Origin of the sequence: Novosphingobium sp. KN65.2, assembly GCF_001368935.1 — a bacterium.
Lineage (GTDB): Bacteria > Pseudomonadota > Alphaproteobacteria > Sphingomonadales > Sphingomonadaceae > Novosphingobium > Novosphingobium mathurense.
Genome location: NZ_CCBH010000170.1, coordinates 1 through 54993, shown reverse-complemented (window position 1 = coordinate 54993; position 54993 = coordinate 1). Strand labels below are relative to the sequence as shown.

Below are 54993 nucleotides of genomic sequence, written 5' to 3'. Positions count from 1 at the left end.
CTGGTGCCCGCCACCGGACGCATCCGCGTCGGTGACGTCGAGGCAAATGCCCGCGACGGGGTTGCCGTGACCGGACTCGACACCATTACCGTAACTGCACTCGAGGACGCCGAACTGGTCCTCGTCGATGCAGCCTGAAGCCCCCCAATCTCTCAACACAAGGATCAAGACATGACCGGACGCATTGCCCATCCGAAGATCGAAAAGCTTATCGTCGAGCGCTGGTCCCCGCGCGCATTCGATGGCAGCGAGATTTCGCAGGAAGACCTCGAGGTCATCCTCGAAGCCGCAGGCTGGGCCCCTTCGGCCTACAACGTGCAGCCCTGGACTTTCCTCTATGCCCGCAAGGGCGACGCCAATTGGGACCTGCTGCTCTCGCAGCTCGTCGAATTCAACCAGGGCTGGGCGAAGGACGCCTCGGCGCTCGTCTTCATCGTTTCCGACAAGTACATGCGCTCGGACGAAGGCAACACCGACAACCACAGCCACAGCTTCGATGCCGGCGCCGCCTGGGCGATGGCTGCCCTGCAGGCGCAGGCCATGGGTTACCACACCCACGGCATGACCGGGATCAAGTTCGGCGAGGCCGAGGCCGCGCTGGGCGTTCCCGAAGATCATCGCCTCGAGGCCGCCTTCGTTATCGGCCGCAAGGGCCCGAAGGAAGTGCTGCCCGAATTCCTGCAGGAGCGCGAAGTTCCGGTCGGCCGCAAGCCGGTCTCCGAAATCGCCCGCGCAGGCAAGTTCGCCTGATCGTCAGGCACTGACCCTACCCCTCAGGAGCGTTTCGACCCTTCCCCCTCCCCCACATCGGAACGCTCCGACCGGCCCGGTCTGCCCCTTGAGGCAGGCCGGGCCTTTCTTTTTGCTTCGTCACCCGGGCGCCACGCGGTTCGCAGGAAAAGTCGCGGCTGGGCCTGCCAAAGAACTTCTCGCTGGCCCCCGCGCAGCGAAGCGGGCAAGGCGCGCCGCATGCTCTACTGGATCCGGAACCTTGCCGCTCCCGTGCCGCAGGCGGCAGTCGGCCATCTCGGTTGGCTGCGCGGCGCGCTGGGCGCGGCACTGGCGATTGCACTGGCCGCGGGGCTGACGGCGATGTTGCTGGGGGTGAGCGCACTTCCCTTGCCGCTGCCCTTGCTCGTCGCCCCGCTCGGCGCTTCGGCGGTCCTCGTCTTCTGCGTTCCGGCCAGCCCGCTGGCGCAGCCATGGCCGGTGATCGGCGGGGACCTCGTTTCGGCGGCAGTGGGACTGGCCGTGGGCCATGCGATCGGCGTACCATGGCTGGCCGCCAGCCTTGCCCTGGGAATCGCGATCGCGCTGATGTCGCTGCTGCGCTGCCTGCATCCGCCGGGCGGGGCCTGCGCGCTGCTCTACGCATTGGGCGCGGCCGGCGCGGAGCACTGGCAATGGGCCTGGATCGGCTCGATCGCCGCCAATGTCGCGGCGCTGACGGCGACCGGCTGGCTCTACAACAACATGACCGGGCATCCCTGGCCGCACGTTCCGGTGCGCGTCCCGCCTGCCCCGGCACCAGCCTATACCCGCGCCGACATCGAGGCGGTGCTGGCCGACTGGAACGAGGTACTCGACGTCGACATCGACGATCTCGACGCCTTCTGCCAGGCGCTCCTGCGCAAGGGGCGTGGCGGCTAGGCGCCGAACGCCTGCACATCCTTGCGCAGTCGGCCCGGGACGCCTAGTTCCCGGCAGAGGGCCGGACCGGTGCTTGCGCCGGAATCGCCCCGAGCCAGTCCCAGTCATCAGTTAAGAGGCCCCCCATGACCGCCAGCGCACCCGAACTCGTCCTTTCCGGCGGCACGGTCCACACGCCCAACGGCTCTGGCGTCGCCGACGTCGCCGTGCGCGATGGCAAGATCATCGGCGTGGGCAGCTATCCCGATGCCGACCGTCGGATCGACTGCACCGGGCTCGACGTGCTGCCCGGCGTGATCGACAGTCAGGTCCATTTCCGCGAGCCGGGCCTAGAACACAAGGAAGACCTCGAAACCGGCAGCCGCGCCGCGGTGATGGGCGGCATTACCGCCGTTTTCGAGATGCCCAACACCTCGCCCAACACCGACAGCGTGATGCGCGTGCACGACAAGCTCGACCGGGCCCGTCACCGCATGTTCTGCGACCACGCCTTCTACGTCGGCGCGACGGCGGAGAATGCCGAGGAACTGGGCGAGCTGGAACGCATCCCGGGCACCGCGGGCGTCAAGATCTTCATGGGCGCCTCGACCGGCAGCCTGCTCGTCGCCGAGGATGAGCAGCTTGCGCGCGTGCTGGCCCATGGCCGCCGCCGCGTCGCCATCCATGCCGAGGACGAGGAGCGCATGAACGCGCGCAAGCACCTGCGCGTGGAGGGCGATCCCTCCAGCCATCCGGTCTGGCGCGATGACGAGAGCGCGATGCTGGCAACCCGTCGCATCCTGCGCCTTGCCCGCGAGGCGAAGCGCCCGATCCACATCCTGCACGTCACCACCCCGGCGGAACTGGAGCTGATCGCCCAGCACCGCGACGTGGCGACCTGCGAAGTAACGCCGCAGCACCTCACCTTGGCCGCCGAGGACGCCTACCCGCGCCTGGGCTCCTATGCCCAGATGAACCCGCCGATCCGTTCGGCCGAACATGTCGCGGGCCTGTGGCACTGGTTGCGCCAGGGCGTGCCCGACGTCATCGGTTCGGACCACGCGCCGCACACCAAGGAAGAAAAGGCCAAGTCCTATCCGAACAGCCCTTCGGGCATGCCGGGCGTGCAGACCCTGTTGCCGCTGATGCTGGACCATGTCGCCAGGGGCAACATGACGCTGGAGCGCCTGATCGACATGACCTCAAGCGGGGTGCAGCGCGTCTTCGGCCTTGTCGGCAAGGGCCGCATCGCCGCCGGTTACGACGCCGACTTCACCGTAGTCGACCGCAAGGGCAGCTTTACGATCAGCGAGGACTGGGTGGAAAGCCGCTGCGGCTGGTCGCCCTTTACCGGAATGGAACTGCAGGGCCGCGTCGTCGGCACGATCATCCGCGGCCATTCGGCGATGTGGGAAGGCCAGCTGGCCAATGCCGCGCGCGGCGAAGCACTGCGCTTTGCCGGCGCGCTCTGATCGCTAGCTGAAAGGGCGCGTTGGCGGTCAGGCCGCCGCGCGCCTTGACAGCAGGTCCCAGCAGAAGGCCGCGATGGCGGCCCAGATCAGCGCGAAGCACACCACCTGCACCGGCTTCAGAGGTTCGTTGAAGACGAACAGGCTGAGCAGAAACAGGCCGGTCGGCGTCACGAACTGGATGAAGCCGAGCGTCGAGAAGTCGAGCCGACGCGCTGCCGAGGCGAACAGCAGCAGCGGCGTGCCGGTCAGGATTCCCGCCAGCGGCAGCAGCAGGTTGAGCTTGAGCGACGTGCCCATGGCCAGCCCCTCGGGCGTCAACGCCTGCCATGCCAACAGGCCGAGCGCGGGCGGCAGCAGCACCAGCGTCTCGATCGTCAGGCCGGGCAGGGCGTCCACCGGGGCCAGCTTGCGGGTCAGGCCATAGCCGCAGAAGCTCATCGCCAGCACGAGGCTGATCCACAAGGTATCCAGCGCCCCCAGCGAGAGGATGGCGACGCCGCAGGTAGCCAGGATCACCGCCACCCACTGCAGGCGTGACAGCTTCTCGCGCAGGAACAGCGTTCCGGCCAGCACGTTGAGCAGCGGGTTGATATAGTATCCCAGGCTTGCGGCGAGCACGTGTCCGTGAAGCACGGACATGACGTAGACCAGCCAGTTGGTTCCGATCAGCAGCCCGCTCACGGTCAGCGCGCCCAGGATCCGCGGTTGGCTGAGCGCTTCGCGCAACTGCTTGCCCTGCCGCAGCAGCACCGTCACCACCACGCAGAAGGGCAGGGTGAACAGCAGGCGCCAGGCTACTACCTCGAACGGGGACACCGCCTTGAGCAGCGCGAAGTACAGCGGGAACAGGCACCAGATGCCATAGGCGGCGATCGCCTGGGGCAGGCCGCCGGTGCGGGGCGCTGGCGGGACGGTGGAAACGGTCATCGCTGGGGGAACTCGATTAGGGGGAAGCGCTGCATAAAAGCCGGAAATGCGCGCAGCAAGCGGTTCGTCGCTGCCAGGGCCTCGGCTCGTCGCTATTACGAAACCTGACAGCCGTGTTGCACGCCGTTCAGGTTCATTGCTTTAAAGATGAATGCGTACCGCGGATCGTGCCTCCCAACACGGCCCCTCCGCCATCGCAGGAGAAACGACATGAACGCATTCATCAAGGCAACCGCCATCGCTGCCGCGACCGCCAGCCTCGCCACTGCTGTCCCGGCCATGGCCGCGCCCAGCTATGCGCCGAGTTCGGTTTCGGATTTCCGCGCGCCCGGTGAGCAGACTTACGAACACAGCCGCCACTACTCGCGCGAGGATTACCGTCGCGGTTACCGTGACGACTATCGCAGCTATCGCAACTACGACGAGCGGAACTATCGCGATACCCGCGCGTGGCGCGGCGACGATGGGCGCTACTACTGCCGCAAGCAGAACGGCACCACCGGTTTGCTGATCGGCGGCGCGGCAGGTGCACTGCTCGGCCGCGAGGTCGACGGCGGTCGCGACCGCACCGCCGGCACCCTGATCGGCGGTGTCGTGGGCGCCCTGGTCGGTCGCGAAGTCGACCGTGGCGGCAGCCGCTGCCGCTGATAGCGCCGGCCCCAGCTGATTGAGACACCCCGCGCGGACGGCGACGCGCGGGGGAACCGCCCGGTCTTGTGCTTCACGTTCTGCCGGGCGGGAGGGCGCTTGCGGCTTGTCCGCGGGCGCCCTCGACATTTGTGCCCTAAACACTTGCTCAGAGACCTTTCCCGGAATGGGACGCCGCCGCGATTGGCGGGCCCGAAGCCTCGTTTTCCCTTCCTTTTCACCGTATTGAACCGCCAAGACGGCGACTTGGCACGATGCCCGGGCGCTGGCATCCTGTCCGCTTGCGGCAAGGAAGGAACGTGAAGATGAAGAATTCCGCCCGTTTCATGGTGCTGGGCCTTGCAGGTACGCTGCTGCTCGCCGGCTGCAATTCGGACAAGAAGCAGCCCGAGGGGGCTGAGACCGATCCGGCCATGAGCGGCGCGCTGGGCGACCAGATCATGGTCGATCCGGAGATGACCGGGCAGGACGGTGCGGCGCTGGGCGCCAACGGCGGCCAGATCACGCTTCCGCCGGCGGAACGTTCCCCCGAAGCGATCGCGGCGGCCAAGGCCGATGCGGCGGATGTCGCCGGCGGCAAGCTGACCGATATTCCGCAGCCGACCAGGGGCAGCGCGGCAACGCTGACCGAAACCGCCGCAACCGCGGCGCAAGTGGCCGCCGCAGCGAGGACCGCGCATACCGATTGCGCGGGCAAGGCGCAGTACTCGAACACCTGGGCGGCCCGCCTTCCGGCCGAAATCCCGGTCTATCCGCGCGGTGCGGTGCAGGAAGCGGCCGGCACCGACAGCGACGGCTGCGCCCTGCGCGTGGTCAACTACGCGACCCCGGTTTCACCCGAGGATGTCGTGAGCTTCTACTACACGATGGCCAACAAGGCCGGTTATGGCGCGGAATACCGCCTCGATGGCGACGATCACGTTGTCGGCGGGCGCAAGGGCGGCAAGGCCTATGTCGTCTATGCCCGCAAGCTGGGCTCGGGCGTGACCGAGGTCGATCTCGTCACCAGCGGGAAGTAGGCGCCGGGGGCGAGCGCTGCGCCCCTACTTCAACCCCACGCCGATCATCGCGCGCGGCTGTTCCATTTCGCCCGAGGCGACCGGATAGGCGCAGTAGTCTGCGGCGTAGTAGCCGGTCGGGCGATGATTGCCGGACAGGCCGATGCCACCCATCGGCGCGGCATGGGACGGGCCCGTGGTCGGGCGGTTCCAGTTGACGATCCCGGCGCGCACGTTGGCCCAGAAGCGGTTGTACTCCTGTGGCGTACCACCCACGAGAGACGCGGCAAGGCCGAAGCGGGTGTTGTTGGCCTCGGCAATCGCGCCGTCGAAATCGCCCACCTTGATGACCTGCAGGATCGGGCCGAACAGCTCGACGTCGGGGCGGTCGGCCATCGCCGTCGTGTCGATGATCGCCGGACTCAGGAAGGGCAGGGATTCGTCGGGGCGTACGAGGTGCTTGATTGCCCGTCCGCCGTTGCTCAACAGGTAGAGGAAGCTCTCGGTCAAGCCGTCGGCGGCGGCATTGTCGATCACCGGGCCCATGAAGGGGGCCGGGTCGTCGAACGGGGCGCCGACGATCAGGCGGTCGGCCAGGGCCTTCACTTCGACCATCAGTGCATCGTAAAGCGTATCGCGCACGATCAGGCGCCGCGCCGCGGTGCAGCGCTGCCCGGCGGTGGCGAAGGCGGACTGGACGACGATCGCGGCGGCGTCGGTCAGCTTGGGCGTGTCCCAGACCACGATCGGGTTGTTGCCGCCCATTTCGAGCGCGACGACCTTGTCCGGCCGGGTGGCCAACCTGCGGTTGATGGCAAGGCCGGTATTGGCCGAGCCGGTGAACAGGATGCCGTCCACCCCTTCATGGGCAACGAAAGCCTGGCCTTCCTCGGGTCCGCCCACGGCAAGCTGCACCACCGAGGAAGCGATGCCGGCGCGGTGGAAGCAGCGGATCAGGATTTCGCCCGATGCCGGGGCTTTCTCGCTCGGCTTGAAGATGACCACGTTGCCCGCGATCAGCGCCGGGATGATGTGGGAATTGGGCAGGTGCGCCGGATAGTTGAACGGGCCGAGCACGACCAGCACGCCATGCGGCTTGTGGCGCACTGCCATCGTTCCCTGCAGTGCGCTGTCCAGCTTTCGTTGCGAGGTGCGTTCGGCATAGGAGCGGATCGACACCTCGACCTTGTTGATCACGCTCTCGACTTCGGCGTTGGCTTCCCACAGCGGCTTGCCGACTTCGCGGGCGATGGTGCGCGCCAGCGTATCGGCTTCCTTGCGCACTTCGTTGGCGAAGCGGCGGACCAGTTCCATGCGGTTGGCCAGGGGCTGCGCGGCCCAGCCCGGCCATGCCTGCCGGGCGCGGGTTACGACTTCGTTGATCTCGCACGGTTTGCCGCGCCAGATCTCGGCACCGGTGGCCGGTTCGCAGGAGATGATGTCCGCCTTGCTCACGTCGGTACCCGGTCTCCGTTCACTCGAAAGTGCAGCCTCTTGTGTCGCTTGCGCGGTCATTACGGCAATAGATCCGTTATCCAAGATAAATCGAAGTTCGGCTGCACCTTACACGGGCTTTCCTACCGGGGTGCTAACGACGGGCTGTTAATCATCGTGTCCGGCAGGAATCGGAGGTGTGCCGAGCTGGCGGCCCAACTCGCGGATTTCCCCGATCCTGGCGTGAAGCGGGCCCCAGTCGTCGTCCCTGTCGATGTGCGACCAGAGGCGTTCGACTTCGTCGATCAGCGTGCTGGGCGGAGCTCCGCGGGCCCAGAACGGATCGTCGGTGCCCGCCGCCGGCTTATATCCGGAGAGGATCCGGCCGAAGTCGCTGTCGTCCGCGGCGCGCCCGCCGCGGTGGTCGTAGAACAGCTGTTCGGGCGGCAGGCCGGTCTCGACCATGCGGTTCTCTGCCGCCTGGACCAGCCGGGTATCTGCCTCCAGCCCCTGCGGCCCGACGCCCAGGCGCCAGGCGAACCGGCGGGCCATCGCTTCCTGGTAGAGCGGTCCGAAGCGATTGAGCGCGGCAACCAGCGGTTCGGTTTCGGTGAGCATCCGCAGCGCCACGGCCAGCTGGCCGCAGTTCCAAAGCACCGCCTCGGGCTGGCGGCCGAAGGCGTAGAGGCCGCCCTGGTCGAAGTAGGCGGCGGTAAAGCGCGGATTCCATTGCGGCAGCCAGCGCCACGGGCCGTAGTCGAAGCTCTCGCCCGAGATGTTCATGTTGTCGGTGTTGAGCACGCCATGGACGAACCCTGCGACCATCCATGCCGCGGCGGTGTCGGCCAGCCGTTCGACCACCTGGTGCATCAGGATCACCGCGGGCTCGTCGCGTCCGGGGGCGTCCTCGGGCGGAAGGCTGCCGGGGTAGGTCTCGAGGCAATAGGCGACCAGCTCTTCCATGTGCTCGCGCTCCTCGAAGGCGAGCAGGCGCTGGAAGGTGCCGATGCGGATATGGCCGTGGCTGAGACGCAGCAGCACGGCCGAGCGCGTGGGCGAGGGCTCGTCGCCGCGCCACAGCGATTCCCCGGTCTCGATGACGGAGAAGGTCTTGGAGGTATAGACGCCCAGCGCTTCGAGCATTTCGGTGGCGAGGATCTCGCGCATCGCGCCTTTCAGCGTCAGGCGTCCATCGCCGTCGCGGCTGTACGGGGTCTGGCCCGAACCCTTGGTGCCAAGGTCGAGCAACCGGCCCCCGCCGTCGCGCATCTGGGCGAAGAGGAAGCCGCGCCCGTCGCCGATGTCGGGGTTGTAGTGGCGGAACTGGTGCCCGTGATAGCGCAGCGCCAGCGGCCGGGGCAGGTTGTCGGCCAGCGGAGCGAAGCGGCCGAAGTGCTCGATCCACTGCGCATCGTCGAGATCGGCAAGGCCCACGGCGGCGGCCCAGCGGTCGTTGCGGAAGCGCAGTTCGTGTTGCGGGAAAGTGGCGGCGTCCACTTCGTCGCCCAGCCATGAGGAGATCTTCCCGATCCGGGGCTCGGGATTATAGGCACTTGCTTGCGGTTCTGTCTGCATCAGGCGATAGTGGGCGCATGACGCGCGTCGTTCAAGGCGCGCAGGCTTGGAGGACCCCACTAAGGCATGTCGGATTACGAGGATCGGTTCTGGACGAGCCGCGACGGGGTCAAATTGCATTTTCGGGATTACGCGGGGCCGGATTCGGCGGAGGGGCCATCGCGGCTCCCGGTCGTGTGCCTGCCCGGGCTGACCCGCAATGCGCGCGATTTCGAATTGCTCGCCCCGCACATGGCGCGTTCCCGACGCGTTCTCTGCCCCGACATGCGCGGGCGCGGCGACAGCGAATATGCAAAGGATTCAGCCAGCTACAACCCGGTCCAGTACGGCGAGGACCTGCTCGTCCTGCTGGAACAGGAAGGCATCGACCGGTTCGTGGCCGTGGGCACTTCACTGGGCGGGATGATGACCATGGGCCTTGCGCTCACGATTCCGGGGCGCATCGCCGGTGCCGTGCTCAACGACATCGGCCCGGTGCTCGAGCCGGAGGGGCTGCGGCGCATTCTCGACTACGTCGGGCAGGGGCGCAATTTCCCCACCTGGGTCCACGCCGCCCGGGCGATAGAGGGTACGCAGGGCGATGCCCATCCGGGTCAGGCGCTCGATTTCTGGATCGGCCGGGCCAAGCGGCTGATGGCGCTGGGCAGCAACGGGCGCATCGTCTTCGATTACGACATGAAGATTGCCGAACCGCTTGCCGACCTCGATGTCGACAGCCAGGCGGACCTGTGGCCTGCCTGGGAAGCGCTGGCAGGGCGGCCGCTGCTGGTCGTGCGCGGGGCCCTGTCGGACCTGTTCAGCGCGCAGACCCTGGAGGAAATGCTGGTGCGTGTGCCCGAAGCGGAAGCGGTCACGCTTGCCGATGTCGGTCATGCGCCGACGCTGGACGAACCTGAAGCGGTGGCCGCGATCGATCGCCTGCTCGCCAGGGCCGACTGAGGGCGCCGGGCACATGCGGGATTCGCGGCCCTTGCGGGTGCTTCATCTCCATTCGAGCTTTTCCGCGGGCGGCAAGGAACTGCGCGCGGCCCGGCTGATGAACGCCTTCGGGCCGAAAGTCCTGCACACGGTCGTCTCGGCCCAGCCGGGCGCCTATGGCGCGGCCATTGCCGTCGATCCCTCGCTTGCGGTGACATATCCGGAGGACTTCCCGAGCCTTCAGGGCAAACCCCTGCCGCGCCGGCTCCTCGGGATCGCACGGGCGCTCAAGGATCACGACCTCGTCCTGACCTACAATTGGGGCGCGATGGACGCGGTGCTGGCCCATGCCCTGTTCAGGCGGTCCCTCGGCCTGCCGCCGCTGGTCCACCATGAAGACGGTTTCAACGAGGACGAGGCGAATCGGCTCAAGCCTGCGCGCAATTGGTTCCGCCGCGTGGCCCTGACAGGGGCTTCGGCCGTCATCGTGCCATCGCAACGGCTGGAAGCGATCGCGCTGGACGCTTGGAAGCAGCCGCGCGGCAAGGTGAAGCTGATCGTCAACGGCATCAACTGCGCGGCCTATGTCGACAAGCCGCGTCCGGACATCCTGCCGGGCCTCGTCAAGCAACCGGGAGAAAAATGGGTCGGCACGCTCGCCGGCCTGCGCCCGGTCAAGAACCTGCCCCGGCTGGTGCGCGCCTTTGCGCAGATGCCGCAGGACTGGCGGCTGGTCATCCTGGGCGAAGGGCCCGAGCGCGGTGCCATCGCCGCGCAGGCCGAGGCGAGCGGCGTGGGGAATCGGGTGCATATGCCCGGCTTCGTCGCCGATCCCTCGCACACGGTTGGGCTGTTCGATCTCTTCGCGCTTTCCTCCGACAGCGAGCAGTTCCCGATCTCGGTGGTCGAGGCGATGGCGGCGGGCCTTGCGGTGGCTTCGCCAGCGGTGGGAGACGTCGCGTACATGGTTTCCGAGGAAAACCGGGGACATATCTCCAGCCCCGGCGATGAGGCGGGATTGGCCCGGGCGCTGGTCGAACTGGCCTGCGATCCGCAGCTTCGGACCCGTATCGGCATTGCCAACCGTGCTCATGCGAATGCACTTTATGACGAAAATACAATGATTTCTCTGTATCGCACGGTCTATGGTCAGGCGGTTGGCCGAATGTCCGCGATCTAGGCCCGACGTCCATTCAGCGGTGCTTCACCACGGGACGTGCAGCGATCATCCCCGTTGAAAAGCCCCAGCCATTCGCTAAACAGCCCGCAACCATCCTGATTTCCGCAGAAAGCGCCCGAAAATTGGCTCTGCCTCCTTCTCAAAACACTCCGTCCAACGACAAGGCCGAACAGCGACTCGCCGCGCAGCAGGATGTCTTCCTGCGCGAGGTCGACGATGCCGTGCGCCAGGATCAGCTCGAAAGCTTCTTTGCCCGCTACGGCAAGCCGCTGATAGCGTTGATCGTGATCGCTCTCGCGGCCTTCGGTGGCTACCTCTACTGGGATCACAAGCAGACCCAGCAGCGTGAAGGTGACGCCGAGACTTTCGTGCAGGCGCTGGACAGCCTCAAGGCCGGCAAGCTCGACGATGCCGATGCCAAGCTCAAGGCGCTTGCCGCTGAAGGCTCGGACGGCAGCGCCACCGCGGCCAAGCTGATGCAGGCGGGAATCGCGCTCGACCGGGGCAAGAAGGACGATGCGCTCAAGCTCTACGCCGCAGTCGCCAGGGACGAGAATGCGCCGCAGCCGATGCGCGACCTTGCCACGATCCGCGAAGTCGGTGCGAATTTCGATGCGATGAAGCCGCAGGACGTGGTCGATCGCCTCAAGCCCTACGCCGCCCCGGGCAATCCCTGGTTCGGCGTGGCCGGCGAACTGGTGGGCATGGCCTACCTGAAGATGGACAAGAAGGACCAGGCCGGTCCGCTGTTCGGTGCGATCGCCAAGGACGAAGGCGTCAGCGCCGCGCTGCGCAGCCGCGCGCGCCAGCTGGCGGCCGTGCTGGGCGTCGACGCGCTGGACGACGTGGTTGATGACAAGGGAGAGCCCATCGGCAAGGACGGCGCGAAGACTGCCGCGGATGCCGGGGCGACTGATGAGGATGCCGCCCAAGGGGCTGGCGAATGACCCATTTTCTTGAGGATCTGCGCATGAAGGCAACTGCCCCGAATATCCGACGGTCCAACGCCCGCAAGGTCGTGCCGATGATGGCCCTGGCCCTGGTGATGGGCCTTTCGGGCTGCAAGATGTTCGGAGGCAAGGACGGCCCGAAGACCCCGACCCTCGGCGAACGCGTGCCTATCCTTTCCCGGATCGAGAGCGGCGCCAAGGTCGACCCGACGCTCGGCGCGGTCTCGGTCATCCTGCCCCCCGAAACGGTGAACGCCGAATGGGCGCAGGCCGGCGGCAACGCGAGCAAGTCTTACGGCCACCTTTCGCTTTCGGCGACGCCGTCGCGCGTGTGGACCGCCAACATCGAAGGCTCCTCGCAGCGTCAGCGCCTTGCGGCCTCGCCAGTGGTCGGCGACGGGCGTCTCTACGTCATGGACACCAAGGGCGTGGTTCACGCCTTCGACGCGCAGAGCGGCGCGCAGGTCTGGACCAAGAGCTTTGCGGTATCCGGCGATGGGTCGAAGGCGATCTTCGGCGGCGGCGTCAGCTATGACAGCGGCAAGGTCTACATCACTACCGGTCTTGGCGAAGTGGCCGCGCTGACGGCGGCGACCGGTGAGCAGCTGTGGACCAAGAAGCCTGCCGGGCCGCTGCGCGGATCGCCCACGGTCGGTTTCAACTCCATCTATGTGATGACGCAGGACAACCAGATCATCGCGCTCAATGCCGCCGATGGCGAACTGGTGTGGAATGAATCCGGCTCGCTCTCGCAGGCCGGTGTCTTCGGCGTTGCTGCGCCCTCGGCAGGACAGGGCACCGTCATTGCCGGTTACTCCTCGGGCGAACTTGTAGCCTATCGCTACGAAAACGGCCGCCAGCTCTGGTCGGACGCGCTTGCGCGCACGTCGATTTCGACCGAAGTGGGCAGCCTGACCGACGTCGACGCCGATCCGATCATCGATCGCGGCAGCGTCTATGCGCTGGGCGAGGGCGGTCGCATGGCGGCCTATGAACTGGTCACCGGCCAGCGCATCTGGGAACTCAATCTGGCGGGGATCTCAACCCCGGCGGTGGCTGGCGACTGGATCTTCACGCTTGACGATCACGCGGAAATCCTCGCGATCCAGCGCAATACCGGCAAGGTGAAGTGGCTCACCGACCTGAAGCGTTACCGCAAGGCCAAGAAGAAGAAAGGCCCGATCTTCTGGGTCGGTCCGGTCCTTGCAGGCAACAAGCTGTGGGTGGCCAATTCCGAAGGCGAAGTCGGCTCGGTCGATCCCGCCAGCGGGGAATGGACGCCGTTCACCAAGCTGGGCGATTCGGTCTCGCAGGCTCCGGTCGTGGCCAACCAGACGCTTTACATCCTAGACGACTCCGGCCGCATCACCGCCTATCGCTGATCCGGCCCCGGGCGACCCGACCGGCATTCGCTGCGAATGCCGTTTCGGACGCCTTAACCATTTGCCGCTAGGCAAACGGGCATGAGCAATGCCCCCACGTTCACCGCCCGCAGGCCGGTCAGCGATGTTTCGGCTGGCGTCGGCCTCGCCGGACTGGCCGCGCTGATCGCCTGGTTGCTGGTCTGTCGCAACTGGGCGGGTCTCGCCGATGCCTTTGCCCTGCCCGGCCCGCACGAACCGCTCGCCGGACCTTATGCAGCGGTCCTGACGCTGTTCGTCACCGGGCTGGCGATGAGCTTGTGGTCGGTGCTGGTGGACAAGGTTCACCTGCGCCCCAGCACCGGAATCGACTGGCGCAGTCCCCGTCCGTTGGCGCAATCGATCGACGTTTCGATCACCAAGCTGGCCGGGCTCTGGGCGACCTGGGCGGCGATCGGCATGTTCTACTGTATCGGCCGCTGGTACTGGGACGGCCAGTATCTATTCGCGATGGAAGTGATCGGCACGGCGGCAGTGCCGCTCTTCGCGCTTTCTGTGCCCTATGTGCTCTGGCTCGACCGCTACATGATCGAGCCGCGCGACCATTCCTGGCACTTCGGCGCCATGCTCATCGGGCGCGAGGCTTGGTCGGCCGAGGAAGTGAAGAAGCATGGCCGTGCCTGGGCGATCAAGGCATTCTTCGGTGCCTTCATGATCTCGATCCTGCCCGGCGGCTTCGCCCGCATCGTCGAGGCCGATTTCAGCGCCATCGCCCACGATCCTGTGGCGCTGGGGACGATGCTGATCGAGGGGCTGTTCCTGGTCGACGTGCAGATCGGCACGGTCGGCTATCTCTTCACGTTCCGCCCGCTCGACGCGCATATCCGCAGTGGCAATCCGCTGCTGGCGGGCTGGGTCGCCGCACTGATCTGCTATCCGCCCTTCGTGTGGGGCACGATGGGCCGGGCCGACGTGCTGGGCTATGAGGTCAACACCGGCGGCTGGGCCTACTGGCTGCAGGGTCACGACCTGCTGCTGTGGTCATGGGCCGCGCTGCTGGTCTGCCTTACCGCGATCTACGCCTGGGCGACCTTTGCCTTCGGCCTGCGCTTTTCCAACCTGACCTATCGCGGCGTTCTCACCAACGGGCCTTACCGCTTCACGCGCCATCCTGCCTACCTGTCGAAAAACCTGTTCTGGTGGTGCTCGACCCTGCCGTTTCTCGTCACCAGCCACGCGTTGACCGACATGGTGCGCAACACCGTGCTGCTCGGCGTGGTCAGCGCGATCTATTTCTGGCGCGCCAAGACCGAGGAAGCGCATCTGCTGGGCGAAGATGCCAAGTACCGCGAATACCACGCCTGGATGGCTCAGAATGCGCCGATCACGCGGGGCCTGGGCTGGCTTCTCGGCAGGCTGCGCCCGCGCCGCCCGGTGCTGCAAGCGGCGAAGTGAGCGGGCGGGTCAAGGTCGCGTAGCCGAATGCCGTCAACCGGGACCTGATCCGCGATTCCCGCCTGCGCGGGGATGGCGACCGAAACGCGAAGAGCCCTGCGTTCAGAAGCTCTTCTGCTTGTAGACCTCGCACAGATCGCCGCCCCATTCGCCGTGGAAGCGTTCGAGCAGGCGCTGGGCCGGAACCTTGCCCGACGACACGATCTCGGCGAGCGGTTCGAGGTAGCCGGTCTCGTTGTCGCCGCCGGCGTTGAGCTTGCCGCGCGCGGCAAGGCCCGAACGGGCGATGTCGAGCACTTCGCCGGCGATGTCGCGCAAGGTGCCGCCACCGGGAAGCGGGGCGTCGAGGCCGAGCTTCGGGACGGAGCTGCGCAGCACTTCGCGGCCTTCCATGTCCCAGTCCTTCACCACGTCCCAGGCCGCGTCGAGCGCGGTCTGGTCATAGAGCAGGCCGACCCACAGGGCGGGCAGGGCGCAAATGCGGTTCCACGGACCACCGTCGGCCCCGCGCATTTCCAGGAAGGATTTCAGGCGCACTTCGGGGAAGGCGGTGGACAGGTGATCCTGCCAGTCGCTCATGCGCGGCAGTTCGCCGGGCAGGGCGGGCAGTTCGCCCTTCAGGAAGTCGCGGAACGACTGGCCCGCGGCGTCGATGTACTTGCCGTCGCGGAACACGAAGTACATCGGCACGTCGAGCATGTAGTCGACGTAGCGCTGGTAGCCGAAGCCCTGCTCGAACACGAAGGGCAGCATGCCCGTGCGCGCCGGGTCGGTGTCCGACCAGATGTGGCTGCGGTAGGAAAGATAGCCGTTGGGCTTGCCTTCGGTGAAGGGCGAATTGGCGAAGAGCGCGGTCGCCAGCGGCTGCAGCGCCAGCGAGGTGCGGAACTTCTGCACCATGTCCGCCTCGCTGGAATAGTCGAGGTTGACCTGGATGGTGCAGGTGCGCAGCATCATGTCGAGACCCATCGAGCCGACGCGCGGCATGTGCCGCAGCATGATGTCGTAGCGGCCCTTGGGCATGACCGGCAGTTCTTCGCGGGTCTTGTCCGGCCACATGCCCAGCCCGAGGAAGCCCTTGCCGATGCGGTCGCCGATGGTCTTCACCTGTGCGAGGTGGCGGCCGGTTTCGGCGCAGGTTTCGTGCAGGCTTTCCAGCGGCGCGCCGGAGAGTTCGAGCTGGCCTGCCGGTTCGAGGCTGACCGTGCCGTCGCTGCCCTTCATGGCAATGACGTTGCCGCCTTCCACGATCGGTTCCCAGCCGAATTCGGTCAGCGCCATCAACAGGTCGCGGATGCCGCCGGGCTCGTCATAGGACGGCGCGTGATGATCGGCCTTGTCGTAGACGAATTTCTCGTGCTCGGTCCCGATCCGCCACGCGGCGCGCGGCTTTTCGCCCGCGGCCATCGGCTCGGCGAGTTGGTCCAGGCTCTCGATCAGCGGATCGGCGCGATCCGATATCTCGCGGGTGCTCATGGCCGGGGAGGTAGTGGCGGCAAGGCCCGGACGCCAGCACTATTTGCTGCGGTGATAGTCAATTTCCGGAAGGCGACCAATCGCCCGCCACGGCCATCCAGAGCGCGGTGGCGGCAATGCTGGCAGTCTCGCCGCGCAGGATGCGCGGGCCCAGCGTGATCGGGCGCGCTTGCGGGAGGGCGCGGATAAGCGCGCGCTCCCCTTCGTCGAAGCCGCCTTCGGGCCCGACCAGCAGGGCGGCAGGGCCGCAGTGCGCGGCGAACTGCGCGGCGGCCGGCTCTCCACCCAGCTCGTCGGCGAAGAACAGCGCGCGATCCTCGGGCCAGTCGCGCAGCATCGCTTCCAGCCTGAGCGGCTCGGTCAGTTCGGGCAGCGCGGTGCGGGCACATTGCTCGGCCGCCTCGGTCACCATGGTGCGCGCCCGCTCTGGGTTGAGCTTGTCTGCCACGCAACGGCGCGTCACCACCGGCTGGATGCGTCGCACGCCCAGTTCGGTCGCCTTCTCCAGCACGAGGTCGAAGTTCGGCTTTTTCAGCAGCGCGGCGCAGAGCGTGAAGTCGGGAACCTCCTCGCGCTCGCGCAGCCGCTCACGCGCTTCGAGCACGACCTCGCGCTTGCCTGCCGAGACGACGGCGCAGGCCCATTCGCCGGTTTCGTCGTCGCACAGGATCACCGCGTCTCCGTCCGAGACGCGCATGACCTTGGACAGGTAGTGTGCCTGCGTCCCCTCGATCGCGACATGCGCGTCCTGCGCGACCGGACCGGGAACGAACAGGCGCGGCGCTGAGCGCGGCGGCCAGGCGGGAGTTGCAACCATGCTTCCTCTTACTGCCCCTGTCCCGCTTCGCAAACGTGCGCAGGACCGTAACCCACTGCTCGACGCCCATCGCGTCCAGGGTGGACATTCTGCCCAAGTGAACGATCATCCATGACACGCGGCACACAATCGACTAATTACGCCCGCGTGACCGAACCCGCATTTGTCCCCGATACGCAAAACCGCAGCCTTGTTTCGATGCTGCCGCCGTCCTTGCGCGACTATGCGATGCTGGCGCGTTTCGACCGGCCCATCGGCTGGTGGCTGCTGTTCTGGCCCTGCGCCTGGGGCGTGATGCTGGCGGGCGGCGAAGCGCGCTGGGACCTCGTGCTGTGGATGCTCGTCGGCTCGATCGCGATGCGCGGTGCGGGCTGCGTGTGGAACGATATCGTCGATGCCGATCTGGACCGCAAGGTCGCGCGCACGGCCAGCCGCCCGGTCGCGAGCGGGCGCGTCTCCCGGCAGGCCGCAACGATCTGGCTGTTCACGCTCTGCGCGGTCGGCCTCGTCGTGCTGTTCCAGCTGCGCTGGCAGGCGCAGGTCATGGCCCTGAGCAGCCTGGCCCTCGTCGCTGCCTATCCCTTCATGAAGCGGATCACCTGGTGGCCGCAGGTCTGGCTCGGCCTCGTCTTTACCTGGGGGGCACTGGTCGGCTGGGTCGAGATCCGCAGCGACCACATCGACGTTCTCGTCGCACTGTATGGCGGCTGCATTTTCTGGTGCATCGGCTACGACACGATCTACGCCCTGCAGGACCGCGAAGACGATGCCCTTGTCGGCATCCGCTCTGCTGCCTTGCGCCTGGGAAGCCACGTGCGCGCCGGAGTCGCCGGGTTCTATGCCCTTGCGATCGCCTTCTGGGCGCTGGCCTTCTGGACCCTGCGCGGCGACTGGGTCGCGCTCGTCGCATTGGTCCCGGTGGCGGCGCATCTGGGCTTCCAGGTCGTGACGCTCGATACCGATGACGGTGACAATGCGCTCGCCCGCTTCCGCTCCAACCGCGACGCCGGCATCGTCATGGCGCTGGCCTGCTGGGTGGTGGGCAACGCCGGCGTGATCTAGGACAGGTTGCCATGTGCAACCTCTACCGGATGACCAAGGGCGTCGACGAAGTCGCCAAGCTCTTCGAAGTCCTGCCCGAACGCGGCGCCAATTTCGCCGAGGAGGTCTATCCCGGCTATCCCGGCCTCGTCGTGGCCGAAGGCAAGGCGCAGGCGATGACATGGGGCTTTCCGCTGGTGCTCAAGGGCAGGCAGGGGCAGCCGCTCAAGCCCAAGCCCGTCACCAATGCCCGCGACGACAAGCTGGCCACCGCGTTCTGGCGCGACAGCTTCGATACGCGCCGTTGCCTTGTTCCCGTCACCGCCTGGGCCGAGGCCGAGGGCAGCAGGGGGCGGATGACGCGCACGTGGTACGGCGTGGAAGGGGAAGAGACTTTCGCCGTCGCCGGGCTCTGGCGACCGACCGCCGAATGGGGGCAGGCCTATACCATGGTGATGGTCGATTCCTGCCCGCAGATGGTCGAAGTGCATGACCGTATGCCGGTTCTCCTTCCCCGCGATGCGTGGGAGCAGTGGGTCACCGGCACACCGGAGGAGGCGCTGCGCCTGTGTCGCACGCCCGACCTTCCCCTGACGGTGGACCGGACGGACGAATTGTGGAGCGGAGGGGGCAAGCTGGCCCGGGGCGGTGGGAATACCACGCCCCGGCTCTTGTGATCAGCGGCTCATTCATAACTCACCAGTTCGAATTCGATGCCGTCCCAGTCGAGGAAGTAGAACCTGCGACCGGGTTCGTAGTCGGCGTGGTTGAAGGGGACGAGACCGGCATCGGCGACGATCTTCTCGGCGGCGTCGAGGTCGTCGACGACGATGCCGACGTGGTTGAGCGGCGCGCCCTTGGCGAAGCGCTCGTGCTCCTTGCGGTCGGTATAGACGGCGATGTAGCCGAACTCCTCGCCGACATGGATCGTCTCGCCGCCGTTGAGGGCCGGACCGCGCCAGCGTTCTTCCCAGCCGAGCAGGTCCTGCAGCAGCCTGGACGAGCGCTCGATGTCGCTCACGGTGATGTTGGCGTGTTCCAGTCTTCCCTTAGGCATGTGCATTTCTCCTTGGTTTCCAGCGATCCGCGCCCGCGGCGAATCACTCGGCTTGCCCAAGGTGCAACCTCAAGTTAACTTGAGGTCAAACGTAAAATGGAGACCTTGCGATGACCGCCAAGGGCGTGACCGACCGCTTCATCTCGATCGGCGATCTCTCGCGCCGCACCGGCGTCGCGGTCTCGGCGATCCGGTTCTACGAAGAGAAGGGGCTGCTCGTCTCGCTGCGCACTTCGGGCAACCAGCGGCGCTTCCTGCGCTCGGACATCCGCCGCGTCAGCTTCATCCTGATCGCGCAGAAGCTGGGTCTGGGCCTGGCCGAGATCGAGCGCGAACTGGCGCAGCTGCCGCAGGGACGCACGCCGACGATCGAGGACTGGGAGCGCATCAGCCTGTCCATGCGCGAGGCGATCGACGCGAAGATCGCGCTGCTCGAACTCACCCGGCGCAAGCTGGACGAATGCATCGGCTGCGGTTGCCTGAGCTTGACGAAATGCCGCCTCTACAATGCTGACGATGCGGCCGGGGCAGAAGGCACCGGACCGCGTTTCGTGCTGAAATAGCTATTCGGCCGCCAGCAGTTCCTCGGCCGCGCCAAGGTCCACGCTGACGAGACGCGAGACGCCCTTTTCGACCATCGTCACGCCGAACAGGCGGTGCATGCGGCTCATCGTCACGGCATTGTGGGTGACGATCAGGTAGCGCGTCTCGGTTTCGCGGGTCATGGCTTCGAGCAGGTCGCAGAAGCGCTCGATATTGGCATCGTCGAGCGGCGCGTCGACCTCGTCCAGCACGCAGATCGGCGCCGGGTTGGTGAGGAACAGCGCAAAGATCAGGGCGACTGCGGTCAGCGCCTGTTCGCCGCCCGAGAGCAGCGTCAGCGACTGCAGGCGCTTGCCCGGCGGCTGGGCGAAGATCTCCAGGCCGGCCTCGAGCGGATCGTCGGAATCGACCAGCGCCAGATGCGCCTGTCCGCCCTGGAAGAGCTGCTGGAAGAGGCGACGGAAATGCGCGTCGACCGCCTCGAAGGCCGCGCGCAGGCGTTCGCGCCCTTCGCGGTTGAGGTTGCCGATCGAACCGCGCAGGCGGTTGACCGCTTCGGCCAGTTCGGCCTTCTCGGTGACGCTGACGCCCAGTTCCTCTTCAGCTTTGGCCAGTTCGTCGGCGGCGACGAGGTTGACCGGGCCGATGCGCTCGCGCTCGGCGACGAGCCTGTCCATCGTCGCGGTTTCCGCCTGTGCGCCGGAGACCTGCGCGGAATCGAAGGCGAAGCGCTCGGGCAGGACGGGGGGCGGGCACTGGAAGCGCTCGCCCGAAAGTCGCGTCATCTCGACCCGGCGTTCGTCCTCGTTCTCGGCCCGGGCGACGGCACCGGCGCGGTTCTCACGCGTACTGGCGAGCTTTTCCTGCGCATCGGCCAGTTCGGCATCGGCCTTGCGCGCAGCCTCGGTCGCGGCAGCGACGGCCACTTCCGCCTTGCCCAGTTCGTCGGAGAGGCGATTGCGCACGACTTCCCCGGCTTCGATTTCGGCCATGATCGAGGCGGGCTTGGCGGCGAAGATGGCGCGCTCGGCTTCGATCTCCTCGAGCCTGCCGGCCATCTGGGCGAGGCGATTGGTGGCATCGCCGGCGCGGCCCTGCCAGTTGCGGATGTCGCTGCGCTGCGACGCAGTGCGTTCGCGCCCGACCGCCAGCGCCTGATCGTGCGCGGCAAGCGCGGCCGTGGCGGATTGCAGCCCGTTCCTGGTAGTCTCGTTCTTCCTGCGTGCGGCCTCCAGCGCGGCACGGCCGGTTTCGGGGTCGGGCAGCGCCTTGCGCTTGTCTTCGGCAGCGGCAAGGTCCTGCGCGGCGGTCTTGCGCTGTTCGGCCAGTTCGCCGACCTGCATATCGAGTTCGGCGCGGCGGGCCCGTTGGCGTTGGCGCTGGTCTTCGGCCTGATCGGCGGCGCGAAGGGCGCTGCGTTCGGCATCGGTGGCCTGCGCGATGGCGCGTTCGGCGGCGATGACCGCGGCCTGCAGCGCGGAGAGTTCCTGCTGCACCTTTGCCTGACGCGCTTCGGCAACCGCCACGGCCTCTCGCAGCGGCGGCAGCTGGGCGTCGAGTTCGGCGAAGCGGTTCTCGGCTTCGAGCCGGGCAGCTTCGGCGGCCCCTTCGCCGCGTGCGACGAAGCCGTCCCAGCGGCGCAGCACGCCCGAACGCGTGACCAGCCATTCGCCGGCCTTGAGAGCGCGGCCGTCATCCTCGCCCACGACATGGACCAGCGCGAGACGCGCCCTGAGTTCCGGCGGGCACTGGGTGACGTGCGCGGCAAGGCTGTCGGTCACGGGTGTGGGCGCCTCGGCGCCGGTCCAGAAGCGACCGTCGGCGCCGTCGACCTTGCCCAGCGGCGCCTTGGCGTCGCGGCCCAGTACGGCGGCCAGCGCGCGTTCGTAGCCCGGGGCGGCGCGAACCGCGTCGATTGCGACGGGCAGGCCATGTGCGGCCTTGGCGCCCTTGGCGCGGGCCTCGCGGTCCCGGACGAGGGCGCCATGTTCGCGCTCGATTCCGGTGAGATCGGCGCGCGTGCCTGCAAGGTCCGAGGCGGCGGCATCGCGCTGGGCCTGCAGCTCTGCCTTGCGGACCTGCTGCGCTTCAAGTCCTTCGCGCGCTTCGGCAAGGGCCTTTCCCGCAGCTTCGGCTTTCGCGCGCGCAGCGGCGACGACCGCGTCGAGGTCGCCGGCCGCTTCAAGCGCCTCGATCTGCGACTGCAGGCGTTCGGCTTCGGAATCGAGGCGGGCAAGCCGGTTCCTTGCCTGCGCCAGTTCGGCTTCGGCGATGCGCCATTCGGCTTCGACGCCGGCCTGTTGGGCGGTCGCCTGCGCCAGTTCGAGTTCGGCGGCGCGGGCAGCGCGTTCGGCGCCTTCCAGGGCATTGGCCAGACGGGGGCGGTGTGCCTCGTCGGCTTCGAGCTGCTTTTCGCTCTCGGCCAGCTCGCGTTCGAGGCGCGAAAGCGCCTGTGCCGCGTCGCGGGTCACGCGGTCGGCATCGCCACGGTCTTCCTCGAGCCGGGTCTTCTGCCGTTCGAGATCGGCCAGACGCTGTTCTGCCGCTTCGAGCTGGCTGGTGAGCGTGGCCATGCGGTGCCCCTGCGCATTGGCATCGTCGCGGCGGTCGGCCAGTTCGTCGCGCGCTTCGATCAGCGCTTCGGCAGCGGCGGCCTGCCCGTCCTGCGCCAGCTTTGCGGCTTGCTGTGCCTCGTTGACGCGGGCCTCGGCGGCCTGGGCTTCCTTGCGCGCGGCCTCGGCGGCCGCGGCGGCATCGCGCCAGCGGGCAAAGACCAGCCGCGCTTCGGCCAACCGGATTTCGTCGGTCAGCGCCTTGTACTTTTCAGCCGCCTTGGCCTGACGGCGCAGTGTGGCGACCTGCTTGTCCAGCCCGGCCATGATGTCTTCGAGGCGGGCGAGGTTGGTTTCGGTCGCACGCAGTTTCTGCTCGGCGTCCTTGCGACGCACGTGGAGCCCGGCGATGCCCGCCGCTTCTTCCAGCATGGCGCGGCGTTCGGTGGGCTTGGCGGCGATGACCGCGGCGATCTTGCCCTGGCTGACCAGCGCGGGCGAATGCGCGCCGGTGGCGGCGTCGGCGAAGATCAGCGCGACGTCCTTGGCACGCACGTCGCGACCGTTGACGCGATAGGCGCTGCCCGCCCCGCGTTCGATCCGGCGCACGACTTCAAGCTCTTCGCGCTTGCCGTCGATGGGGGCGGTCTCCCCGGTCAGGACGACTTCGGCGAAGCTGCGCGGAGGGCGGCTGGAGGTGCCTGCGAAGATCACGTCTTCCATGCCGCCGCCGCGCATCGACTTGGGCGAGCTTTCGCCCATGACCCAGCGGATCGCTTCGAGAAGGTTGGACTTGCCGCAGCCGTTGGGGCCGACGACGCCGGTCAGCCCCGGTTCGATGCGCAGTTCGGAGGGCTCTACGAAGCTCTTGAATCCACTGAGCTTGAGCCGCCTTATGCGCATCGGGTCGCCCTTATCGAAGCCTGAGCCGGCGCATCAGCGCGCGCCGGCCTGCTGCAGCTTGGTCTGCAGTTCGTCCCAGCCCATCGAACCGACCGACGTGCCGTTGAGGATGAACGTCGGGGTGCCCGTGACGTTGAATTCCTTGGTCGCCTTCTCGGTCTGGTCGGCAAGGGCCTTGGCCTTGGCGCTGTCGGCAAGGCAGGCCTTCGCCTGGTCGAGCGCGATCCCGCGCGAGGCGAAGAATTCGGTCATGCCCGATGCCTGCGCGATGGCGGGGATCTGCTGCGGCGGCGACATCGCGCCGATGGCCTTGAGCTGGTCCTCGCCCAGCGCCTGCACGTTCTGGAACATGTTGGGCTGCCAGGCCCAGAACTGTTCGCTGAGCGGGATCACCGCCTCGGTCGCGCCGCAAGTGGCCAGCAGCGAGGCCGGCACGTCATAGGGGTTGAGCATGAAGTAGCGCAGTTCGTAGCTGACGCGGCCGCTGGCGACATAGTCGTCGCGCAGCTTGGCGAAGCTTTCCTTGGCGAACTCGGCGCAGTGCGAGCAGCTCAGCGCGCCGTATTCGACGAGCTTGATCGGTGCATCGGGATTGCCGAGGCGATAGCCGCCTTCGTCGGTCTTCGCGACCATGTCCGACCAGCTCTTGCCGGCAGGAGCGGCGATCGGGGCGATCGGCTCGTTCGAAACCGGTGCGGCCTCGTCCTTCTTTTCGCCGCAGGCGGCAAGGCCAAGGGCGAGCGGTGCGGCGATCAGGCCCAGCGCGACGTTACGGAAGCGAAAACGGGTCATCGAAGCGAATCCTTTGCGAATTGAAAATGGCTAACCCATGGTCCGGACAGATCAAGGGCACGTGGGGTCCGGCAGGGGACATCTCCACAGCTAACCCCCGGATTTCGGCGAAACCGCCGTTTTTGCGGCCTAGATCCGGCCGGCCTGCAGCGCCGCGGCGCGGTCGCTGAGCAGTTTCGAGAGATGCTCCCAGTCGTGTACCTGCTGCACTTCGCCGTTGACGACGAAGCTTGGCGTGCCGGTCAGGCCCAGCGATCCGGCGGCCGACTGCTGCGCGCGCAGCTTGTCGAGCATGGCGCTGTCGTTCAGGCAGCGGTCCGCCTGCGCGCGGTCGATGCCCCACTGCTGCATCCTGGCATAGAAGCCCAGGTCCCCGGCGATGGCGCGCATGCGGGCCGGGATTTCTCCCTGTCCCCAGCGCGCCAACTGTTCCGGCGTCATCTTCCGCACCGTGCCGAGCCACTGGTCCTGCGAGGCGAAGAAGGCATTGTGGCGCACCCAGAAGCGCTTCGGATCGCCGCAGGAGGTCAGCATCGCGACGGTCAGGTCGATCGGGTTGCGCACCAGGTTGGTGACGGTGATCTGGATCTGGCCCTTGGGGATCAGAGTCGTGCGCAGGACCGGGTCCGATTCGCGGTGGAACACAGCGCAGTGCGGGCAGGTGTAGCTGACGAACTCGGTCATCTTGATCGGTGCTTCGGGATTGCCCAGCGTATGGCTGCCATTCGCCGTCACGCCCGTCACGCCGTTCCAGTTGCCTTTCGCGGCGGCCTGCGGCCTGGCCTTTGCGGTGGGCGCTGGCTGGGGCGGGCTGGCGGCCATGCTCAGCGCGGCGCAGGAGGCAAGGGCGATTGTACGGGCAGCGTTGCGGGCAATGGACTTCACGAATGACGGCTTCATCACTTGTCCTTCTGGTCTTCCTTGGCGGCCATGCTCCGCGCCAGCGATTCCAGCACGGCCCGAAGTTCCGGGTCGCCGATGTCGCGCAGCGATTCGCCCAGCTCAATCGGCACCGGCTTGAGCGAAGGCGGAGCAGACCTGCGGTCTGAAGCAGGCGGTGCCTTAACCTCGCCTTGCCGGATCTTGGCTTTTGCCACCGCATTGTAGCCGAAAAAGCGGTTCACCCGGTCGATGATCTCTGGAATGACGTGCTGGATCATCGGTGCATGGGCAGGCATTACGACGAGCTGGAGAATGCCGTCGCTCTTTTCGCCGGGCGGGAAGCGGATCGATTCGGGGGAGCATACGCGGGCGTGACGGGCACCGACGATCTCGGGCCAGCGGGTCACCACGCTCGATTGCACGAAGCCGAAGCGGCGAAACGCGGTACGCCCGACTTCGGGCATCAGGTCCGATATCGCGCGCGCCTGCCCGCCGCGCGGGCGTTCGTAACGCTTGAAGCCGGGCGTGGTCTTGCCCGATTTGCTCGATTGTTTGCCGCGATCCCGTTCCATTACCGGCGCTGCAATGCCATAGCGGGCCCATGGAAGCCAGTTCCGATACGATCTCGCGCAAGCTTCTCAACTGGTATGATGCCCATGCGCGGGACCTGCCGTGGCGTGCGCGCCCGGGTGCGCCGGCTCCCGATCCCTACCGCGTCTGGCTCTCGGAGGTCATGCTGCAGCAGACCACCGTTGCCGCGGTGAAGGACTACTTTGCCGAGTTCACGAGGCGCTGGCCCGATGTGACTGCCCTGGCCGCAGCGCCGGACGAGGAGGTCATGGCCGCCTGGGCGGGCCTTGGCTACTACGCCCGGGCCCGCAACCTCTTGGCCTGCGCGCGCGAGGTTGCGGCGCGCGGCGGGCGCTTTCCCGACAGCGAGGACGAACTGCGCGCGCTGCCGGGGCTGGGCGCCTATACCGCCGCCGCGGTTGCCGCCATCGCCTTCGGCCGCCGTGCGGTGGTGGTCGATGCCAACGTCGAGCGTGTCGTCGCCCGGCTCTTCGCGCTCGATACGCCGCTGCCGGGCGGACGCACCGCGATCCGCGAGAAGGCCGATGCGATCACGCCCGATCTGCGCAGCGGGGACTTTGCGCAGGCGATGATGGATCTGGGCGCAACCGTGTGCACCAGCCGCACGCCGCGCTGCCTGCTCTGCCCGCTCTCGGCCGATTGCGAGGGGCGGGCCCTTGGCGAGCCGGAGCGGTTCCCGGTGAAGGCGCCCAAAAAGGCCAAGCCGGCACGCCGCGGCCGGGCCTTCTGGATCGAGCGGGACGATCGCGTCTGGCTGGTACGTCGCCCGGGCAAGGGGATGCTCGGCGGGATGCGGGCGCTGCCCGACGACGGTTGGCATTCGCGCGGCGACGGCAGCGGCGAAGGACCGCTGGACGGTCCGTGGGAAAGCGCCGGCAAGGTCGGCCACGTCTTCACGCACTTCTCGCTAGAGCTGAACCTTGCGGTTTATCTCGGCAATCAATGCGATAGTCTCCCCGCGCAGGAGGGGGAGTGGTGGCCGCTGGACCGGATCGGGGAAGCCGGCCTGCCCACGCTATTCGCCAAGGCGGCGCAGCTCGCGCTAGCCGGGACGGGAGAGACGGCATGATTCGCACGATGGCCCGGCTCGAGGCCGCGATGGACCGGCGCGCGCTGCTGCGCATGGGGGCCTGCGCCGGCCTCGGCGCTGCACTGATGCCGCGCCTTGCGCTCGCCGCTTCCGATCCGGACCTGTTGCCGCAAGTGCGCGCGGTGGTGGAGCGCTGGGTGGGCCCCGGCAAGTTTCCCGGCATGGTCGCCTCGCTCGGCATCCCGGCGCGCGAGCCGCAATTCGTCGCACGCGGATCGGAAGGCTTTGCCGATGGCGACGCGGTAACGGCGGACAGCCTGTTTCGCATCTATTCGATGACCAAGCCGGTCACCGGCATGGCCGCCATGCAGCTTGTCAGCGAAGGCAGGCTCGGCCTCGACCAGCCGCTCTACGAGATTCTGCCCCGGTACCGGCACATGCAGGTGCAGGACACCTACGACGGACCGATCACCGAACTGCATCCGGCCCGTTCGCCGATCACGATCCGGCACCTTCTCACCCATACCTCGGGCATCGGCTACACCATCATCCAGAAAGGTCCGATCAAGGACCTGATGGAGCGCAAGGGCCTTGTCGCGGGACAGATCAGCCGCATGAAGATCCCCGGCGTGTTCGAAGGCGAGCCGGTCCACGGCCTCGATCGCTTTGCCGATCGCCTTGCCGAAGTGCCGCTGGTCGCCGATCCGGGCACGCGCTGGAGCTATTCCATGGGGCTCGACCTGATGGGCCGGGTGATCGAGGTGGCCAGCGGGCGCAGCTTTGCCGATTACCTGCGCGAGACGATCTTCGAACCGGCCGGGATGACGAGCACTTTCTTCCAGGTGCCGCAGTCCGATGCCGGTCGCCTGACCACGAACTACGGGGCGCTCGGCACGCTGCTGGTGCCCATCGATACCGGCGCGGATTCGATCTTCCTCGAAAAGCCGCCGTTCCCGTTCGGCGGCGCCGGGCTGGTCAGTTCTCCGCGCGACTACGACCGCTTCCTGCGCATGCTTGCCCAGTCTGGCATGATCGACGGGCAGCGCGTGCTGGCCGCACAGGCCGTGCATGCCGGGACCGGCGACCTGCTGCCTGCAGGCGTGACGATCCCGGCTGCGTTTGGCGGTGCCGCCGGTTTCGGTGCCGGAGGACGCGTGGGGCGCGGCGGCGAGGCCGGGATCTACGGTTGGTCGGGCGCGGCGGGGACGGTCGGCATGGTCGACACGGTCCATGCCCTGCGCTCGCAGATCTTCGTGCAGTTCATGCCGCCCAACGCGGTGGACCTGCTTCCCGAGTTCCAGGCCGCGCTCAAAGCCGATGTCATGGCCCTGCTGGAGAAACGCTGACGTGATTGCCCCCGACCTGGCCCCGATTGCCTTCTCCGGATCGCACCTCGACCGCGCCGATCACATCCGCAGCGATGCGGCCGCGCTCGATGCGCTGATGAACTGGAAAGCCCGGCTGCTGCGCATGGATGGTCTCGATCCGGTGCTTTCGCCCGAGGGCGCGCTGGAATGGGGCAGTCTTGCCGATGCCGCGCCCGACAGCGAGCTGGTGTTCCTCGGCCTCGACGGCGAGCGGGGCTGCTTTGCCGAAGTGCGTTCGTCCTATCCTGCGGGCAGTCCCCATGCCGGGCCGGCAAGCTGGAATGCGATGGCCGTGCTGGGTGCGGGCGAACTGGCGACTTACGGCGGTGCCCGCTCGTTGATCGGCTGGCATGCGCGCCACCGCTTCTGCGCCGTGTGCGGACAGCCCACGCGGCTTGCCAAGGGCGGCTGGCAGCGCTTCTGCACTTCGGAAACCTGCAGTGCCGAGCATTTCCCGCGCGTCGATCCGGTGACAATCATGCTGGTCGAGCACGAGGGCAAGGTGCTGCTGGGCCGTCAGCCGCGGTTTCCCGAGCGGCGCTATTCGACGCTGGCCGGTTTCGTCGAGCCGGGCGAGACGATCGAGGAGGCGGTCGCCCGAGAAGTGCTGGAGGAAGCCGGGATCAGGGTTCGCGACGTGACCTACATCGCCAGCCAGCCCTGGCCATTCCCGTCCTCGTTGATGATCGGCTGCCACGCCTATGCGGAGACGACCGAGATCACCATCGACGAGACCGAACTGGACGATGCCCGCTGGTTCAGCCGCGAGGATGTGGTCGAAGCCCTCGAGGCGATCGGCCGCGGCGAACTGGGCCGGGCCTTCGGTGCGCCGCCGAAGACGGCGATCGCCCATGTCCTCATGCGCTGGTGGATCGACCGCGGCTGACGCACCGTTCAGGGCGAGGGGAGGAGGAAGCCGACCCTCACGCGCGCGGGCGCGAAAGTCGGATTCCTGCGAGGATTACTTGGTCTTGACGGCAACCAGCAGCGGCTGGCCGTCGTTGCGGCGGGCGAGGGCGACGGTGCGCTGCTCGGCCGCAGATGCCTGAGCGCTCGTGCGGCAGCGGGTCATGTCGCTGACTTCGTCGAGGCGGCGGACATCGGCCTTGCCGCAGACCTTGCGAACGGCCCGCTCAAGGCGCTGGTCGAGCGTGTCGAGACCGGCCTGGCTCGAAAGGTTGAGGTCGTCGTAGGCAACCGGAACGGTGCGCGCGCCGTCGGTTGCGGCGTTGGCGGACACGGCAACGGTGAGGGCCGCAACGGCGGCAAGCGAAGCGAAGGCGAAGGTTTTCATGTCGGATCTCCGGGCGCCGAAGCGCTGTCTAAAAAGGGCATGATGCGACCCGGATTTCTTCGATTATGCTTGCCGTCTTTGTATTTTTATCCGGCAAGACTGACACCGGTTTCGCCGAGGCGAGTAAACCGGTTGTAAGGCTGATTTTACTCTTTCCCCCAAACGTGACTTGACGCGCCACTATTCTGCGGGCGTTCTTTTGTCTACTCTTTGTTGATTTTTTATTACGCTTTTTTGTGAAAAGGCGAAATATGCAGTTGGAAACGTCATTGTGAACGTTCTTCTCTTGCAGTCGATGCGGGGCGTTGGGGGGACGCAGGACTTCAGCCGATGGTCCGCCCCGAAAGGAAGGCGTCTCCGGACGGTTTCCCGGATGCCGGTTCAGGTGCCGATATCAGACTGCGTTTTCAGACGAGGCCGAGTTTCGCCAGCTCGCGCGCCAGCTTGGGCGGCATGACGTCGCCCGAACTTTCACCGTCGCCCAGGTCGCGGGGGGCGTCTTCGTCCTTGAGATAACGCCAGCCCTGGTGCGCGCGCTTGGGCTTGGTGACGACCGGGATCAGCTTGGGGGCAAGGCGAATCCACCAGCGGCCGTCTTCGCGCTGTTCGAAGCCGAGGATCGGGGAGCGGCCGATCAGCGCGTGCTCGTAGATCCAGTAGAGCGATCCGCCGACCATCTCCTCGTGCCGCTTGGGCAGGTAGCGCGTCGTCAGGCGCGCCTCGCCGATGTCCGCATGGCTTTCCAGCCAGGCGCGCAGGTCCGCCGGGCTCTCGGCGGAATAGGCGATCTTGGTCATGTGCAGCGGCATGGGGACGAAGATAGGTATTCGTGCCGGGTCAGGCGAGTCCGGTCAGCACGGCAAGACCGAGGAACGAGAAGAATCCCATGGTGTCGGTGGCCGTCGTGACGAAAACCGCGGACGAAACGGCCGGGTCGATCCGGAAACGGTCGAGCGTGACCGGCACGAGGATGCCCGCAAGACCGGCGACGAGGTTGTTGATCACCATGGCCGCTCCGATGACGGCGCCCAGCAGCGGGTTGGAGAACAACAGCGTGGTCCCCCCTCCGATCAGCATGCCGAGCGCGGCACCATTGGTCATGGCGATGCGCAGTTCGCGCAGGATCATGCGCACGGTGTTGGAATCGGTCAGCTGGTTGGTGGCGATGGCGCGCACCACAACCGCCAGCGTCTGCGTCCCGGCATTGCCGCCCATGCCCGAGACGATCGGCATGAGCACCGCAAGCAGCGCGAAACGGGTGATCGCGCCCTGGAACAGCCCGACCACGGACGATGCAAGGATCGCAGTGGCGAGGTTGACGCACAGCCAGGTCAGGCGCGCACGCACGGTGATCAGGATCGGCTCGTTGATGTCGCCGTCGCCTGCACCGGACAGGCGCAGGATGTCCTCGCTGGCCTCTTCCTGGATAATGTGGACGATATCGTCGACGGTGATCTGGCCGATCAGGCGACCGGCGGAATCGGTCACCGCGGCGGAGATCAGCGCGTATTTCTGGAAGCGCAGCGCCACTTCTTCCTGGTCCATGTCGACCGGGATCAGCGTCTGGTCGCGCGACATGACGTCGTAGAGCGGAATGTTGCGCGGGCAGCGCAGGATCCACGAAAGCGCGCAGGTGCCCACCGGCCGGTGCATCGCGTCGACGATGAAGACTTCCCAGAACTCGGTCGGCAGTTCGCGGTGTTCGCGCAGGAAGTCGATGAGGTCGCCCACCGTCATCGTCTCGGGCACCGCGACGAACTCGCGGCTCATCAGACGGCCGGCGGATTCCTCGGGGTAGGAAAGCGCGGCCTCGATTGCGGCGCGGTCTTCGGGATCGAGTTCGGCAAGGACCGCCTGCTGGTCCTCGCGGTCGAGGTCCTCGATCATCGCGACAGCGTCGTCGGTGTCGAGCTGCTCGGCGATCTCGGCGACGACGTCGGCGGGCAGCGCCTCGATCAGGAGCTCGCGGACCCAGTCGTTGAGTTCGGCGATGACCTCCACGCCCATGAGGTCGCGAATCGAGCGGGCGAGCAGGAGGCGTTCATTCTCGTCGACCAGCTCGAAAAGGTCGGCGATGTCGGCCGGGTGAAGCGGCTCGACCAGCTCGTAGACGCGGTCGGAGTCCTCTTCGTCGAGCGCATCCATGACGTTGCGCACGAATTCGGGCTTGAGGCGGTTTTCCTCGTCGAGGCTCTCGCTCTCGGGCGCAGGCGATTCCGCGTCCGCCTCCACAGCGACGGCGCCGTCTTGCTTCAGTTCGTCGTCGAGGTCCGCGCCGCTCATAAGCGCCGGTCTAAGCGTCAATTTCGCAATTGCAACAGGCGAAGGGAGGGGGCGGCGGATAGCTGTGCGGATACTTGTTCCGCAGGCGCGTGCGTGACATTGGCGAGACGCAGCCTATATCGGGCCGGAGCCCGGATCCGCATCGACGCGGACAACAGGAGATTACAGATGGCCGACGAATACCTGACGCTCACTCTCGACACCGGCAGCGGCGGTGGCGACGTCAAGATCAAGCTTCGTCCCGACCTGGCCCCCGGCCACGTCGAGCGCATCAAGGAGCTGACCGGCGAGGGCTTCTACGACGGCGTGAAGTTCCACCGCGTGATTCCCGGCTTCATGGCGCAGGGCGGCTGCCCGCAGGGAACCGGCATGGGCGGTTCGGACAAGCCGGACCTGCAGGCCGAATTCAACGCCGAGCCGCACGTGCGCGGCGTCTGCTCGATGGCCCGCACCAGCTACCCGCATTCGGCCAACAGCCAGTTCTTCATCTGCTTCGACGACGCCACGTTCCTCGACAAGCAGTACACCGTCTGGGGTCAGGTGGTCGAAGGCATGGAACACGTAGACGCGCTGCCCAAGGGCGAGCCGCCGCGTGAGCCGGGCAAGATCGTCAAGGCGACGATCTCGGAAGGCTGAGCCTTACCGGTTCGAATGCAAGAAGGGGCGCCCCGGCAGGGGCGCCCCTTTTTCGTTGGCTCGGTGACCGGATCGACCTTCGACTTTCGTATCGATCCACGGTCCCGGGGCAAAGGGGGGGGAAGCTGCCCGCCGATTACAGCCCTGCTTGCAGCAGCCACTCGTGGAAGATGCGGACGGGGCGGGTTTCCAGCGCCTTGGGGCGGCAGACGAACCAGTAGCGGAAGGGGCTCTCGACATCGATGTCGAACAGGCGGGCGAGGCGATTGTCGTGCGACCGGCGGAAGTGGTCGTCGTGCATGATCGCGATGCCCAGCCCCTGTGCCGCTGCTTCGAGCACGAGCTGGCCGGAGTCGAACCGGTCGATCGATGCCGGTTCGAGCTGCGGCATGCCGATCGCCGTTTTCCAGGCATCGAAGCTGTCGAACAGGTCGTTGTGGATCAGGATGGTCTGCCTGGAGAGCTTTTCTGCATCGGGAACCGAGCCGATTTCCTCGGCCAGTTCCTTCGACACGATGCCGTAGACCTTGTTGTGGTCGAGCTGGATCCGGTAAAAGTTGGAATCGGGCTCCTTGGCCAGGATGATCGCCGCGTCGAGGGTGTCGCCGACGCGATCCTCGAGGTGGGCACCGGTGTCGATGTCGATGTGCAGGCGCGGGTGCAGCTTGCGCAGTTCGGGCAGGCGCGGGAACAGGCGCTGGCCGCCGAACAGGGTCGGCACGCCAAGATGCAGGCGCAGGACCTGGCCGCGGTCGATCTGCGATTCGACGGCTTCGGCCAGTTCTTCCAGTTTCGGGCCGACGACGTTGTAGAAGGCCTGGCCTTCGTCGGTCAGCTTCATCGCCTGGTGCTGGCGGGTGAACAGGCGCTTGCCTGTGAAATCCTCCAGCGCGGCGACGCGGCGGGAGAGGGCGGAAGGCGAGAGGGCAAGTTCACTGGCCGCCGCCTTGGCCGAACCAAGGCGGACGACGCGCACGAAGGCTTCAAGTGCGCGCAGAGGGGGGAGGCGGCGTACGGGCAATGTTTCGTCTTTTCATCCGGTCACGGGTCAACTGCTGGGCAGATGACGGCATCATTCTGGTTCGCTCTCGAGCTCCTCTACCGGAGGATGCAACCGCAATCGCGTGACGTGTCGCTCATTTCCTTCGGTTACCTCGATTCGCCAGCCGCTGTCGTGTTCCAGGATCGCTCCGACCTGTGGAACCTGCTCAGCCAGTACGAAGGCGAGGCCGCCCAATGTATCTACTGCTTCTTCAACTTCGGCAAGTCGCGGATCGATTCGTTCCGCAACTTCATCGAGTTCCACGCGTGCGTCGGCTTCCCACATGCCGTCTTCTAACGGCAGGAGAAGTTCTTCGGGCGCATCGTCGTGTTCGTCTTCGATATTGCCGACGATTTCCTCGACGAGGTCCTCGATGGTGATGATGCCGTCGGTCCCGGAATATTCGTCGATCACGACCGCCAGGTGGGTGCGGCGCGCGCGCATGTCGGCCAGCACATCCAGCGCCCCGCGCGCCTGGGGCACGTAGAGCGGCTGGCGCATCAGGCTGGTCCAGTCGGCCGGAGCCGGCAGTCCGCGCGCAAGGATCGGGAAGATATCCTTGATGTGGATCATCCCGCGGATCTCGTCGAGCGATTCTCCGTAGACCGGCATGCGGCTGTGCCCGTGGTCCGCAAAGGCCTCGACCACTTCTTCCCAGCTTGCCGAGGCGGGGATGGCGATGATGTCGCCGCGCGGCACGGCTACGTCGTCGGCGTCATGCTCGCTGAAATGCAGGAGGTTGCGCAGCATCTGCCGCTCGAGCTGCGACAGGTCGCCATTGGTCTGCGCCCCGTCATCGGCGTCGCCCTCGTGCTCGTTGATGACGTCCTCGATCTGCGCCCTGAGCGACTGATCTGCGTCCGCGTGGAAAAGTCTCCGAAAGACACGCCAAAGCGTGCCGCTACTGTCCGGATCTCCCGAGCCGGGCTCGGTGTGGCGGCCATTGTCGGCCATCGTGACTGGTTACCCCTTCAAACCTGATTCAGTCGTCATATGGGTCGGCGATCCCCAATTGGGCAAGTGCTTTCGTCTCCAGCGCTTCCATTGCCTCGGCGTCGGCATCGGAAATCTCGTGGTCGTGGCCCGCCAGATGGAGCAGCCCGTGGACGACGAGGTGGGTCGCATGATCCGCGACGGAAACCCCCTTTTCCGCGGCTTCACGGGCGCATGTCTCGAAGGCGAGGGCGATGTCGCCGAGCATTTCGGGCGGTCCCTCGGCCGTCAGATCGAGAACCTGATCGCGTTCAAGCATCGGAAAGGAAAGGACATTGGTCGGCTTGTCCTTTTCGCGCCATTCGCGGTTCAGGACGTGGACTTCGGCATCGGAGGTGAACAGGATGCTCGTTATCAGGCGCGGATTCGCCAGCTCGGGCGCCACCGTGCCCAGGGCCGCGCAGGCGCGCTCGGTCAGCTCCGCCCAGTCGGTGCTTTCCGGCCAGGGCTCTTCGATATCGATTTCGAGATTCATCGGTGCCGTCTCTAGCGGTTTGCAGTGGGACAAGGAAGCGCGATCCCCGCCATCGCGGGGATGACGGGGCGACTTGGAACGAGGAGGGATGGACCGGATCGCGGGAATTCACGACCCCACCGTTCAGCCGTTACCCCCGCGAAGGCGGGGGTCCCGCTGCTGGGGAAACACAGGCAGGCCGAGCCTCACTTTTTCTCGTCGTACTGCGACAGGGGGCCCTCATAAGCCTCGACGATCCGCCCGACGATCGGGTGGCGCACGACATCGGCGGCGGTGAAGCGGGTGACGTTGATGCCGTCGATCCCCTCGAGCTTCTGGACCGCGTCGGCGAGGCCGCTCATGCGTTCTCCGCCGGGGATGTCGATCTGCCGGGGGTCGCCGCAGACGACCATGCGGCTGTTCTGGCCGAAGCGGGTGAGGAACATCTTCATCTGCTCGCGCGTGGTGTTCTGCGCTTCGTCGAGGATGACGAAGGCGTCGGCCAGCGTGCGGCCGCGCATGAAGGCGATCGGCGCGATCTCGATCTCTCCCGAGGCGAGGCGTCGTTCCACCTGTTCGGGCGGCATGCAGTCGTAAAGCGCATCGTACAGGGGGCGCAGGTAGGGGTCGACCTTGTCCTTCATGTCGCCGGGCAGGAAACCCAGCTTCTCACCGGCTTCGACTGCCGGGCGCGAGAGGATCAGGCGTTGCACCGAACCGGTCATGAGCTGGCTGACCGCCTGTGCCACGGCGAGGTAGGTCTTGCCGGTGCCGGCCGGGCCGAGCGCGAAAATGACGTCCGAACGGGCCAGCGCACGCATGTAGTCGATCTGCGTCGCGGAGCGCGGCACGATCGTTTTCCTGCGGGTGCGGATCATGATCGGCGGCGCGCCCTGGTCGCCGGAGATGATCCCTTCGAGCGTGGGTTCGGCCGACATTGTGATCAACGATTCCACTGCGCCTGCATCGAGATCCTGTCCTTGTTCGAGGCGGTGGTACATGCCGGTGAGGGTTTCGCGGGCCCTGGCCACGGCATCTTCCGGACCTTCGATCTGGATGCGGTTGCCGCGCGCCGCGATGTAGACGCCGAGCCGGTTCTCGACCTGTACGAGATTGGCGTCGAACTGGCCGAACAGGGCGCCTAGCAGCGTGGGTTCGTCGAATTGTATTTCGACACGGGCCCGGCGGTGGGTTTCGGGCCTGAACTGCGCCGGGTCATCGGCACGGGCTGCTTTGCGGGCCATGCGCTCCTTTCGGGCAAAACGTGTGCTGTTCTGCAAGCGAAGATGGTCCCGCTCCGGGCAGCTTGCAAGCTCTGGTGCGCACCGGCGCATTCGATTCCTGGTGGATAACCCGCAAACCTCCCCGGATCCTGCGGAACGGGGCCGCCGCAAGCCGGAACGAGGCATGGCGCATTGCCCGCACGCGGGCCGAAGGCTATCCCATCGCCATGACCCGCCAGCATCATATCCTTCCGCTCGCCCTCCCGTTCGCACTCGTGGCCGTCCCGGCCCTTCTGCTCGCCTCGTGCAAGAGCGAGGAACCCGCCCCCGAAGCAAGCGCAAGCGCGACCGGCGAGTCCACCGAGGCCGTGGTGACGCCGGTTACCGTCGAAAGCTGGCTGGACGAAAGCCTCTCGAAGGACCTGGGCGGCAAGACCGATTCCCTGCAGTACGCCCGCGCCGAGGCCGATCTGGACGGCGACGGCGTCGATGAAGTGCTCGCCTATGTCGGCGGCCCGATGATGTGCGGGACGGGCGGCTGCAATCTCGTCGTGCTCAAGCGCGATGGAGAAGGCTACAGGCAGGTCGGAGACCTCTCGGTGGTCCAGCTTCCGGTAGGGGTGCTGCCCACCAGCACGAATGGCTGGAAGGACCTGGCCGTTTCGGTTTCGGGCGGCGGTCGTCCGGGGGGCATCATGCGCGTGCCCTTCGACGGCAAGGCCTATGCCCGCAACCCGACCGTCAGCCCGACGGAGCCGGTCGATTCGATCGGCAAGGAACTGATTGCGGACAAACCGCTCAAACCGCTCAAGCCCGGCGCGTAAGCACCGCACGTACGTTCTCAGGCGGGACGTGCGTTCTCAGGCGGGACGTTCGAGCCAGCGGCGCATCGCCGCGGTCACGGCTGCGGGCTGCTCCATGGCGGAAAGGTGGCCGCTGTCGGCGATCCGCTCCAGCACGGCGCCGGGGATGGCGGTGGCCATTTCCTCCGACAGCGCAGGCGGCGTGAGCGCGTCCTGCTCGCCGACGAGCACCAGTGTCGGGACCTTGATCCCGGTCAGGTCGTCGCGCGAATCGGGACGGGTGATGATCGCGTTCTGCTGGCGGGCATAGACCTCGAAGCCGGTCCGCAGCGCCATGGCGACGACCCGTTCGCGCAAGTCGGCAGGGGCCTCTGGACGCACGAGCCGCGCCAGCCCCTCGCGGGCAACGGCTTCGTAGCCGCGCTGCTCGGCCGCCGCGATCGTGCCCCGGCGCATGGCGGAGGTGTGGCGATTGTCGGCGCGGGCATTGGTGTCGAGCAGGGCAAGGCGGGTGACGCGGCCCGGGGCCTGCCGCCAGATCTCCAGCGCGACGTAGCCGCCCATCGACAGGCCGGCGACGGCAAACCGCTCCGGCGCGTTCGCGAGGATGCGGCTGGCCATGACCGCGATCGAATCGTCGCGCAAGGTGTCGCCGATGGTGAACGCGGCAAGGTCCCACAAGCCGGATACCTGTGCTTCCCACAAGGCGGCGTCGCAGGCGAGGCCGGGGATCAGGACAAGCGGCTGGCGGCCCTCCGCGCCTTCGCTCACGCTGCGGCGACCATCCGGACGACAGCGCCAAGGCTGTTCGGCCCGGCGCTGGTGATCTCGACCTCGACCAGGTCGCCCACTTGCGCATCGGCCTCGAAGTGGACCGACTGCAGCCAGGGCGACTTGCCCAGCCACTGGCCCGGAAGCTTGCCCTTGCGCTCGACCAGCACGGTGCAGGTCTTGCCGACGGTCGCGGTGTTGAAGGCGTACTGGTCGCGGTTGAGCGCGGCCTGCAGTCGCTGCAGGCGCTCGTCCATCACCGCCAGCGGGACCTGTTCGTCCATCGTCGCCGCGGGCGTGCCCGGGCGCGGCGAGTACTTGAAGCTGAAGCACTGGGCATAGCCGACCGCGTCGACCAGCTTGAGGGTGTCCTCGAACTCGGTATCGGTCTCGCCCGGGAAGCCGACGATGAAGTCGCCCGAAAGTGCGATGTCGGGCCGTGCCGCGCGCACCTGTTCGAGGATCTTCAGATAGCTTTCCGCCGAGTGGCTGCGGTTCATCGCCTTGAGCACGCGGTCGTTGCCCGCCTGCACCGGCAGGTGGAGGAAGGGCATCAGCTTGTCGATCTCGCCATGCGCCGCGATCAGGCCGGGCGTCATGTCGTTGGGATGGCTGGTGGTATAGCGGATGCGGGCAAGGTCCGCGATCTGCGCCAGTTCCCGGATCAGGCCGTCGAGGCCGATCGTCTGCCCCCTGGCGTTCTCGCCGGTCCAGGCATTGACGTTCTGGCCGAGCAGCGTGATCTCGCGCGCGCCGGCCTCGACGAGGCGCTTGGCCTCCTCGATCAGGTCGCCATGCGGTCGCGACACTTCCGCGCCGCGGGTATAGGGCACCACGCAATAGGTGCAGAACTTGTCGCAGCCTTCCTGCACGGTAAGGAAGGCGGTCGGCCCGGAGCGGCGACGGCGCGGCAGCGCGTCGAACTTCGTCTCGGCGGGCATGTCGGTATCGGTGACGCGGCGGCCTTCGCTGGCTTCGCGGATCATGTCCGGCAGGCGATGGTAGGCCTGCGGGCCCACGACCATCTTCACGCTGGGCGCGCGCGCCATGATCTCTTCGCCCTCGGCCTGCGCGACGCAGCCGGCCACCGCGATCAGCGGCGAAGAGCCATCCTCGCGCTTCAGGCGGCCGATGTCGGAATAGACCTTCTCCGCCGCCTTTTCGCGGATGTGGCAGGTGTTGAGCACGACGAGGTCGGCATCCTCGCCCTCGGGCGCAGGCGCGATGCCCTGTTCGGCCAGCAGTTCGGCCATGCGGTCGCCGTCATAGACGTTCATCTGGCAGCCGAAGCTCTTGACCCGGTAGGTCTTGGGAGTCTGGGTAGGATGCATGGCGGCCCGATACACGCGTTTGCGCGGCTTTTGAAGGGGCGCCGAGCCGGACTACCCGCATGTCTCGTCGCAGGAGGCGTCACCGGAGCAAGCGCCGCGCGCCCGATCGGGTCCGATTCATGGGTAAGTCGTGGCCCGGCAACGGCGCAACGGGCTTGCATGGTGCCTTCGCCGGCGCCAATCAGCGCCCATGCGCATTGCTCTTTTCGAACCCGAGATTGCCGGAAACGTCGGCGCCGTCCTGCGGCTGGGCGCCTGCATGGGTGCCGCCGTGGACCTGATCGAACCGATGGGATTCGCGTGGGACGACCGCCGCGTCCGCCGCACCGCGATGGATTATATCGACCACGTCAGCATCACCCGGCACCCAGGCTTCGATGCCTTCAGGGCCACGATCGGTTCGGGCAGGCTGGTGCTGTTCACCACGAAGACCACGCAATCGGCCTATGACTTCACCTATCGCGCCGATGACATCCTGCTGTTCGGCAAGGAAAGCGCAGGCGTCCCGCCGTGCGTGGTGGAAGCCTGCGACGCGCGCGTGCGCATTCCCCTGCGCCCGGAAGTCCGCTCCCTGAACCTCGCCACCGCGGCCGCGCTGGCCCTTGGCGAAGCCCTGCGCCAGACCGCGACATTGCCCGGCTGAGAAGCTGCGCCACGTTCGGCCCGGGCGGGGAGGCGGGCGCATTGAGGCGCTGGCCTGACATGGCAGGTGATAGCGACTTCGAACGTACTTCGCTTTCGGCGAGTAGCGACGAAGAGGTCCGATCCCCGTCTTCGCGGGGATCGGCGGAGCAGAAGCCGTCAAGGTCCACTGCATTGCAGCCTTCGGAATAGCCGCGTGGGATTGGCGCCATTCGGGCACAGACGACGCACAATCCGTTTTCCTACAGGCGTGCGCCTGCGGTACTTTCGCAGCCATGACCCGGCCGCATCGATCCTGTCTTGCGAACGCCCCTGATTGCGCTGCGGCGATTTTCGCCCGGCGCAAGGCGCGCCGTTTCCGTTCTGGACAGTGTAAACCGTGTAAACCTGCATCGCGGCCAATGCGCGCGCCAGCCTGTTCCCCTTTTCGTGCACATCGGCTATCCGCGCGCCCATGAACACTGCAACTCGTGAGAACCAGACCCTGTATGCCGCCTTTGCGGGCCACCTCAACGCTGCGCTCGATGCGCTGGAAGCGGCGGGGACGCTGCCGGGCGGGCTCAAGCGAGGTGCGATCACGGTCGAGCCGCCGCGCGATCCCTCGCATGGCGATCTTGCGACCAATGCGGCGATGGTGCTGGCCAAGCCCGCAGGGCTGAAGCCGCGCGACCTTGCCGAGGCGCTGGTTGCCGAACTGGCGAAGCTGGACGAAGTGACTTCGGCCGAGATTGCCGGGCCGGGCTTCATCAACCTGCGCCTCGCGCCTGCGACCTGGATCGCGGAACTGCGCGCGATTGCCGAACTGGGTGCCGATTACGGCCGTTCGGCCATGGGGGGCGGCTCGACCGTCAATGTCGAGTACGTTTCGGCCAACCCCACCGGGCCGATGCACATGGGCCACTGCCGCGGCGCGGTCGTCGGCGATGCGCTGGCGACACTGCTCGAGTTCGCCGGGCACAAGGTGGTCAGGGAATACTACGTCAACGACGCCGGCGCGCAGGTGCAGGTGCTCGCCCGTTCGGTGCACATCCGCTACCGCGAAGCGCTGGGCGAGGACGTGGGCGAGATCCCCGAGGGCCTCTACCCGGGCGACTATCTCGTCCCGGTCGGCAAGGTGCTCGCCGAGGAATTCGGCGACAGGTACGCCAAGGCGCCCGAATCGGAATGGCTCACGCTGTTCCGCGAAAAGGCGGTCGCCGCGATGCTGGTGATGATCAAGGACGACCTCGCGCTGCTCGGCATCGAGCACGAGGTGTTCTCGTCCGAAGCCGAGCTGCAGGCATCGGGCAAGCCGGACGAGGCGGAGGCATGGCTGCGGTCCAAGGGGCTCGTCTATGACGGCGTGCTCGAAGCGCCCAAGGGCAAGACGCCCGAGGACTGGGAACCGGTCGAGCTGCCGCTGTTCAAGTCGACCCAGTTCGGCGACGACCAGGATCGACCGATCAAGAAGTCGGACGGCACCTGGACCTATTTCGGTGCCGACCTCGCCTATCACTACCAGAAGGCGCAGGAAGCCGACGCGCTCGTCGACATCTGGGGCGCGGACCATGCCGGTACGGTCAAGCGGATCAAGGCCGCGGTCGCGGCGATGACCGGTGCGGACGGGGAGCCGACCCCGTTCGAGATCAAGCTGGTGCAGATGGTCCAGCTGCTGCGCGACGGCGAGCCGGTGAAGATGTCCAAGCGCGCAGGTACGTTCGTGACGCTGGCCGACGTGGTGCGCGAAGTGGGCAAGGACGTGGTGCGTTTCACCATGCTGACCCGCAAGCCCGAGGCGCAGATGGACTTCGACTTCGCCAAGGTCGTCGAAGCCTCGAAGGACAACCCGGTGTTCTACGTGCAGTACGCCCATGCCCGCGTCCACTCGACGCTGCGCAAGGCCGCTGCCGAAGGGCTGGCGCCTGCGGGCGATCACCTCGAGCTGCTGGGCGATGAGGAACTGGAACTGGTCAAGCTGGCCGCGCAGTTCCCGCGCATCGTCGAGGCCGCAGCGGCTGCGCGCGAACCGCACCGCATTGCCTTCTTCCTAGGCGACCTTGCCGCTGCGTTCCACGGATACTGGAATCTCGGCAACGATCGCGTCGAGAAGCGGTTTATTAACTTACTCGATGTTAACCTTACTGCAGCGAGGCTTTTTCTGGCTGTGCAGATCGGGCAACTTGTCCGGAACGGCCTGGCATTGCTCGGCGTTGAGGCTGTAGAGGAAATGTAAGGATGGCATTCTCGGACACGGGTCGGGGGGACCGGAGCGGAGATCCGCAGGGTCCGAAGGTCGACGGCACCGAAGGCGAATTCGAAAGCACCGGTTTCGCGGGCGTCGTGGCGGAAGGCCAGCCTTCGTTCGAGGAACCGCCGCAGCTCGAGCTTGGCGACGAGGACGTGCGCCTGCCCTGGCTCGAGGGCGATGACGACGAATTCGAGGACGAGCGCGGTTCGGGCATGAGCCAGGGGCTGCTGCTGGGCGTCTTCGGCCTGCTTGCGATCGCGGTGATCGTCGGGATCGTGTTCTGGGCGATGAACGGATCGTCCGACAAGCCGCTCGTGGCCGATGGCGGGGTGATCGCCGCGCCGAAGGAACCCTACAAGACCAAGCCCGAAAACCCGGGCGGCGAAGTCGTGGCCGGTACCGGCGACACCAGTTTCGCCGTTGCCGAGGGCCAGTCCCGCCAGCCGCAGATCGGCGAGCAGGAAGAAGTGCCCGGTCCCGGTTTCGAATCGGTCGACAAGCCTGCCGAAAAACCGGCCGAGAAGGCTTCGGCTCCGGCCAAGGCGCCTGCACCGGTTTCCGGCATCGGCGTGCAAGTGGGAGCCTATACCTCGAAGCAGGCTGCCGAAACCGGCTGGAACACGCTGAAGACCCAGTATCCCGACCTTTCGGGCATGAATCACCGCGTGCTGGAAGGGCAGGCGGACATCGGTACGGTCTATCGCCTGCAGGCGGTGCCGGGCGATCTCGCTGCGGCCAAGGCGCTGTGCAGCGGCATGAAGAACGCCGGGTTGAGCTGCCAGGTCAAGAACTGAACAGGGCGGGCGGGCTCGGCCCGCCTTGGCGCATTTCCACACCTGAAGGACGCCGCTTCCTTGCGAAGAGCGCGGGTTTCTGCGACGAATCCGCCATGGTTCCTGCAATTTTCGGCCTTTCCGGACTCTCTCTCGGGCAGGACGAGCGCGCGTTCTTCAAGGACGCCGATCCCGCCGGTTACATCCTGTTCGGCCGCAACGTCGAAAGTCGTGAACAGATGCGCGCGCTCACCGACGAGCTTCGCGCGATCCACGGCCGCGACAACCTGTTCATCTGCATCGACCAGGAAGGCGGCCGCGTCGCCCGGATGAAGCCGCCGGTCTGGCAGGCCTATCCGCCCGGCGAAGCCTTCGACCGGCTCTACGACATTGCCCCGGCCACCGCGATCGAAGCGGCGCGGGCCAATGCCGAGGCGCTGGGGCTGGACCTTGCCGAAGTCGGTATCTCGGTGGATTGCCATCCCTCGCTCGACGTGCGCCAGACCGGTGCGCACGACGTGATCGGCGACCGCGCGCTCGGCACCGACCCGATGCGCGTTGCGGCGCTGGGGCGGGCGATCCTTGCCGGACTGGCGCGGGCCGGTGTCGCCGGGTGCATCAAGCATATTCCCGGTCACGGCCGGGCGATGGCCGACAGCCACAAGGAACTTCCCCGGGTCGAGGCGAGCGCCGAAGAACTCGAAGTGGACCTGCAACCCTTCCGGGCGCTGTCCGATTCGCCGATCGGGATGACCGCGCATGTCCTCTACACCGCGTGGGATAAGGAAAACCCGGGTACGCTTTCGCCCGTCGTGGTGCGCGAGGTGATCCGCAAGCGCGTCGGCTTTGCCGGGCTGTTGCTGACCGATGACCTCGACATGCAGGCGCTTTCGGGCACGGTTCCGGAACGCGCCGAGCGCGCGATCGGCGCGGGCTGCGACATCGCCCTGAACTGCTGGGCGAAGATGGGCGACATGATCGGCATTGCCCAGCGGCTGCCGACGATGAGCGAGGAAACCGCGCTCCGCCTACAGCGGGCGCTGACCGCGGTCGGTGACAGCGGGACTGCGGGCGACCATGCGGAATTGATCGCCCGGCGCGACGCGCTCTTGGCGCAGGCGGCGGCCTGAACCATGGACCTGCCGCCTGAACCCGGTCTTTCCTTCGAAGCGGCGGACCAGGAATGGGACGGCGTGGCGGCGGCCGAGGCGCACAAGGAAGCGCTCTATCTGGAGATCGAGGGCTGGGAAGGCCCGCTCGACCTCCTGCTTGACCTGGCCCGGCGGCAGAAGGTCGACCTGCGGCGCATCTCGATCCTGGAACTGGTCGACCAGTATCTGACCTACATCGAGCAGGCCGAGGCGCTGCGGCTGGAACTGGCGGCGGATTACCTGGTGATGGCGGCGTGGCTTGCCTACCTCAAGTCGGCGCTGCTGCTGCCCAAGGACGAACAGGCCGATCCCAGCCCCGAGGAACTGGCGCTGCGCCTGCAATTGCGCCTGCAGCGGCTGGGGGCGATGCGCGAGGCGGCAGCGCGCCTGATGGGCCGCGACAGGCTGGGCCGCGACGTTTTCCAGCGCGGCGCGCCCGAAGGCTTGCGGGTGGCCCGTCGCAATGCCTGGCAATGCACCTGGTTCGACCTCGTGCGGGCCTATGGCGATATCAAGATCCGCAGCGAGCCGGTGGTCCACATGGTGCGCGAGCGCATGGTGATGACGCTCGACAGCGCGATCGCCCGCGTCTCCTCGATGCTGGGCGTCTCGCTCGACTGGATGGAACTGCGCGAATTCCTGCCGCCGGCCCACGATTCCTGGGCCAATCCGCAGCTGCGCAAGTCGGCGCTGGCTTCCAGCTTCGTTGCCGCGCTGGAACTGGCGCGCACGGGCAAGGCGGAGATCGCTCAGGACGAAACATTCGGGCCGCTGCGGCTCAAGGCGGTGAAGCCATGAACGAAGACGCGATGACCGAAGAGAGCTTTGCAGAGGCGGGGGAGGCCGGGGCGACGGGACCCGACGATCTCGTCCGCGCAGTCGAGGCAGCGCTGTTCGCTTCCGAAGAACCGATGACCGTCGAAGCGCTTTCCGCGCACCTGGGGCAGGCCGACATCCGTCCGGCGCTGGCCGAACTGCAGAGCCATTACGAGGGGCGCGGGATCCACCTGGTGGAGCGCGGCAAGCGCTGGCATTTCGAAACCGCTCCGGACCTCGCCCATCTCCTGCGCCGCGAAAAGGAAGAGCTGCGCCGCCTGTCGCGCGCGGCGACCGAAGTACTGGCGATCGTTGCCTATCACGAGCCGGTCAGCCGCGCGGAAATCGAATCGATTCGCGGGGTGCAGACGGCCAAGGGAACGCTCGACGTGCTGATGGAAGCGGGCTGGGTGCGCGTGGCCGGGCGCCGCGAGGTGCCGGGCCGCCCGGTGATCTATGCCACCACGCCCGAATTCCTTGCGCACTTCGGCCTGCGTTCGCTCAAGGAATTGCCGGGCATCGACGAATTGCGCGCTGCCGGGCTGCTCGATCCTGTGGATGACGACATGATCGAGGCGGCGCTATCCGGTCCCGTTCCGGGAGAGCGCGATGCACCGGAAGAGGCTGATCATGGCGATGATGACGACGACGTGACCTGAACGGGTCAAATTCATGACAGGGTGGCAAGTTCCCCCGAAAATCCCTAGATGAGCCTCGTGGCGACCGGAATCGGTCGCACGGTTTGGAGTTGATGTTATGGGTAGCTTTTCGATCTGGCACTGGCTTGTCGTGCTCGTGATCGTACTGGTTCTGTTTGGCCGCGGTCGCGTCTCTGAAATCATGGGAGACTTCGGCAAGGGCATCAAGAGCTTCAAGGAAGGCATGAACGACGAGAAGTCGGAAGAATCCTCCACTCCGCCGGCTCAGATTTCGTCTAAGCCCGCTGATCCCTCGGCCACGCCGAGCGCCAGCGAGAACAAGACCGAGCAGTCGTAAGCCAGCGCAGAAAGCGACTTAAGCGATGTTCGACATCGGCGCATCAGAACTGCTGATGGTAATCATCGTGGCGGTCGTCGTCATCGGCCCCAAGGACATGCCGATGGCGATGCGCACGGCTGGCCGCTGGATCGGCAAGATGCGAAAGATCTCCGGCCATTTCCGCGCCGGCATCGACGCCATGGTGCGCGAGGCCGAGCTGGAGGAAATGGAAAAGCAGTGGCGCGCGCAGAACGAGGCGATCATGAAGGCGACACCGCAACTGCCCAGTGCCGAAGAGATGCAGGCCCCGATCGCCTCGCGTCAGGATAAGGCGGCTTCCGCTTCCGAAGCGACGCCGTCCGAAGCCGGCGCAACCGATGGTCCGCCGCCGCAGAGCGGTGAACAGTCCGCCGCTCAAGATGAAGCCCCGCGAGATGCGAAAGAACAGCAAAGCCGGCAGGCCGAACTGAATCTCCCGCCGCCGCCGCCCTGATCGAACGCTCCATGGCCTTCAAGATTTCCGATATCGACGATACCCAGGCGCCGCTGCTCGATCACCTGATCGAACTGCGCAGCCGGCTGATGCGCGCCTTTGCAGCCTTCGCGGTTGCCTTTGGCGTGTGCTTCTACTTTTCGAACGACATCTTCAGCTTCCTCGTTCGTCCGCTGACCGAGGCGTTCCCGGCAGGGCAGGGCAGGCTGATCTACACCAAGCTCTACGAAGCTTTCTTCGTCGAAGTGAAGATCGCGATTTTCGCGGCCTTCTTCGTAAGCTTCCCGGTCATTGCCAACCAGCTCTGGGCCTTCGTTGCACCGGGCCTCTACGCCAAGGAAAAGAAGGCTTTCCTGCCGTTCCTGATCGCGACCCCGGTGCTGTTCACGATGGGTGCGGCCATGGCCTACTACGTCGTCATGCCCACAGCCTTCCATTTCTTCCTGGGCTTCCAGGGCGACAAGGGCGGTCTCAAGCTGGAGGCGCTGCCGGGCACGGGGGATTACCTCGCGCTCGTCATGCAGTTCATCCTTGCCTTCGGGATCAGCTTCCTGATGCCGGTTCTACTGATGCTGCTCAATCGCGCCGGGATCATCACCCGCGCGCAGACCGCCGGTGCGCGTCGCTATGCCATCGTCGGCATCTTTATCGTCGCCGCTGTCGCCACGCCGCCCGACGTGATCTCGCAGCTCCTGCTGGCCATTCCGCTGCTGCTTCTGTTCGAAGGCACGCTGATCGTGATGTGGATTACCGAGAAGCGCGATGCGCGTCAAAAGGCGCAGGCCGACACCGCGGAATCCGCGGGTGAGCCCGAGGCTCCTGCCAGCAGCTGAGCTTCATGCGGGCTTTGGATATGTCCGCTCGCCCTAAGCCTGTCGCGGGGCGTGCGCACGAAAAGGGCCGCATAAGAGCGGCCCGCCTTTCGGTTCATCGGCCCTCGATGGGCGAAACTTCGCCTTCGGCCTTGGTCGGCAGCACCCGGTCCTTGGCATTGGACCAGGCGAGCTTGCCACCGATCCACGTCTCGAGAACCCTGGTCTGGCGCAGTTGCTCGGGCGTCGCATCCATCGGATCGGTGTCGACGAAGAGGAAGTCGGCGTCATAGCCCTTGGCGATGCGGCCAAGGCGGTCCTCGGCGAACATCGCGTAGGCCGCGCCGGTCGTGTAGGCGTTGATGGCCGCCTCGCGCGAGAGGATCTCCTGCGGCTTCCAGCCACCGATCGGCTGACCGTCCGCGCCCTGGCGCGTAACGGCGACGGCGATCCCTTCGAAGGGGTGGGCCGGTTCGACAGGGGTGTCCGATCCGAACGCCAGCGGCGCGCCGGTAGCGGCGATGGACTTCCACGCATAGGCGCCGGTCAGCCGGCTCGCGCCCAGTCGTGCTTCGGCCATCGGTCGGTCCGAAGCTTCGTGCTGCGGCTGCATCGAGGCGATGATGCCGTGTTCGCCGAAGCGCGCGATATCCACGGGAGCGACGATCTGGGCATGTTCGATGCGCCAGCGCCGGTCGCCCTTGTAGGTCTGCGACAGCTCGTCGATGGAATTGAGGACCGCCGCATTGGCGGCATCGCCGATGGCGTGGACGGCCACCTGGAAGTTGTCTATCGCCGCCCGGCTCATCAGGTTGCCCAACTGGGTTTCGCTGATCTGGGGCAGGCCCTTCGTTTCGGGCGCGTCGGCATATGGCGCCTTGAGCCACGCCCCGCGCGAACCGAGCGCGCCGTCGAGGTAGAGCTTTACCCCGTTCATTTTCAGCCGGTCGCCATAAAGCCACGGTGTCGGACGGGGGCCGCCGATCAGCGTCATATTGTCGATGCCTGCGGCATAGGCGACAATGCGGATGCGCAGGTGGCCAAGGTCGGCGGCGCGGCGGTAGGCCTGCCAGTCCTCGATCGTGGTGCCCATGTCGGCAATCGCGGTCACGCCCGAGGCCAGCAGCGCCAGTTGCGCTTCGCCCAGCGCGGTATCACGGTCTTCGGGGCGGGGGCGGGGCACCTTGGCCTCAACCAGCGCGGTGGCGGCATCGACCAGCACGCCGGCCGGGGCCTTGCCACCTGCCGAGCGCAGGATCTGCCCGCCGGCCGGATCGGTGGTGGTGGCGGTGATACCGGCAGAAGCGAGGGCGGCGCTGTTGGCCCAGCCGGCATGGCCGTCGACGCGGGTAAGCCACGCGGGCTTGCCGCCGGTTACGGTGTCCAGCTCGGCTGCTGTCGGCATCCGGTCGATGCCCCAGTTCGCCTGGTTCCAGCCCGAGCCGAGGATCCAGGGCGTTTCCGGGTGGGCGGCAGCCCAGGCCGCGATCCGGGACAGTGCCTCCTCGAGCGATTTCGTCGCCGAGAGATCGAGGGTCATCCGGGCAAATCCGGTCTCCATGACGTGGCCGTGGGCGTCGATCATGCCGGGCACGACCACGCGATGCTTGCCGTCAACCTGATACTGGACTTTCTTGGGGCGCTTGTCGCCGTGGCGATAGACCTCGATCACGCGGCCGTCATCGCCGATCAGGAAGCCCTCGAAACGCTCGATCCCGCCCTTGCCGTCGGGCGTCAGGCCCTCGACATTGTCGACAAGGACATCCGCGCGGGCGGGCGTGACGATCAGCAGCGCGAGCGCCGCCGCGGTGAAGTGCTTCACTTACGGCCCTTTTTCGGCAGTCGCTTGATGATCGCGCTGGTGTCGAGACGGCCGCCGCCCATGGCCTGGATCTCAGCGAAGAACTGGTCGATGAGCGCGGCGACCGGCAGCGATATGCCGAGGCCACGGCCTTCGTCGAGGCTGAGGCCAAGGTCCTTGCGCATCCAGTCGATGGCAAAGCCGAAGTCGAAGCGGTCCTCGTCCATCGACTGCCAGCGGTTGTCCATCTGCCATGACTGTGCCGCGCCGCCGGAAATCGCCTCGTAGACCTTGCCCATGTCGAGATGCGAGGCTTGGGCGAAGCGCACTGCCTCGGCCAGCGCGGCGACATTGCCGGCAATGCAGATCTGGTTGGCCATCTTGGCGATCTGGCCCGAGCCGGCCTTACCGACGTGGACGATGCGCTGCGAATAGGCTTCCATCACCGGTCGCGCCGCTTCCACCGCTTCGTTGCGCCCGCCGCACATCAGCGTGAGCGTGCCCTTCTCGGCGCCGATCTGCGAACCGGTCATCGGCGCGTCGATGCAATGGACCTGCAGGTCGCGTGCTTCCACCGAGATCTGGCGGGCGATGCGCGCCGATACCGTCGTGTGGTCGATGAAGACGCCGCCCTTCTTGAGCATCTTGAAGACGCCATTGGGTCCGAGCACGACTTCGGCGAGGTCGTCGTCGTTGCCCACGCAGGTGATCACCACATCCGCGTCCTGCGCCGCATGCGCCGGGTTCGCGGCGATGCGATGGGCGAGTCCGGGATTGTCCTCCACCCATTTCTGCGCGCGTTCGGGCGAACGGTTGTAGATGGTGAGCTCATGGCCCGCCTTGGCAATGTGCCGCGCGATAGCGCCGCCCATCACGCCGAGGCCGAGGAAGGAAACCTTGCGTCGTTCGGTCATAGCGATGTCTTCTAGCGAGGGTCCGTGACGCTATCAATCTAAGCCGGGCCTCAGCCCACGCTTTCAATTTGCCCCGGTTTCCTTTACCCGCGCCACCCTATGGACCAGCAAACGCTCAAGACCGCCCCGGGGACCGATGGTGCCCTGCTGACTGCCGACGACGTTCGTGCGGCGGCGATGCGAATTATGGGCAAGGTCGTACGCACCCCGACGCTGCACTCCAATACGCTGAGTGCGATCACCGGTGCGGAAATCTGGCTGAAGTTCGAAAACCTGCAGTTCACCGCCGCCTACAAGGAGCGCGGCGCGCTCAATGCCCTGCTGCTGCTGTCCGAAGAACAGAAGCAGCGCGGCGTCATTGCCGCTTCGGCAGGCAATCACGCGCAGGGGCTGTCGTACCACGGCACCCGCCTTGGCGTGCCGGTGACGATCGTCATGCCCAAGACCACCCCGCTGGTGAAGGTCATGCAGACCGAGAGCGTGGGCGGCAAGGTCGTGCTCGAAGGCGAAAGTTTCGACGAAGCCTATGCTCATGCGCGAAAGATGGAGGCCGAGCTTGGCTTCACCTTCATCCATCCCTTCGACGATCCGCACGTCGCCGCCGGTCAGGGGACTGTCGCGCTCGAGATGCTCGAGGACGTGCCCGAGATCGATACGCTGGTGCTGCCGATCGGCGGTGGCGGCCTTGCCTCGGGCATGGGTACCGTTGCGCGTGCGATCAAGCCGGGCATCGGTCTGATCGGCGTCGAGGCGCAGCTCTATCCCTCGATGTACAACCTGCTCAAGGGCACCAACCTGCCGGTCGGCGGCGATACGCTGGCCGAAGGCATTGCGGTGTTCGAGCCGGGCAAGTTCACCTCAAAGGTGCTGCGCGGCCTGCTCGACGAGTTCCTGCTGGTGAGCGAATCGCGCATCGAAAGCTCGCTTGCCCTGCTGCTTCAGATCGAGAAGACTCTGGTCGAGGGCGCCGGTGCGACCGGCCTCGGCGCGGTCATGGCCAACCGTGAGCTGTTCGCCGGCAAGAAAGTCGGCATCGTACTTTCGGGCGGCAATATCGACACCCGCCTGCTTGCCAACGTGCTGCTGCGCGACCTTGCCCGTTCGGGCCGACTCGCGCGTCTCAAGATCGGCCTGCAGGACCGCGCCGGTGCGCTCTACAAGGTCGCCAAGGTGTTCCACGAGCATAACGTGAACATCGTCGAGGTGCTGCATCACCGCATATTCACCAATCTGCCGGCCAAGGGACTGCTGACCGAGATCGAGTGCGAGGCGCGCGACCGCGAGCAGCTCGAGACTCTTGTTTCGGCCCTGCGCTCTGCCGGATACGAAGTGCGGCAGGTCGAGACCGACTGAACCCTTCCGGTTTCCGGCCTCGTCAGGAAACCGGCCAGGCGTTGAAACCCGAACGCGATGCCGCGCGTTGCAGGTGCATGGCGCTCGATTATCTAGACTTCACCGGCGATTGCGTCGTCGTGACCGGCGGAAGCTCGGGGATCGGGAAGTCCTGCGCCATGGCGCTGGCCGGACGCGGGCTGGCGGTAGCGATTACGCACTTTCATGATCCGGACGAGGCCGACGAAGTGATCGGCCGGATTCATGCCAATGGCGGGCGGGCCATCGCCTGCGATGCCGATGTCGGTGACGAGGATGACGTCGAGGCGCTTTTCGCAGCTGCCGAATCCGCCTTCGGCCCTGTCCGCCTGCTGGTGAACAGCGCCGGCCGCAACATGAGCGGGACGGCGGTGCAGGACATGAGCCTGGACCATTTCGATAGGGTCATGCGTGCCGACCTCTATGGCCCGTTCCTCACCTGCCGGCGTTTCGTGCGCGGGCTGGAAGGCAAGGATAACCCCGGGGGCGGCGGCAGGATTGTCAATGTCTCGTCGATTCACGAATCGGCGCCGCGGGCCGGGGCCGTCGATTACGACAGCGCCAAGGGCGGGTTGGCGCAACTGACCGCCACGCTTGCACTCGAACTGGCGCCGCGCGGCATAGCAGTGAACGGTGTGGCGCCGGGCATGATCCTGACTCCGATGAACCAGTCGGCGCTCGACGATCCGAAGGAGCGGGCGCGCAGGGCCCGGGCGATCCCTTGGGGCCGGGCCGGACGTCCCGAGGAAGTGGCCGAGCTTGTCGGCTACCTGCTGTCCGATCGCGCCGATTACATTACCGGGACCACGGTTAAGATTGATGGGGCACTTTCGCTCAAGGTAGCGCAAGATGCCTGATCGGGAATGGACCAGTCAGAGAAGTGCTAAGGTTTTGATTCACTTACGCCCCGAACCGGGACAAGTTGCCGCGGTCAGGGGGGCTGCGGGTCGAAACCTCCGGTTCGAGGCCAGTTTTGTAGTTAAAAGACTTTCAACTAACTGCCTGCGCATGCATATTCGGTCTGCAACTGAAAGGCCGATGGTCGCAAGCAAGTAAAGGAAGAGGCGCCTCCGTGACGGCTCCCGTTCGATTTCCGAGGTTCTTCGTGACCAGCCCCGCGCCGTGCCCCTATCTGCCTGGGCGCAGCGAGCGAAAGGTGTTCACGGAGCTCAAGGGGCCGCACGCGGACTCCCTGAACGATGCGCTCAGCCGCATCGGCTTCCGTCGCAGCCAGACCGTCGCCTATCGCCCCTCCTGCCTTGATTGCAATGCCTGCGTCTCGGTGCGTGTCGTCGCCAGCGAGTTCACGCCCTCGGGCACGCAGAAGCGCATGCTGAAGCGGAACGGAGACCTGATCGCCACCGTCTGCCGTCCGTGGTCGACCGGTGAGCAGTTCCAGCTCCTGCAAAAGTATCTCGGCGCGCGCCATCCCGAAGGCGGCATGACCTCGATGGACGAGGTCGACTTCGCCGACATGGTCGAGCACACGCCGGTCACCAGCTACGTCGTCGAGTATCGCGAACCGTCCGCCGACGGCGTGACGCCGGGCCGCCTCGTCGGTGCCTGCCTTACCGACCGCCAGTGCGACGGGCTGTCGATGATCTACAGCTTCTACGATCCAGAGCACGATTCGCGGGCAGGGCTGGGTAACTACATAATCCTGGACCACATCCATAAGGCGCAGGAAATGGGCCTGCCCTACGTCTATCTCGGCTACTGGGTCGAAGGTTCGCCGCGGATGCAGTACAAGGTGCGCTACCGCCCGATGGAACGCCTTGGCCGTTCGGGCTGGGAACGTTTCTCGCCCGAAGAGCAGGACAAGCTCATCGCCGCCGTGGTCAAGAACCCGGACGGGCACGGCAAGGCCGGTGCCGGTGGGCGCAAGGACGGGGTCCCCTCCATCGCCAACTGACGATCCGGCCTGGCGCGCATTGTGTCAGCCGCGGTAGAGAGCCGCCTCTTCAGCGCGCCGCTTTTTCAGGCCGGGTAGCGGCTTGCCGTCGTTGTAGATCCACTTCGCAAATTCCAGGGCCGCTTCGGCAAAGCGCTTCTCTCTGTGCAGGCGGGTGAGCGTGGCCTTGCGGATGGCGCCGGTGTTGTAGTGGAACGAGACGAGGGCATCGAACTGCCCCTGCGTCGTCGCGGCATCGCCCAGCGCTGCATGGACTTCTTCCACGAAGCGCACGATGTCCCTGTCGAAGCGGGCGTCGCATTGTTCCTGTGTCCAGACCAGGCCCTTGCGGATGTCCGATCCGGTCGAGCCCCAGCCGATCGTCCAGGGCTCGCCTGTGGCGCTGCCGGGATCGGGATAGGCTTCGAAGCGGCCGTCCGGTCGGCGTCGCGCACAGCCTTCCCACTTGCGAATCAGGGAACGGCCTGCCTCGCCCAGCGTGAAACCGGCAGCGGCAGGGCCGACGTGGTTTGCGCTGTCGATGGCGGCGTCGAGCAGCGCCACGTCGGATGGCCTGAAGCCGCGGCCCAGAAGCTGGCGCACGGCATCGAAAATCGGTTTGCGATTCATAAAGGGCTAACCCTTCCGGTTCGTGGGGAAAGGCGATCCAAGTAAACTGCAGGCGTATCTGTAGGAAAATGGTTTCTGGAAGCCGGACAGGCAAAGGCCCGCTGCACTGTCGTGAAGCGGGCCTTCGGGTCAGTCAGGTGTGAAAGGTCAGATCTTCTTGAGGATTCCGGTCAGCGGAATGGCGATGCTTGAGCCGCCGGCGAGCGCTTCGCCGTCGAACGTCGCCTGCGAACCGTCCGGCGCGGAAACCGAGATTGCCTCGCCCTTTCTGGTGAAGGTCAGTTCCTCGCCGCTGACCGTGGGCATCGAGACTTCGCCGTTCTGGCTGGCGTCGATTGCCGCGGAAATGTCCTGCGGGGTCAGGTAGCCCGGGATGAGGTGATCCTTGAGCAGGGCGGCAAGCGCTGCGTGGTCTTCACCGCCCGTCAGTTCCTTGGCCGAATCGCCCAGGGCCGCAAAAGCGGCATCCTCGGGCGCAAGCAGGGTGTAGCTGCCCTTGCCTTCGAAAATGCCGCTGATGCCGGTTTCCTTGAGGGCTTCCGCTACGGTCTGCAGGCCGTCCGCATCGTCGAGCAGGGCAGGCAGCGATTCGCTTCCGGGCGTGGCCAGTTCGGCGGCGCCGGTGCTGCCGTCCTCCGGCGTGCCGCCCGAACAGGCGGCAATCGCAAGACTGGCGCCTCCAAGCAGCGCGACGGTGAGGTGTTTGATCCGCATCTTCGTTTCCCTCCCGGTCAGACAAGCAGTTCGATGGCGGCCTGTACCAGCCGCGTGGTGGGATCGATCTGGTAGACGTAGCCATCGCTGTAGCGATACATCGCGTCCGGTCCGTCATAGTACTGGTCGCGATAGTCGTAAGGCACGTTGTAGACGTCGTAGCCCATCGGCATCGGCTGGCCGATCCGGATGTCGTTGCCGGTCAGCAGCGCTGCGACCGAATGGATCGCGGAGGTATCCGGATCGACGCGGTAGATCGTGTCGTCATAATACCGATAGCCGTTTGCCGGGCCGAGATCGTAGTAGCTGTCGTAGTAAGTCGGTAGCGTCACCGGCTGGTAGGTGGAAGGCCAGACCTGGCCGATTCCCAAGGCACCGCCCAGCAGCGGGATGTAACTCAGGATGCTGTCGCCTGCGCCAAGCCGCAGCATGTAGCCGTCGGCATAACGGTAGCGATAGGACCGGTCGTAATCGTTGAAGTACCACGCCGGGTCTAGCCAGCTGACATCGCGCGGCTTGGCCAGGCCGGGCGGGGTGCAGCCGTTGTATTTCTTGGCGAGGCCCGGCGGGCAGCCATCGTAGGGATGGCGCCGGTCGAGCGAAGCCCAGTCGAAGCTGCGGCGATCGACGACCACGCGGACCCGGTCGTTGGTGGGGACGACGAAGTCCCTGCCGCCATGGCCCTTGTAGGTGACGCGCTTGATGTCCTTGCGCTCGGGCGGGCGCGGGCCGGCGGCAAAGGCCTTGTCGTCTGCGTTTCCGGGGCGAGTGTCGTTGGCTTTCTTGTCAACCTTGTGGTCCGCCATGCGCTGCGGGGCATCTCCGGCCTGCGGGTGCTTTTGTGCCTTGGCCGGAGCGTCGTGGACCGGCGACTGCATGGTCTGGCGTGAGGCCTGCCTTTCGGTCTTCTCGGGCTTGCCTTGGGCATCGCCGCCGCCAGGTGCCTTGGCAGGCTTGTTGTCGGGCCTGGATGTCGCAGGGCCCTTGACGTCGCCTTGCGGCCCCCTGGCATTGCCGTGCGCGGCTTGCTTGCCGCCGCCCCGGTCCTTGCCGTGATCGCTGCCATGGTCGTTGCCGCCGGGCGCGGCGGAGGCGGCGCCGGCGATCAGGGCCAGGCTCGCCACGCTGCCGATGAAGATCCTTTGCATCATTTGCACCTCCTTGGGTTGGCAGTTGCAACGCGGATCGGCGACAGTTCGTTCCCTCGGGGCTTTCCGTCGCTTCGGGCGAGCGACGGGGTGGACCGCTCGCGATTAATCGTCGCTGACTGCAGTGTGCATTTGTCATCACAAAGGGCGGGGGCGGCGGCGGACAGCACGGAAAAGGGGGGCGGGGGTGGTTCCCGGGCCGCG

At 66.4% G+C, this 54993-nt stretch carries 55 protein-coding genes (1 of these 55 only partly in view); 31 read left to right on the top strand and 24 right to left on the bottom strand.

Annotated features, from left to right (window positions below; genetic code table 11):
- From SPHV1_RS16215 to SPHV1_RS16200, 4 genes are all read left to right on the top strand, one after another.
- Positions 1-138 carry the end of a pirin family protein gene (locus tag SPHV1_RS16215; RefSeq protein ID WP_054947075.1) on the top strand. Its footprint begins 561 nt before the window's first position, so the window shows 138 of its 699 coding nt (coding positions 562-699); the start codon falls outside the window, past its left edge; it ends in the stop codon at positions 136-138.
- 33 nt (positions 139-171) lie between these two features.
- Positions 172-750, top strand: coding sequence for a nitroreductase family protein (locus SPHV1_RS16210; protein ID WP_054947074.1), 579 nt, complete (start codon positions 172-174; stop codon positions 748-750).
- A gap of 219 nt (positions 751-969) precedes the next feature.
- Positions 970-1650 carry an HPP family protein gene (locus SPHV1_RS16205; RefSeq protein WP_054947073.1) on the top strand — a complete coding sequence of 227 codons (681 nt, stop codon included), beginning with the start codon at positions 970-972 and terminating at the stop codon, positions 1648-1650.
- 125 nt (positions 1651-1775) lie between these two features.
- The gene (locus SPHV1_RS16200; RefSeq protein WP_054947072.1) at positions 1776-3101 is read left to right on the top strand and encodes a dihydroorotase; all 1326 of its coding nucleotides are present in this window, start codon (positions 1776-1778) and stop codon (positions 3099-3101) included.
- A gap of 27 nt (positions 3102-3128) precedes the next feature.
- On the opposite strand, the gene rarD is transcribed toward SPHV1_RS16200, so the two are convergent.
- The gene (gene rarD, locus SPHV1_RS16195) at positions 3129-4028 is read right to left on the bottom strand and encodes an EamA family transporter RarD (RefSeq protein WP_054947071.1); all 900 of its coding nucleotides are present in this window, start codon (positions 4026-4028) and stop codon (positions 3129-3131) included.
- A 210-nt stretch (positions 4029-4238) separates the two neighbouring features.
- On the opposite strand from rarD, the gene SPHV1_RS16190 reads away from it, so the two are divergent.
- The gene (locus SPHV1_RS16190) at positions 4239-4676 is read left to right on the top strand and encodes a glycine zipper 2TM domain-containing protein (protein ID WP_054947070.1); all 438 of its coding nucleotides are present in this window, start codon (positions 4239-4241) and stop codon (positions 4674-4676) included.
- Positions 4677-4981: 305 nt separating this feature from the next.
- Complete coding sequence (locus tag SPHV1_RS16185) at positions 4982-5695, top strand: hypothetical protein (protein WP_054947069.1); 714 nt, start codon at positions 4982-4984, stop codon at positions 5693-5695.
- Positions 5696-5719: 24 nt separating this feature from the next.
- On the opposite strand, the gene SPHV1_RS16180 is transcribed toward SPHV1_RS16185, so the two are convergent.
- Together SPHV1_RS16180 and SPHV1_RS16175 are read right to left on the bottom strand one after the other, a co-directional pair.
- Positions 5720-7189 carry a succinylglutamate-semialdehyde dehydrogenase gene (locus tag SPHV1_RS16180; protein ID WP_054947068.1) on the bottom strand — a complete coding sequence of 490 codons (1470 nt, stop codon included), beginning with the start codon at positions 7187-7189 and terminating at the stop codon, positions 5720-5722.
- A gap of 87 nt (positions 7190-7276) precedes the next feature.
- Positions 7277-8683, bottom strand: a complete 1407-nt coding sequence (locus SPHV1_RS16175; protein ID WP_054947067.1) for a protein adenylyltransferase SelO family protein — start codon at positions 8681-8683, stop codon at positions 7277-7279.
- A gap of 66 nt (positions 8684-8749) precedes the next feature.
- Between SPHV1_RS16175 and SPHV1_RS16170 the strand changes: the two genes are divergently transcribed.
- The 5 genes from SPHV1_RS16170 (at position 8750) to SPHV1_RS16150 (ending at position 14547) form a co-directional block, all read left to right on the top strand.
- Positions 8750-9622, top strand: coding sequence for an alpha/beta fold hydrolase (locus tag SPHV1_RS16170; protein WP_054947066.1), 873 nt, complete (start codon positions 8750-8752; stop codon positions 9620-9622).
- 13 nt (positions 9623-9635) lie between these two features.
- Positions 9636-10781, top strand: coding sequence for a glycosyltransferase family 4 protein (locus SPHV1_RS16165; RefSeq protein WP_054947065.1), 1146 nt, complete (start codon positions 9636-9638; stop codon positions 10779-10781).
- A gap of 122 nt (positions 10782-10903) precedes the next feature.
- A complete protein-coding gene (locus SPHV1_RS16160; RefSeq protein WP_054947064.1) occupies positions 10904-11728 on the top strand; it encodes a tetratricopeptide repeat protein in 825 nt (274 codons plus the stop codon).
- 23 nt (positions 11729-11751) lie between these two features.
- Positions 11752-13113 carry a PQQ-like beta-propeller repeat protein gene (locus SPHV1_RS16155; RefSeq protein WP_054947150.1) on the top strand — a complete coding sequence of 454 codons (1362 nt, stop codon included), beginning with the start codon at positions 11752-11754 and terminating at the stop codon, positions 13111-13113.
- An 81-nt stretch (positions 13114-13194) separates the two neighbouring features.
- Positions 13195-14547 carry an isoprenylcysteine carboxylmethyltransferase family protein gene (locus SPHV1_RS16150; protein ID WP_054947063.1) on the top strand — a complete coding sequence of 451 codons (1353 nt, stop codon included), beginning with the start codon at positions 13195-13197 and terminating at the stop codon, positions 14545-14547.
- 102 nt (positions 14548-14649) lie between these two features.
- On the opposite strand, the gene SPHV1_RS16145 is transcribed toward SPHV1_RS16150, so the two are convergent.
- Both SPHV1_RS16145 and SPHV1_RS16140 read right to left on the bottom strand, forming a co-directional pair.
- Positions 14650-16023, bottom strand: coding sequence for a glutamate--cysteine ligase (locus SPHV1_RS16145; protein WP_054947062.1), 1374 nt, complete (start codon positions 16021-16023; stop codon positions 14650-14652).
- A gap of 58 nt (positions 16024-16081) precedes the next feature.
- On the bottom strand, positions 16082-16840 hold the full coding sequence (locus SPHV1_RS16140; protein WP_054947061.1) for a 16S rRNA (uracil(1498)-N(3))-methyltransferase: 759 nt from the start codon (positions 16838-16840) through the stop codon (positions 16082-16084).
- A gap of 111 nt (positions 16841-16951) precedes the next feature.
- On the opposite strand from SPHV1_RS16140, the gene ubiA reads away from it, so the two are divergent.
- Together ubiA and SPHV1_RS16130 are read left to right on the top strand one after the other, a co-directional pair.
- Positions 16952-17902 (top strand): 4-hydroxybenzoate octaprenyltransferase, encoded by a 951-nt coding sequence (gene ubiA, locus SPHV1_RS16135; protein ID WP_054947060.1) that lies wholly within the window; start codon positions 16952-16954, stop codon positions 17900-17902.
- Between the two features lie 11 nt (positions 17903-17913).
- Positions 17914-18558 (top strand): SOS response-associated peptidase, encoded by a 645-nt coding sequence (locus tag SPHV1_RS16130; RefSeq protein ID WP_054947059.1) that lies wholly within the window; start codon positions 17914-17916, stop codon positions 18556-18558.
- An 8-nt stretch (positions 18559-18566) separates the two neighbouring features.
- Here SPHV1_RS16130 and SPHV1_RS16125 read toward each other — a convergent pair whose 3' ends face one another.
- Positions 18567-18938 (bottom strand): VOC family protein, encoded by a 372-nt coding sequence (locus SPHV1_RS16125; RefSeq protein ID WP_054947058.1) that lies wholly within the window; start codon positions 18936-18938, stop codon positions 18567-18569.
- A gap of 110 nt (positions 18939-19048) precedes the next feature.
- Between SPHV1_RS16125 and soxR the strand changes: the two genes are divergently transcribed.
- On the top strand, positions 19049-19501 hold the full coding sequence (gene soxR / locus SPHV1_RS16120; RefSeq protein ID WP_054947057.1) for a redox-sensitive transcriptional activator SoxR: 453 nt from the start codon (positions 19049-19051) through the stop codon (positions 19499-19501).
- On the opposite strand, the gene SPHV1_RS16115 is transcribed toward soxR, so the two are convergent.
- The 4 genes from SPHV1_RS16115 to SPHV1_RS16100 form a co-directional block, all read right to left on the bottom strand.
- On the bottom strand, positions 19502-22936 hold the full coding sequence (locus SPHV1_RS16115) for an AAA family ATPase (protein ID WP_054947056.1): 3435 nt from the start codon (positions 22934-22936) through the stop codon (positions 19502-19504). It lies immediately after the preceding gene.
- Between the two features lie 33 nt (positions 22937-22969).
- Complete coding sequence (locus tag SPHV1_RS16110) at positions 22970-23728, bottom strand: thioredoxin domain-containing protein (protein WP_054947055.1); 759 nt, start codon at positions 23726-23728, stop codon at positions 22970-22972.
- A gap of 129 nt (positions 23729-23857) precedes the next feature.
- Entirely contained in the window at positions 23858-24628 is a 771-nt protein-coding gene (locus SPHV1_RS16105) for a thioredoxin domain-containing protein (protein WP_054947054.1), read from the bottom strand.
- A complete protein-coding gene (locus SPHV1_RS16100) occupies positions 24628-25182 on the bottom strand; it encodes a DUF721 domain-containing protein (RefSeq protein WP_054947053.1) in 555 nt (184 codons plus the stop codon). The genes SPHV1_RS16105 and SPHV1_RS16100 overlap by 1 nt, the downstream gene beginning before the upstream one ends.
- Before the next feature lie 29 nt (positions 25183-25211).
- Between SPHV1_RS16100 and SPHV1_RS16095 the strand changes: the two genes are divergently transcribed.
- From SPHV1_RS16095 to nudC, 3 genes are read left to right on the top strand one after another with little or no spacing between them, the layout of a single operon-like run.
- Positions 25212-26270, top strand: a complete 1059-nt coding sequence (locus tag SPHV1_RS16095) for an A/G-specific adenine glycosylase (protein WP_054947052.1) — start codon at positions 25212-25214, stop codon at positions 26268-26270.
- Positions 26267-27577, top strand: coding sequence for a serine hydrolase (locus tag SPHV1_RS16090; RefSeq protein WP_054947051.1), 1311 nt, complete (start codon positions 26267-26269; stop codon positions 27575-27577). The genes SPHV1_RS16095 and SPHV1_RS16090 overlap by 4 nt, the downstream gene beginning before the upstream one ends.
- Positions 27549-28484, top strand: coding sequence for an NAD(+) diphosphatase (gene nudC / locus SPHV1_RS16085; RefSeq protein ID WP_054947050.1), 936 nt, complete (start codon positions 27549-27551; stop codon positions 28482-28484). Before SPHV1_RS16090 ends, nudC begins: the two co-directional genes overlap by 29 nt.
- Positions 28485-28559: 75 nt before the next feature.
- On the opposite strand, the gene SPHV1_RS16080 is transcribed toward nudC, so the two are convergent.
- The 3 genes from SPHV1_RS16080 to mgtE form a co-directional block, all read right to left on the bottom strand.
- The gene (locus SPHV1_RS16080; protein WP_054947049.1) at positions 28560-28892 is read right to left on the bottom strand and encodes a UrcA family protein; all 333 of its coding nucleotides are present in this window, start codon (positions 28890-28892) and stop codon (positions 28560-28562) included.
- 407 nt (positions 28893-29299) lie between these two features.
- Complete coding sequence (locus SPHV1_RS16075; protein WP_054947048.1) at positions 29300-29701, bottom strand: DUF1489 family protein; 402 nt, start codon at positions 29699-29701, stop codon at positions 29300-29302.
- A gap of 28 nt (positions 29702-29729) precedes the next feature.
- Positions 29730-31175 carry a magnesium transporter gene (gene mgtE, locus SPHV1_RS16070; RefSeq protein ID WP_054947047.1) on the bottom strand — a complete coding sequence of 482 codons (1446 nt, stop codon included), beginning with the start codon at positions 31173-31175 and terminating at the stop codon, positions 29730-29732.
- A 168-nt stretch (positions 31176-31343) separates the two neighbouring features.
- Here mgtE and SPHV1_RS16065 point away from each other — a divergent pair, with 168 nt between their 5' ends.
- A complete protein-coding gene (locus SPHV1_RS16065; protein WP_054947046.1) occupies positions 31344-31811 on the top strand; it encodes a peptidylprolyl isomerase in 468 nt (155 codons plus the stop codon).
- Positions 31812-31947: 136 nt separating this feature from the next.
- Here SPHV1_RS16065 and SPHV1_RS16060 read toward each other — a convergent pair whose 3' ends face one another.
- The 4 genes from SPHV1_RS16060 to SPHV1_RS16045 form a co-directional block, all read right to left on the bottom strand.
- Complete coding sequence (locus SPHV1_RS16060) at positions 31948-32832, bottom strand: LysR substrate-binding domain-containing protein (protein WP_176168091.1); 885 nt, start codon at positions 32830-32832, stop codon at positions 31948-31950.
- 51 nt (positions 32833-32883) lie between these two features.
- Positions 32884-33807, bottom strand: coding sequence for a hemolysin family protein (locus SPHV1_RS16055; RefSeq protein ID WP_054947044.1), 924 nt, complete (start codon positions 33805-33807; stop codon positions 32884-32886).
- A gap of 28 nt (positions 33808-33835) precedes the next feature.
- The gene (gene ybeY, locus SPHV1_RS16050; protein WP_054947043.1) at positions 33836-34321 is read right to left on the bottom strand and encodes an rRNA maturation RNase YbeY; all 486 of its coding nucleotides are present in this window, start codon (positions 34319-34321) and stop codon (positions 33836-33838) included.
- A gap of 185 nt (positions 34322-34506) precedes the next feature.
- The gene (locus SPHV1_RS16045) at positions 34507-35544 is read right to left on the bottom strand and encodes a PhoH family protein (RefSeq protein WP_054947042.1); all 1038 of its coding nucleotides are present in this window, start codon (positions 35542-35544) and stop codon (positions 34507-34509) included.
- A 74-nt stretch (positions 35545-35618) separates the two neighbouring features.
- On the opposite strand from SPHV1_RS16045, the gene SPHV1_RS16040 reads away from it, so the two are divergent.
- Positions 35619-36347 (top strand): hypothetical protein, encoded by a 729-nt coding sequence (locus tag SPHV1_RS16040; RefSeq protein ID WP_231634708.1) that lies wholly within the window; start codon positions 35619-35621, stop codon positions 36345-36347.
- 36 nt (positions 36348-36383) lie between these two features.
- Here the strand turns inward: SPHV1_RS16040 and SPHV1_RS16035 are convergent, their stop codons facing one another.
- Positions 36384-37097 carry an alpha/beta fold hydrolase gene (locus SPHV1_RS16035; RefSeq protein ID WP_054947041.1) on the bottom strand — a complete coding sequence of 238 codons (714 nt, stop codon included), beginning with the start codon at positions 37095-37097 and terminating at the stop codon, positions 36384-36386.
- Positions 37094-38428 (bottom strand): tRNA (N6-isopentenyl adenosine(37)-C2)-methylthiotransferase MiaB, encoded by a 1335-nt coding sequence (miaB, locus tag SPHV1_RS16030; RefSeq protein ID WP_054947040.1) that lies wholly within the window; start codon positions 38426-38428, stop codon positions 37094-37096. Before miaB ends, SPHV1_RS16035 begins: the two co-directional genes overlap by 4 nt.
- Positions 38429-38618: 190 nt before the next feature.
- Here miaB and SPHV1_RS16025 point away from each other — a divergent pair, with 190 nt between their 5' ends.
- From SPHV1_RS16025 to tatC, 9 genes are all read left to right on the top strand, one after another.
- A complete protein-coding gene (locus SPHV1_RS16025) occupies positions 38619-39071 on the top strand; it encodes a tRNA (cytidine(34)-2'-O)-methyltransferase (protein ID WP_054947039.1) in 453 nt (150 codons plus the stop codon).
- A 453-nt stretch (positions 39072-39524) separates the two neighbouring features.
- Entirely contained in the window at positions 39525-41282 is a 1758-nt protein-coding gene (gene argS / locus SPHV1_RS16020; protein WP_054947038.1) for an arginine--tRNA ligase, read from the top strand.
- 2 nt (positions 41283-41284) lie between these two features.
- Positions 41285-42091, top strand: a complete 807-nt coding sequence (locus SPHV1_RS16015) for an SPOR domain-containing protein (protein ID WP_054947037.1) — start codon at positions 41285-41287, stop codon at positions 42089-42091.
- Between the two features lie 95 nt (positions 42092-42186).
- Positions 42187-43200, top strand: coding sequence for a beta-N-acetylhexosaminidase (gene nagZ / locus SPHV1_RS16010; protein WP_054947036.1), 1014 nt, complete (start codon positions 42187-42189; stop codon positions 43198-43200).
- A 3-nt stretch (positions 43201-43203) separates the two neighbouring features.
- Positions 43204-44019, top strand: coding sequence for a ScpA family protein (locus tag SPHV1_RS16005; protein ID WP_054947035.1), 816 nt, complete (start codon positions 43204-43206; stop codon positions 44017-44019).
- 11 nt (positions 44020-44030) lie between these two features.
- Positions 44031-44696, top strand: coding sequence for an SMC-Scp complex subunit ScpB (gene scpB, locus SPHV1_RS16000; RefSeq protein ID WP_054947148.1), 666 nt, complete (start codon positions 44031-44033; stop codon positions 44694-44696).
- A 97-nt stretch (positions 44697-44793) separates the two neighbouring features.
- A complete protein-coding gene (locus tag SPHV1_RS15995) occupies positions 44794-45033 on the top strand; it encodes a twin-arginine translocase TatA/TatE family subunit (RefSeq protein WP_054947034.1) in 240 nt (79 codons plus the stop codon).
- A gap of 25 nt (positions 45034-45058) precedes the next feature.
- Complete coding sequence (gene tatB / locus SPHV1_RS15990; protein ID WP_054947033.1) at positions 45059-45508, top strand: Sec-independent protein translocase protein TatB; 450 nt, start codon at positions 45059-45061, stop codon at positions 45506-45508.
- Between the two features lie 11 nt (positions 45509-45519).
- Positions 45520-46341, top strand: coding sequence for a twin-arginine translocase subunit TatC (gene tatC, locus SPHV1_RS15985; protein ID WP_054947032.1), 822 nt, complete (start codon positions 45520-45522; stop codon positions 46339-46341).
- 94 nt (positions 46342-46435) lie between these two features.
- Here the strand turns inward: tatC and SPHV1_RS15980 are convergent, their stop codons facing one another.
- Together SPHV1_RS15980 and SPHV1_RS15975 are read right to left on the bottom strand one after the other, a co-directional pair.
- Entirely contained in the window at positions 46436-48142 is a 1707-nt protein-coding gene (locus tag SPHV1_RS15980; RefSeq protein ID WP_054947031.1) for an amidohydrolase, read from the bottom strand.
- Positions 48139-49035, bottom strand: a complete 897-nt coding sequence (locus tag SPHV1_RS15975) for an NAD(P)-dependent oxidoreductase (RefSeq protein ID WP_054947030.1) — start codon at positions 49033-49035, stop codon at positions 48139-48141. Before SPHV1_RS15975 ends, SPHV1_RS15980 begins: the two co-directional genes overlap by 4 nt.
- Before the next feature lie 99 nt (positions 49036-49134).
- Between SPHV1_RS15975 and SPHV1_RS15970 the strand changes: the two genes are divergently transcribed.
- From SPHV1_RS15970 to SPHV1_RS15960, 3 genes are all read left to right on the top strand, one after another.
- Positions 49135-50388, top strand: a complete 1254-nt coding sequence (locus tag SPHV1_RS15970) for a threonine ammonia-lyase (RefSeq protein WP_054947029.1) — start codon at positions 49135-49137, stop codon at positions 50386-50388.
- Positions 50389-50465: 77 nt separating this feature from the next.
- Positions 50466-51263 (top strand): SDR family NAD(P)-dependent oxidoreductase, encoded by a 798-nt coding sequence (locus tag SPHV1_RS15965; protein ID WP_054947028.1) that lies wholly within the window; start codon positions 50466-50468, stop codon positions 51261-51263.
- A 215-nt stretch (positions 51264-51478) separates the two neighbouring features.
- Positions 51479-52318 carry an arginyltransferase gene (locus SPHV1_RS15960; RefSeq protein WP_054947027.1) on the top strand — a complete coding sequence of 280 codons (840 nt, stop codon included), beginning with the start codon at positions 51479-51481 and terminating at the stop codon, positions 52316-52318.
- Between the two features lie 24 nt (positions 52319-52342).
- On the opposite strand, the gene SPHV1_RS15955 is transcribed toward SPHV1_RS15960, so the two are convergent.
- From SPHV1_RS15955 to SPHV1_RS15945, 3 genes are all read right to left on the bottom strand, one after another.
- Positions 52343-52927, bottom strand: coding sequence for a lysozyme (locus SPHV1_RS15955; protein ID WP_054947026.1), 585 nt, complete (start codon positions 52925-52927; stop codon positions 52343-52345).
- 147 nt (positions 52928-53074) lie between these two features.
- A complete protein-coding gene (locus tag SPHV1_RS15950; protein ID WP_054947025.1) occupies positions 53075-53641 on the bottom strand; it encodes a fasciclin domain-containing protein in 567 nt (188 codons plus the stop codon).
- A 17-nt stretch (positions 53642-53658) separates the two neighbouring features.
- Positions 53659-54792 carry a hypothetical protein gene (locus tag SPHV1_RS15945; protein ID WP_231634707.1) on the bottom strand — a complete coding sequence of 378 codons (1134 nt, stop codon included), beginning with the start codon at positions 54790-54792 and terminating at the stop codon, positions 53659-53661.
- Positions 54793-54993 lie beyond the last annotated feature (201 nt).

Bases quoted from the DNA above. Each gene is read 5' to 3' on its own strand.
- SPHV1_RS16210 (WP_054947074.1), top strand. From the start codon at position 172: ATGACCGGACGCATTGCCCATCCGAAGATCGAAAAGCTTATCGTCGAG.
- SPHV1_RS16205 (WP_054947073.1), top strand. From the start codon at position 970: ATGCTCTACTGGATCCGGAACCTTGCCGCTCCCGTGCCGCAGGCGGCA.
- SPHV1_RS16200 (WP_054947072.1), top strand. From the start codon at position 1,776: ATGACCGCCAGCGCACCCGAACTCGTCCTTTCCGGCGGCACGGTCCAC.
- rarD (WP_054947071.1), bottom strand. From the start codon at position 4,028: ATGACCGTTTCCACCGTCCCGCCAGCGCCCCGCACCGGCGGCCTGCCC.
- SPHV1_RS16190 (WP_054947070.1), top strand. From the start codon at position 4,239: ATGAACGCATTCATCAAGGCAACCGCCATCGCTGCCGCGACCGCCAGC.
- SPHV1_RS16185 (WP_054947069.1), top strand. From the start codon at position 4,982: ATGAAGAATTCCGCCCGTTTCATGGTGCTGGGCCTTGCAGGTACGCTG.
- SPHV1_RS16180 (WP_054947068.1), bottom strand. From the start codon at position 7,189: ATGACCGCGCAAGCGACACAAGAGGCTGCACTTTCGAGTGAACGGAGA.
- SPHV1_RS16175 (WP_054947067.1), bottom strand. From the start codon at position 8,683: ATGCAGACAGAACCGCAAGCAAGTGCCTATAATCCCGAGCCCCGGATC.
- SPHV1_RS16170 (WP_054947066.1), top strand. From the start codon at position 8,750: ATGTCGGATTACGAGGATCGGTTCTGGACGAGCCGCGACGGGGTCAAA.
- SPHV1_RS16165 (WP_054947065.1), top strand. From the start codon at position 9,636: ATGCGGGATTCGCGGCCCTTGCGGGTGCTTCATCTCCATTCGAGCTTT.
- SPHV1_RS16155 (WP_054947150.1), top strand. From the start codon at position 11,752: ATGAAGGCAACTGCCCCGAATATCCGACGGTCCAACGCCCGCAAGGTC.
- SPHV1_RS16150 (WP_054947063.1), top strand. From the start codon at position 13,195: ATGAGCAATGCCCCCACGTTCACCGCCCGCAGGCCGGTCAGCGATGTT.
- SPHV1_RS16145 (WP_054947062.1), bottom strand. From the start codon at position 16,023: ATGAGCACCCGCGAGATATCGGATCGCGCCGATCCGCTGATCGAGAGC.
- SPHV1_RS16140 (WP_054947061.1), bottom strand. From the start codon at position 16,840: ATGGTTGCAACTCCCGCCTGGCCGCCGCGCTCAGCGCCGCGCCTGTTC.
- ubiA (WP_054947060.1), top strand. From the start codon at position 16,952: ATGACACGCGGCACACAATCGACTAATTACGCCCGCGTGACCGAACCC.
- SPHV1_RS16130 (WP_054947059.1), top strand. From the start codon at position 17,914: ATGTGCAACCTCTACCGGATGACCAAGGGCGTCGACGAAGTCGCCAAG.
- SPHV1_RS16125 (WP_054947058.1), bottom strand. From the start codon at position 18,938: ATGCCTAAGGGAAGACTGGAACACGCCAACATCACCGTGAGCGACATC.
- soxR (WP_054947057.1), top strand. From the start codon at position 19,049: ATGACCGCCAAGGGCGTGACCGACCGCTTCATCTCGATCGGCGATCTC.
- SPHV1_RS16115 (WP_054947056.1), bottom strand. From the start codon at position 22,936: ATGCGCATAAGGCGGCTCAAGCTCAGTGGATTCAAGAGCTTCGTAGAG.
- SPHV1_RS16110 (WP_054947055.1), bottom strand. From the start codon at position 23,728: ATGACCCGTTTTCGCTTCCGTAACGTCGCGCTGGGCCTGATCGCCGCA.
- SPHV1_RS16105 (WP_054947054.1), bottom strand. From the start codon at position 24,628: ATGAAGCCGTCATTCGTGAAGTCCATTGCCCGCAACGCTGCCCGTACA.
- SPHV1_RS16100 (WP_054947053.1), bottom strand. From the start codon at position 25,182: ATGGAACGGGATCGCGGCAAACAATCGAGCAAATCGGGCAAGACCACG.
- SPHV1_RS16095 (WP_054947052.1), top strand. From the start codon at position 25,212: ATGGAAGCCAGTTCCGATACGATCTCGCGCAAGCTTCTCAACTGGTAT.
- SPHV1_RS16090 (WP_054947051.1), top strand. From the start codon at position 26,267: ATGATTCGCACGATGGCCCGGCTCGAGGCCGCGATGGACCGGCGCGCG.
- nudC (WP_054947050.1), top strand. From the start codon at position 27,549: ATGTCATGGCCCTGCTGGAGAAACGCTGACGTGATTGCCCCCGACCTG.
- SPHV1_RS16080 (WP_054947049.1), bottom strand. From the start codon at position 28,892: ATGAAAACCTTCGCCTTCGCTTCGCTTGCCGCCGTTGCGGCCCTCACC.
- SPHV1_RS16075 (WP_054947048.1), bottom strand. From the start codon at position 29,701: ATGCCGCTGCACATGACCAAGATCGCCTATTCCGCCGAGAGCCCGGCG.
- mgtE (WP_054947047.1), bottom strand. From the start codon at position 31,175: ATGAGCGGCGCGGACCTCGACGACGAACTGAAGCAAGACGGCGCCGTC.
- SPHV1_RS16065 (WP_054947046.1), top strand. From the start codon at position 31,344: ATGGCCGACGAATACCTGACGCTCACTCTCGACACCGGCAGCGGCGGT.
- SPHV1_RS16055 (WP_054947044.1), bottom strand. From the start codon at position 33,807: ATGGCCGACAATGGCCGCCACACCGAGCCCGGCTCGGGAGATCCGGAC.
- ybeY (WP_054947043.1), bottom strand. From the start codon at position 34,321: ATGAATCTCGAAATCGATATCGAAGAGCCCTGGCCGGAAAGCACCGAC.
- SPHV1_RS16045 (WP_054947042.1), bottom strand. From the start codon at position 35,544: ATGGCCCGCAAAGCAGCCCGTGCCGATGACCCGGCGCAGTTCAGGCCC.
- miaB (WP_054947040.1), bottom strand. From the start codon at position 38,428: ATGCATCCTACCCAGACTCCCAAGACCTACCGGGTCAAGAGCTTCGGC.
- SPHV1_RS16025 (WP_054947039.1), top strand. From the start codon at position 38,619: ATGCGCATTGCTCTTTTCGAACCCGAGATTGCCGGAAACGTCGGCGCC.
- argS (WP_054947038.1), top strand. From the start codon at position 39,525: ATGAACACTGCAACTCGTGAGAACCAGACCCTGTATGCCGCCTTTGCG.
- SPHV1_RS16015 (WP_054947037.1), top strand. From the start codon at position 41,285: ATGGCATTCTCGGACACGGGTCGGGGGGACCGGAGCGGAGATCCGCAG.
- nagZ (WP_054947036.1), top strand. From the start codon at position 42,187: ATGGTTCCTGCAATTTTCGGCCTTTCCGGACTCTCTCTCGGGCAGGAC.
- SPHV1_RS16005 (WP_054947035.1), top strand. From the start codon at position 43,204: ATGGACCTGCCGCCTGAACCCGGTCTTTCCTTCGAAGCGGCGGACCAG.
- scpB (WP_054947148.1), top strand. From the start codon at position 44,031: ATGACCGAAGAGAGCTTTGCAGAGGCGGGGGAGGCCGGGGCGACGGGA.
- SPHV1_RS15995 (WP_054947034.1), top strand. From the start codon at position 44,794: ATGGGTAGCTTTTCGATCTGGCACTGGCTTGTCGTGCTCGTGATCGTA.
- tatB (WP_054947033.1), top strand. From the start codon at position 45,059: ATGTTCGACATCGGCGCATCAGAACTGCTGATGGTAATCATCGTGGCG.
- tatC (WP_054947032.1), top strand. From the start codon at position 45,520: ATGGCCTTCAAGATTTCCGATATCGACGATACCCAGGCGCCGCTGCTC.
- SPHV1_RS15975 (WP_054947030.1), bottom strand. From the start codon at position 49,035: ATGACCGAACGACGCAAGGTTTCCTTCCTCGGCCTCGGCGTGATGGGC.
- SPHV1_RS15970 (WP_054947029.1), top strand. From the start codon at position 49,135: ATGGACCAGCAAACGCTCAAGACCGCCCCGGGGACCGATGGTGCCCTG.
- SPHV1_RS15965 (WP_054947028.1), top strand. From the start codon at position 50,466: ATGGCGCTCGATTATCTAGACTTCACCGGCGATTGCGTCGTCGTGACC.
- SPHV1_RS15955 (WP_054947026.1), bottom strand. From the start codon at position 52,927: ATGAATCGCAAACCGATTTTCGATGCCGTGCGCCAGCTTCTGGGCCGC.
- SPHV1_RS15950 (WP_054947025.1), bottom strand. From the start codon at position 53,641: ATGCGGATCAAACACCTCACCGTCGCGCTGCTTGGAGGCGCCAGTCTT.
- SPHV1_RS15945 (WP_231634707.1), bottom strand. From the start codon at position 54,792: ATGATGCAAAGGATCTTCATCGGCAGCGTGGCGAGCCTGGCCCTGATC.